The organism is Stenotrophomonas sp. 93052_Sma, from assembly GCF_056481145.1.
The window spans coordinates 3,757,975-3,815,645 of record NZ_CM151134.1 but is presented as its reverse complement, the minus strand read 5'-3'; the positions used below and the strand labels follow the sequence as shown (position 1 = coordinate 3,815,645).

At 65.4% G+C, this 57,671-nt stretch carries 42 protein-coding genes and 8 pseudogenes (1 of these 50 running past the window's edge); 34 read left to right on the top strand and 16 right to left on the bottom strand.

The genetic code is table 11. The features are described 5' to 3' along the window. Window positions 1-1,180 (top strand): annotated as a pseudogene (gene hrpA / locus ACZK2V_RS17920) (ATP-dependent RNA helicase HrpA) (it extends 2,901 nt beyond the left edge of the window). 53 nt (window positions 1,181-1,233) lie between these two features. Here the strand turns inward: hrpA and ACZK2V_RS17915 are convergent. Beyond that, entirely contained in the window at window positions 1,234-1,770 is a 537-nt protein-coding gene (locus tag ACZK2V_RS17915) for a hypothetical protein (RefSeq protein ID WP_032130197.1), read from the bottom strand. Window positions 1,771-1,900: 130 nt separating this feature from the next. Here ACZK2V_RS17915 and ACZK2V_RS17910 point away from each other — a divergent pair, with 130 nt between their 5' ends. After that, window positions 1,901-4,057, top strand: coding sequence for a RelA/SpoT family protein (locus ACZK2V_RS17910; RefSeq protein ID WP_154264220.1), 2,157 nt, complete (start codon window positions 1,901-1,903; stop codon window positions 4,055-4,057). A gap of 30 nt (window positions 4,058-4,087) precedes the next feature. Further along, window positions 4,088-5,652: pseudogene (locus ACZK2V_RS17905) on the top strand (hypothetical protein). Here ACZK2V_RS17905 and ACZK2V_RS17900 read toward each other — a convergent pair. Continuing rightward, window positions 5,649-7,748: a glycosyltransferase gene (locus ACZK2V_RS17900; protein ID WP_154264218.1), complete on the bottom strand. Its 2,100-nt coding sequence runs from the start codon at window positions 7,746-7,748 to the stop codon at window positions 5,649-5,651. The pseudogene ACZK2V_RS17905 and the gene ACZK2V_RS17900 sit on opposite strands and share 4 nt — an antisense overlap. Before the next feature lie 96 nt (window positions 7,749-7,844). On the opposite strand from ACZK2V_RS17900, the gene mrcB reads away from it, so the two are divergent. Beyond that, window positions 7,845-10,283: a penicillin-binding protein 1B gene (gene mrcB, locus ACZK2V_RS17895; RefSeq protein WP_486322637.1), complete on the top strand. Its 2,439-nt coding sequence runs from the start codon at window positions 7,845-7,847 to the stop codon at window positions 10,281-10,283. Beyond that, window positions 10,280-10,819 (top strand): hypothetical protein, encoded by a 540-nt coding sequence (locus ACZK2V_RS17890; RefSeq protein WP_428999591.1) that lies wholly within the window; start codon window positions 10,280-10,282, stop codon window positions 10,817-10,819. Before mrcB ends, ACZK2V_RS17890 begins: the two co-directional genes overlap by 4 nt. Before the next feature lie 438 nt (window positions 10,820-11,257). On the opposite strand, the gene ACZK2V_RS17885 is transcribed toward ACZK2V_RS17890, so the two are convergent. Further along, window positions 11,258-12,609 (bottom strand): IS3-like element ISStma2 family transposase gene (locus tag ACZK2V_RS17885; RefSeq protein ID WP_201117120.1). Its coding sequence is split into 2 segments (ribosomal slippage): window positions 11,258-12,162 and window positions 12,162-12,609, totalling 1,353 coding nucleotides; the frame shifts between segments, so codons are not numbered across the junction. A gap of 196 nt (window positions 12,610-12,805) precedes the next feature. On the opposite strand from ACZK2V_RS17885, the pseudogene ACZK2V_RS17880 reads away from it, so the two are divergent. Both ACZK2V_RS17880 and tsaB read left to right on the top strand, forming a co-directional pair. Next, window positions 12,806-14,852, top strand: a pseudogene (locus ACZK2V_RS17880) (ATP-dependent DNA helicase). 9 nt (window positions 14,853-14,861) lie between these two features. Continuing rightward, a pseudogene (tsaB, locus tag ACZK2V_RS17875) lies at window positions 14,862-15,580 on the top strand (tRNA (adenosine(37)-N6)-threonylcarbamoyltransferase complex dimerization subunit type 1 TsaB). A gap of 662 nt (window positions 15,581-16,242) precedes the next feature. Here the strand turns inward: tsaB and ACZK2V_RS17870 are convergent. Then, complete coding sequence (locus ACZK2V_RS17870) at window positions 16,243-17,127, bottom strand: energy transducer TonB family protein (protein ID WP_049422140.1); 885 nt, start codon at window positions 17,125-17,127, stop codon at window positions 16,243-16,245. After that, complete coding sequence (gene gshB, locus ACZK2V_RS17865) at window positions 17,127-18,074, bottom strand: glutathione synthase (RefSeq protein WP_201117115.1); 948 nt, start codon at window positions 18,072-18,074, stop codon at window positions 17,127-17,129. The genes ACZK2V_RS17870 and gshB overlap by 1 nt, the downstream gene beginning before the upstream one ends. 239 nt (window positions 18,075-18,313) lie before the next feature. Between gshB and pilG the strand changes: the two genes are divergently transcribed. From pilG to ACZK2V_RS17825, 8 genes are all read left to right on the top strand, one after another. Further along, window positions 18,314-18,715, top strand: a complete 402-nt coding sequence (gene pilG / locus ACZK2V_RS17860; protein WP_005418455.1) for a twitching motility response regulator PilG — start codon at window positions 18,314-18,316, stop codon at window positions 18,713-18,715. Between the two features lie 18 nt (window positions 18,716-18,733). After that, window positions 18,734-19,096, top strand: coding sequence for a response regulator (locus tag ACZK2V_RS17855; protein ID WP_005410717.1), 363 nt, complete (start codon window positions 18,734-18,736; stop codon window positions 19,094-19,096). Then, window positions 19,096-19,626 carry a chemotaxis protein CheW gene (locus ACZK2V_RS17850; RefSeq protein ID WP_005410716.1) on the top strand — a complete coding sequence of 177 codons (531 nt, stop codon included), beginning with the start codon at window positions 19,096-19,098 and terminating at the stop codon, window positions 19,624-19,626. Before ACZK2V_RS17855 ends, ACZK2V_RS17850 begins: the two co-directional genes overlap by 1 nt. Before the next feature lie 41 nt (window positions 19,627-19,667). Beyond that, window positions 19,668-21,704 carry a methyl-accepting chemotaxis protein gene (locus tag ACZK2V_RS17845; RefSeq protein ID WP_032130100.1) on the top strand — a complete coding sequence of 679 codons (2,037 nt, stop codon included), beginning with the start codon at window positions 19,668-19,670 and terminating at the stop codon, window positions 21,702-21,704. A 100-nt stretch (window positions 21,705-21,804) separates the two neighbouring features. After that, entirely contained in the window at window positions 21,805-27,393 is a 5,589-nt protein-coding gene (locus ACZK2V_RS17840; RefSeq protein WP_486322636.1) for an Hpt domain-containing protein, read from the top strand. Then, on the top strand, window positions 27,287-28,495 hold the full coding sequence (locus tag ACZK2V_RS17835) for a response regulator (RefSeq protein ID WP_486323336.1): 1,209 nt from the start codon (window positions 27,287-27,289) through the stop codon (window positions 28,493-28,495). Before ACZK2V_RS17840 ends, ACZK2V_RS17835 begins: the two co-directional genes overlap by 107 nt. Continuing rightward, entirely contained in the window at window positions 28,482-29,822 is a 1,341-nt protein-coding gene (locus ACZK2V_RS17830; RefSeq protein WP_201117111.1) for a chemotaxis protein CheB, read from the top strand. Before ACZK2V_RS17835 ends, ACZK2V_RS17830 begins: the two co-directional genes overlap by 14 nt. After that, entirely contained in the window at window positions 29,819-30,283 is a 465-nt protein-coding gene (locus tag ACZK2V_RS17825; protein ID WP_201117109.1) for a chemotaxis protein CheW, read from the top strand. The genes ACZK2V_RS17830 and ACZK2V_RS17825 overlap by 4 nt, the downstream gene beginning before the upstream one ends. 103 nt (window positions 30,284-30,386) lie before the next feature. On the opposite strand, the gene ACZK2V_RS17820 is transcribed toward ACZK2V_RS17825, so the two are convergent. Together ACZK2V_RS17820 and bioA are read right to left on the bottom strand one after the other, a co-directional pair. Continuing rightward, the gene (locus ACZK2V_RS17820; protein WP_201117107.1) at window positions 30,387-31,124 is read right to left on the bottom strand and encodes a 16S rRNA (uracil(1498)-N(3))-methyltransferase; all 738 of its coding nucleotides are present in this window, start codon (window positions 31,122-31,124) and stop codon (window positions 30,387-30,389) included. Then, window positions 31,115-32,504, bottom strand: a pseudogene (bioA, locus tag ACZK2V_RS17815) (adenosylmethionine--8-amino-7-oxononanoate transaminase). The gene ACZK2V_RS17820 and the pseudogene bioA overlap by 10 nt, the downstream one beginning before the upstream one ends. A 77-nt stretch (window positions 32,505-32,581) precedes the next feature. Between bioA and nudE the strand changes: the two are divergent. From nudE to gcvH, 9 genes and pseudogenes are all read left to right on the top strand, one after another. Then, window positions 32,582-33,143: pseudogene (nudE, locus tag ACZK2V_RS17810) on the top strand (ADP compounds hydrolase NudE). After that, window positions 33,140-33,943, top strand: coding sequence for a 3'(2'),5'-bisphosphate nucleotidase CysQ (cysQ, locus tag ACZK2V_RS17805; protein WP_006385123.1), 804 nt, complete (start codon window positions 33,140-33,142; stop codon window positions 33,941-33,943). The pseudogene nudE and the gene cysQ overlap by 4 nt, the downstream one beginning before the upstream one ends. A 13-nt stretch (window positions 33,944-33,956) precedes the next feature. Continuing rightward, entirely contained in the window at window positions 33,957-34,796 is an 840-nt protein-coding gene (mazG, locus tag ACZK2V_RS17800) for a nucleoside triphosphate pyrophosphohydrolase (RefSeq protein WP_049422149.1), read from the top strand. Further along, window positions 34,793-35,122 (top strand): YnfA family protein, encoded by a 330-nt coding sequence (locus ACZK2V_RS17795; RefSeq protein WP_032130110.1) that lies wholly within the window; start codon window positions 34,793-34,795, stop codon window positions 35,120-35,122. The genes mazG and ACZK2V_RS17795 overlap by 4 nt, the downstream gene beginning before the upstream one ends. 245 nt (window positions 35,123-35,367) lie before the next feature. Then, window positions 35,368-35,670 (top strand): Mpo1-like protein, encoded by a 303-nt coding sequence (locus tag ACZK2V_RS17790; protein ID WP_049422150.1) that lies wholly within the window; start codon window positions 35,368-35,370, stop codon window positions 35,668-35,670. Window positions 35,671-35,736: 66 nt separating this feature from the next. Further along, complete coding sequence (locus tag ACZK2V_RS17785) at window positions 35,737-36,696, top strand: SPFH domain-containing protein (protein WP_005410704.1); 960 nt, start codon at window positions 35,737-35,739, stop codon at window positions 36,694-36,696. 1 nt (window position 36,697) lies between these two features. After that, on the top strand, window positions 36,698-37,132 hold the full coding sequence (locus ACZK2V_RS17780) for an NfeD family protein (RefSeq protein ID WP_154264209.1): 435 nt from the start codon (window positions 36,698-36,700) through the stop codon (window positions 37,130-37,132). Window positions 37,133-37,607: 475 nt separating this feature from the next. Next, entirely contained in the window at window positions 37,608-38,720 is a 1,113-nt protein-coding gene (gene gcvT, locus ACZK2V_RS17775) for a glycine cleavage system aminomethyltransferase GcvT (RefSeq protein WP_125895566.1), read from the top strand. A gap of 93 nt (window positions 38,721-38,813) precedes the next feature. Beyond that, a complete protein-coding gene (gene gcvH / locus ACZK2V_RS17770) occupies window positions 38,814-39,209 on the top strand; it encodes a glycine cleavage system protein GcvH (RefSeq protein ID WP_005410701.1) in 396 nt (131 codons plus the stop codon). 292 nt (window positions 39,210-39,501) lie between these two features. On the opposite strand, the gene ACZK2V_RS17765 is transcribed toward gcvH, so the two are convergent. Then, a complete protein-coding gene (locus ACZK2V_RS17765; protein WP_148099972.1) occupies window positions 39,502-39,873 on the bottom strand; it encodes a hypothetical protein in 372 nt (123 codons plus the stop codon). 111 nt (window positions 39,874-39,984) lie between these two features. Here ACZK2V_RS17765 and ACZK2V_RS17760 point away from each other — a divergent pair, with 111 nt between their 5' ends. From ACZK2V_RS17760 to ACZK2V_RS17745, 4 genes are all read left to right on the top strand, one after another. Beyond that, entirely contained in the window at window positions 39,985-40,503 is a 519-nt protein-coding gene (locus ACZK2V_RS17760; protein ID WP_032130057.1) for a hypothetical protein, read from the top strand. 243 nt (window positions 40,504-40,746) lie between these two features. Beyond that, entirely contained in the window at window positions 40,747-41,946 is a 1,200-nt protein-coding gene (locus ACZK2V_RS17755; protein WP_028624267.1) for a tyrosine-type recombinase/integrase, read from the top strand. Window positions 41,947-42,085: 139 nt separating this feature from the next. Beyond that, the gene (locus ACZK2V_RS17750) at window positions 42,086-42,469 is read left to right on the top strand and encodes a type II toxin-antitoxin system RelE/ParE family toxin (RefSeq protein ID WP_028624268.1); all 384 of its coding nucleotides are present in this window, start codon (window positions 42,086-42,088) and stop codon (window positions 42,467-42,469) included. Next, window positions 42,453-42,755, top strand: coding sequence for a helix-turn-helix domain-containing protein (locus ACZK2V_RS17745; protein WP_028624269.1), 303 nt, complete (start codon window positions 42,453-42,455; stop codon window positions 42,753-42,755). The genes ACZK2V_RS17750 and ACZK2V_RS17745 overlap by 17 nt, the downstream gene beginning before the upstream one ends. 49 nt (window positions 42,756-42,804) lie before the next feature. On the opposite strand, the gene ACZK2V_RS17740 is transcribed toward ACZK2V_RS17745, so the two are convergent. Then, entirely contained in the window at window positions 42,805-43,128 is a 324-nt protein-coding gene (locus tag ACZK2V_RS17740; RefSeq protein WP_486323357.1) for a hypothetical protein, read from the bottom strand. On the opposite strand from ACZK2V_RS17740, the pseudogene ACZK2V_RS17735 reads away from it, so the two are divergent. Both ACZK2V_RS17735 and ACZK2V_RS17730 read left to right on the top strand, forming a co-directional pair. Then, window positions 43,073-43,593: pseudogene (locus ACZK2V_RS17735) on the top strand (TIGR02391 family protein). The gene ACZK2V_RS17740 and the pseudogene ACZK2V_RS17735 sit on opposite strands and share 56 nt — an antisense overlap. Window positions 43,594-43,606: 13 nt before the next feature. Beyond that, the gene (locus ACZK2V_RS17730; protein ID WP_028624271.1) at window positions 43,607-44,890 is read left to right on the top strand and encodes a hypothetical protein; all 1,284 of its coding nucleotides are present in this window, start codon (window positions 43,607-43,609) and stop codon (window positions 44,888-44,890) included. Window positions 44,891-45,007: 117 nt separating this feature from the next. On the opposite strand, the gene ACZK2V_RS17725 is transcribed toward ACZK2V_RS17730, so the two are convergent. Then, window positions 45,008-47,656, bottom strand: coding sequence for an AAA family ATPase (locus ACZK2V_RS17725; RefSeq protein WP_028624272.1), 2,649 nt, complete (start codon window positions 47,654-47,656; stop codon window positions 45,008-45,010). 373 nt (window positions 47,657-48,029) lie between these two features. Here ACZK2V_RS17725 and ACZK2V_RS17720 point away from each other — a divergent pair. Then, window positions 48,030-48,977: pseudogene (locus ACZK2V_RS17720) on the top strand (IS110 family transposase); the annotation flags it as partial. A gap of 67 nt (window positions 48,978-49,044) precedes the next feature. On the opposite strand, the gene ACZK2V_RS17715 reads toward ACZK2V_RS17720, so the two are convergent. Genes ACZK2V_RS17715 through ACZK2V_RS17705 form a run of 3 tightly spaced genes read right to left on the bottom strand, consistent with a single transcriptional unit; the run spans window position 49,045 to window position 51,091 of the window. Beyond that, window positions 49,045-49,722, bottom strand: coding sequence for a class I SAM-dependent methyltransferase (locus ACZK2V_RS17715; RefSeq protein WP_028624273.1), 678 nt, complete (start codon window positions 49,720-49,722; stop codon window positions 49,045-49,047). Further along, window positions 49,719-50,645 carry an NAD(P)/FAD-dependent oxidoreductase gene (locus tag ACZK2V_RS17710; protein WP_033961688.1) on the bottom strand — a complete coding sequence of 309 codons (927 nt, stop codon included), beginning with the start codon at window positions 50,643-50,645 and terminating at the stop codon, window positions 49,719-49,721. The genes ACZK2V_RS17715 and ACZK2V_RS17710 overlap by 4 nt, the downstream gene beginning before the upstream one ends. A 2-nt stretch (window positions 50,646-50,647) precedes the next feature. After that, a complete protein-coding gene (locus ACZK2V_RS17705) occupies window positions 50,648-51,091 on the bottom strand; it encodes an Rrf2 family transcriptional regulator (protein WP_033961702.1) in 444 nt (147 codons plus the stop codon). Window positions 51,092-51,423: 332 nt separating this feature from the next. Here ACZK2V_RS17705 and radC point away from each other — a divergent pair, with 332 nt between their 5' ends. Further along, window positions 51,424-51,933 (top strand): RadC family protein, encoded by a 510-nt coding sequence (gene radC / locus ACZK2V_RS17700; RefSeq protein WP_028624701.1) that lies wholly within the window; start codon window positions 51,424-51,426, stop codon window positions 51,931-51,933. 213 nt (window positions 51,934-52,146) lie between these two features. Here the strand turns inward: radC and ACZK2V_RS17695 are convergent, their stop codons facing one another. Genes ACZK2V_RS17695 through ACZK2V_RS17685 form a run of 3 tightly spaced genes read right to left on the bottom strand, consistent with a single transcriptional unit; the run spans window position 52,147 to window position 54,011 of the window. Further along, complete coding sequence (locus ACZK2V_RS17695) at window positions 52,147-52,626, bottom strand: toll/interleukin-1 receptor domain-containing protein (RefSeq protein ID WP_071536442.1); 480 nt, start codon at window positions 52,624-52,626, stop codon at window positions 52,147-52,149. Between the two features lie 20 nt (window positions 52,627-52,646). Next, window positions 52,647-53,621 (bottom strand): caspase family protein, encoded by a 975-nt coding sequence (locus tag ACZK2V_RS17690; protein ID WP_028624700.1) that lies wholly within the window; start codon window positions 53,619-53,621, stop codon window positions 52,647-52,649. A gap of 18 nt (window positions 53,622-53,639) precedes the next feature. Next, window positions 53,640-54,011 carry a TIR domain-containing protein gene (locus ACZK2V_RS17685; protein ID WP_028624699.1) on the bottom strand — a complete coding sequence of 124 codons (372 nt, stop codon included), beginning with the start codon at window positions 54,009-54,011 and terminating at the stop codon, window positions 53,640-53,642. Window positions 54,012-54,630: 619 nt separating this feature from the next. Between ACZK2V_RS17685 and ACZK2V_RS17680 the strand changes: the two genes are divergently transcribed. Both ACZK2V_RS17680 and ACZK2V_RS17675 read left to right on the top strand, forming a co-directional pair. Further along, a complete protein-coding gene (locus tag ACZK2V_RS17680; RefSeq protein ID WP_486322635.1) occupies window positions 54,631-55,461 on the top strand; it encodes a DUF932 domain-containing protein in 831 nt (276 codons plus the stop codon). Window positions 55,462-55,542: 81 nt separating this feature from the next. Further along, window positions 55,543-57,627: a ParB/RepB/Spo0J family partition protein gene (locus ACZK2V_RS17675; RefSeq protein ID WP_486322634.1), complete on the top strand. Its 2,085-nt coding sequence runs from the start codon at window positions 55,543-55,545 to the stop codon at window positions 57,625-57,627. The last annotated feature ends 44 nt before the right edge of the window (window positions 57,628-57,671 follow it).

The window sequence follows — 57,671 nt, the reverse complement described above, 5'->3', positions numbered from 1 at the left end:
GGCACTGATCCGCAGCCTGCCCAAGGCGATGCGCCGCAACTACGTGCCGGCACCGGACTTCGGTCGCGCGTTCTACGAGGCGTTCCCGCAGCCCAGTGCCGATGCCATCACCGGCGAACTGGCGCGCTTCCTGTCACGTGCGACCGGCGCAACGGTGACCGCGCTCGATTTCGAACCCGGTTCGATCGAACCTCACCTGCATATGAACCTGCGCCTGCGCGACGAACAGGGCAAGGTGCTGGCGACCTCGCGCGATCTGGACGCACTGCGCGCGAAATTCGGTGGTCGTGCCGGCGATGCGTTCGCTGCACGCGCTGGGCGCGAGATGGCCGCCGATGGCCTTCGCACGTTCCCGGCCACGCCGATTCCGCTGCAGGTACCCGGTGAAGCGGGTGTGCCGGCTTATCCGGCGCTGCTGGACGAGGGCGACAGCGTGGCGCTGCGCATCTTCGCCGATCGCCAGCAGGCGCTGGAGGCCCATCCGCTGGGCGTGCGCCGTCTGCTGGAGATTGCCCTGGCCGAGAAGGTGAAGCAGGCACGCAAGCAGCTGCCGGTCGGTGCCAAGACCGGCCTGTTGTATGCGGCGATCGAGTCGCAGGAGCGCCTGCGTGGTGACCTGGTCGATGCGGCGATGAACGCGGTGCTGGCCGAGGGGCTGGAAGACATCCGCGATGCGGCAGCCTTCGAGCAGCGTCGTGAGCATGCGGCCAAGGCGTTGTTCGGCGAGGCCATGTCGCGGCTGAAGCTGGCCGAAACCATCCTGGCCCTGGTGGCGGAACTGAAGCCGATGCTGGAAGCACCGTTGATGGGCTGGGCACGCGGCAATCTGGACGACATGGAAGCGCAGCTGGTCGGGCTGATCCATCCCGGCTTCCTGCGCGACACGCCGGCCGACGCGCTGGCGCAGTACCCGCGCTATCTGAAGGCGATGATCCTGCGCACCGAGCGCGCCAAGCGTGATCCGCCACGTGACCAGGCACGCATGCTGGAACTGCATCCGTTCCTGGAAGCGCTGGAAGCGGGGGAGCAGCAGGGACTGCGCGAGCGCCCGCAATGGCAGGCGCTGCGCTGGGATCTGGAAGAGCTGCGGGTGTCACTGTTCGCGCAGGAGCTGGGTGCGCGCACCGGCATCTCGGCGAAGAAGCTGGCGCAGCGGGTGACCGCATTGCGCCAGGCGTGACGTCGTTGCTGCAGAGCCGAGCCCACGCTCGGCTCTGCAGCAACGTCACGGCGTTACTTGGTTCGGCGCACCTTCGGCTGGGTGTTCACGCCGTCGACCTTCAGGTACCACACGCCCATCACACCGGGCTTGATGCTGACGGCGGGGGACTGCTTGCGCACACCGGCTAGGGTGCTTGCATCGGTCTGCTCCCATTCCTGGCCGTTGTCCAGCACGTAGACGCGGCCCTTGCCGAAGCCGCGGAACTCGCCCTGCAGCACGCCGGTGATCGGCTCGCTGCTGCCGAAATCGAAGAAGCCGCGATTCTTCACGATCACTTCCTGACGGCCTTCCTCGCGCGCCGTTTCCCGTACGGCTGCAACCGCCTGGGTGGTGGCCGCTTCGACCTTGCCCTGCAGCCAGCGGTTCAGCGTGGCCAGTTCCTGCGCGTTGAGCTTGTCCAGGCCGGCTGCCTTGAACTCGGCCGGTGACATCTGCTGCTGCAGGTCACCCTCCACCACGCGCTGGGCCAGCGCAGGCGCCGACAGGGACAGCAACAGTGCGGCACAGGCCAGCAGCCGTAGGCGGAAACGCGGGACGATCGAGGACATGTCGGGACTCTCCTGGGTTTGCCCGCGAGTGTAGCGGCATGTCTTCATGCCGGGTGATGGTGGCCGCGGTGATTGTCCCTGAACGGCGCCGGCGCTAGTGTAGGGGCCTCTGTCTTGCCTGCTCGATGCTGTGAACCGCGCTTCCGTCCCCGGCCTGGATGCCTTGTTGAACCGCCCCTCGGCAGCCGTGCTGCCTGCTCCGCTGCGCCAGGCCCTGCGCGGGCACTGGGAAGCGCCGGACTGCGACCATCAGATGCGCGCCAGCTGGTCGGTGCTGGGCGACACCCTCGACGCACTGGCGATGCTCTCGGCCGACGAAGGCGCGGTGGTCGCGGCCCTGCTGTTCGATCTGCCCGGCCTGCGCGCCAGCCTGGAGCAACTGCCGCTGGGCAACCACAAGGCCGCAGTGATCGGCCTGCTGGATGGCCAGGATGCGGCCGATCCGGTGTGGGCGCTGCACGCCGGCCGCGAGGCCGGGCGCAACAGCGAGGGCCTGCGCCGCCTGCTGCTGGCGATCATCCGTGACCTGCGCGTGGTGCCCATCCTGCTGGCGCGGCAGCTGGCGCGCATGCGCGCGGCCGACAAGCTGGACGACGAGCAGCGCCGCGCGCTGGCGCAGCTGACCCGCGACATCCATGCGCCGTTGGCCAACCGCCTGGGCATCTGGCAGCTGAAGTGGGAGCTGGAGGACCTGGCGTTCCGCCACCTGGAACCGGAGACCTACCGGCGCATTGCGCGGGAGGTGGACGAAACCCGCATCGCCCGCGAGCGTTACGTCGAGAACGTCAAGAAGGTGCTGTCGCGCGAACTGGTCGCGCAGGGCATCAAGGCCGAGGTCAGTGGCCGCCCGAAGCACATCTACAGCATCTGGCGGAAGATGCAGAAGAAGCGGCTGGCGTTCGACCAGCTGTACGACATCCGTGCGGTGCGCGTCATGGTCGACGATGTCGCCGCCTGCTACGCCGCGCTGGGCGTGGTGCATGCACTGTGGGCGCCGGTGCCCAGCGAGTTCGACGACTACATCGCCCGGCCCAAGGCCAACGACTATCGCTCGTTGCATACCGCCGTGGTCGGCCCGGAAGGGCGCACCATCGAAGTGCAGATCCGTACCCACGAGATGCATTCGCAGGCCGAGCTGGGCGTGGCCGCGCACTGGAAGTACAAGGAAGGCGGCAAGGGCGCGGAGAAGTCCTTCGACCGCAAGATCACCTGGATGCGCCAGCTGCTGGAGCAGGCGCAGGACGGGCAGGGCAATGAACTGGCCGGGGCGCTCGATGCCGAGCTGACCGAGGACCGGGTCTATGCACTGAGCCCGAAGGACGAGGTGCTGGACCTGCCGCAGGGCGCCACGCCGCTCGATTTCGCCTACCAGGTGCACACGATGGTGGGCCACCGCTGCCGTGGTGCGAAGGTCAATGGCCGTATCGTGCCGCTGACCTACCGCCTGCGCAGCGGCGACCGCGTCGAGATCCTGACCGGCAAGGAGGCCGATCCGCGCCGCGACTGGCTGATGCCGGCCAACGGCTTCCTGGCCAGCAACCGCTCGCGCGAAAAAGTACGCAGCTGGTTCCACAAGCTGGACCGCGTGCGCAACGTGCAGGCCGGGCGCGAACTGCTCGAGCGCGAGCTGAAGCGTCTGGGCCTGCAGCATTCTGATCTGGCGGTGGCGGCGAAGAAGTTCCATGCCGACAGCGTTGACGACCTCTACATCCAGGTGGCGCTCGGTGACACCGGCCCGAACCAGGTCAGTCGTACCCTGCTGGAAGCCGAACGTGCAGCGAGCCAGCCGGCGCCCGCGCCAGCCCTGCCGCGGCCGACCGCGCGCCGCGAGAACCTGGGCAAGTCCAAGTTCACCGTGCAGGGCGTGGGCAACCTGCTGGTGCAGCTGGCGCGTTGCTGCCAGCCAGTGGCCGGTGAACCGATCGTCGGCTACCTGACCCGTAGCCGTGGTGTCACCGTGCATCGTGCAGACTGTGCCGCGCTGGCCCGGCTGGCAGCCACCAGCCCGCAGCGCATCCTGCCGGTGGAGTGGGGCCAGGCCGGTGGCGGCTACGAAGTGGACGTGGTGGTCACTGCGGTCGACCGCCGCTGGCTGCTGAAGGACATCACCAACCTGATCGCCCAGGAAGACGCCTACGTGCTCGACATCCACAGTGACAACGTGCGCAACAGTGGCCGTGCCCACCTGCGCCTGCGCCTGAAGGTGAGCGACTACGGCCAGCTGTCGACCCTGCTGGGCAAGCTGGATGCGCTGCCCGGCGTGAGCGAGGCGCGTCGCCTCGGCTGAGCTTCACGCTGCCCCGGCTACCCTGCACGCATGGAACGCGAGCCTCCGCATCGCCCGCATGGCGCTGAACATCCTGCGCTGGACCGCGTCCGCCGCGAAGGCCGTTGGTGGTGGCTGCAGGCACGTCACGCGCGCCGGGTGTGGCGCTGGGCGCTGGTCGCGGCGCTGGCGGTGTTCGTGCTGCTGGTGCTGCTGCGCAAGCCGCTGGCCGACTGGTTCTGGGATGAGCCTCAGATTGAACAGTTGCTGGCCGAAGGCGATCGCGCACTGGCGGCCGGGCGGCTGAGTGCCGCCGATGGCAGTGGTGCGCGTGAGCGCTACCAGGCCGTGCTGGCGCTGGATGGTGATCGTCCGCAGGCCCGTGAGGGGCTGGCCCGTACCGGCGCCGCGGCCCTGCAGCAGGCCAGCGAAAAACTGCAGGCCAACGACCTCGAAGGCAGCGCGCAGGCGCTGGCACTGGCCCGGGAACTGCAGGTGCCGCAGGGCGATGCGGATGCCGTGGCACGCCAGCTGCAGGCCCGGCGCAGCGCAGGCGCCGGCATCGGTGCACTGCTGGCGCAGGCGCGCAACGCCTTTGCAGCGGGCCGGCTGGACGACGGTGACAGCAGCGCGCTGCCCCTGTTCCAGCGCATCCTGGTACTGCAGCCGGACAATCTGCCGGCGCTGGAAGGTCGCGAGGACGCACTGAGCGATCTGCTGCAGCAGGTCCGCATCCTGGCCGGGCGCGGCGAGCTGGCCGAGGCAGCCGCGATGCTGCAGCGTGCGCGCCAGTTCGATGCCGGCCACGCCGATCTGCCCGCCAGCCAGGAAGCATTGGCACAGGCCGTCGACCAGCGCCTGCGCCAGGCCCAGCGCGCCTTGCAGCGTCGGCAGCTGGAATCCGCAGCGAAGGGATTCCTCGCCGTGCTGGCAGTGGCGGTTGATGATTCCAGTGCCCAGCGCGGCCGCGAACAGACCTTGCAGGCGGTGCTGGCACGCAGCCAGAAGCAGGCCGACGATTTCCAGTTCGAAGCGGCGCAGGCCGATGCCGCACTGGCAGCGGAACTGGGTGCTTCGCCGGCGGCGCAACAGCAGCTCGCGCAACGCCTGCAGCGCGCCCAACAGGCGCAGAAGGCGCTGCAGCAGCCGGCGGTCAGCAACACGCAGCGCGAGCGCCAACTGCGCGACCACCTGCGCAGGATCGAGCGCGCCGAACGTGCCGGGCAATGGATCAGCCCCCCGGGCACAGTGCGTTCGACGCGTTGCGCGAAGCGCAGTCACTGGCGCCACGCGATGCACGGGTGAAGGCTGCCGCAGCGCGGCTGCTGCCCGCCAGTCGCCGCTGCTTCGACGACAACCTGCGGCAGAATCGCGTGCAGGCGGCCGGTGCCTGCCTGCAGGCGTGGCAGACTCTATCGCCGACCGCGGCCGGGCTTCCCTCGGCACGCCTGCGCCTGGCCCAGCGCTGGCTGGCGATCGGCAGCGAACGGCTCGGCAACGGCGATCTGGCTTTCGCGGCACACGCCGCCGAACAGGCCCGGTTGCTGCAACCGGACCTGGCCGAGCTGCCGGCGTTCGAAGACCGCCTGCGCCGCGCCGGCGGTCGCCCGGATTAGATGAAGAACACCCGCTGCACGGTCGCGCGGGCAGCGTCGAGGGAGAAGTGCTCTGCGATGTTGGCCAGGCCGGCGTCGGACAACTGCTGCCACAGCTGCGGATCCTGGTACAGGCGGACCACCGCATCGGCGAAGCCCGCCGCATCATCGGCCACCAGCACGTCCTGGCCCGGGTGCAGGTGCATTCCTTCTACAGCGCAGGTGGTACCTACCACCGGCTGGCCATGGGCCATGCTCAGGTTGATCTTGCCCTTCACGCCGGCGCCGAAACGCAGCGGCGCGATGGAAATGCGTGCGCCGTCCATGTAGGGCGTGATGTCCTCGACGAAACCGTGCATCTGCACGCCGGGCTGGCGTGCGGCCAATGCCAGCAGCGATTCCGGTGTGGCGGCACCGATGCAGTGCAGGCGTACCTCGGGCAGGCGGGCGCGGATGCCGGCAAAGACTTCGCCGATGAACCACTCCATGGCATCCAGGTTCGGCGGATGACGGAAGCCGCCGACAAACACCAGATCATGGCGCTGTTCGAACGGCTTGCCGGCGCCGGCGACGTCGTGCAGGTTGGAGATCAGCTCCACCTGCACGGAAGGGGCGTCGGCCTGCAGCTGCTCGCGCTCGGCGGCACTGACCAGCACGGTGACGTCGCACTGCTCCATCACCGCCAGCTCGCTGGCGCGGGTGCGCTCGGCGGCGCGCAGCAACCCGGCATCACCGGCGACTTCGGCACCACGACGTTCGCGCAGGTAGTGCAGGTCCACGGTGTCGAACACGGTGCGGGCCTGCGGCGCATAGCGCTTCAGCAGCGGCAGGCACTCGTGGGCGACATGGTGGCGGACCAGCAGCGCCACGTGGAAACGCGCACCGTGCGTTCGCAGCCAGCTGGCGACGCCATCGAGGAACGGCGCATACCAGACTTCCACGCCCATCCGCTGCAGTGCTTCGGTGGCGGCACCGCCATGTTCGCGGCGGGTGGGAACAAACACCACATGAGCGCCGCCCTGCAGCAGCAGGCGGATCAGGTTCACCTGGCGCAGTGACGCCGAATCGCGATCCGGTTGGGGTACTTCCTCGTCCAGGATCAACACCTGGCGTCGGCCACGCAGCAGCAGCGCGGGTGACGGCACTTCGCCCACCGCCGGATGGCGGGCCAGCTCGGTGGCCCAGCGGGCGGCGAAGATGGCCTGGTTGCGCACCTGGTAGGCCTTCACCCCGCTGCCGGTATCGGTGCCGTTGCTGGTGCCTTCATCGTGGATCACCCGGCTGGCTGGTTGCACCAGCACACGCAGGCCCCGGGCGCGAACGCGGAAGGCCAGATCGGTGTCCTCGTAGTACGCCGGCTTGTAACGGGTATCGAAGCCGCCCAGCTGCTGCCAGAGGGCGCGCGGCAGCATCAGCGCCGCGCCGGAGCAGTAGTCGACGTCCCGCAGGCTGGCAAAGCGTGGGTCGTCCGCCGCCTCGAAACGGCCGTAGCTCCAGCCGCTGCCGTTGGCGAAGATCACACCCCCTGATTCCTGCAGGCGGCCATCCGGGTACAGCAGCTGGCTGCCGACCAGGCCGGCGTCGGGTGTGCTGGCGAACGTGTCCAGCAGGGCATCCAGCCAGCCCGGCTGTGGCACCGTATCGTTGTTGAGCAGCACCACATAGCGGCCGCGTGCGCGCGACACGCCATCGTTGCAGGCCTCGATGAAGCCGCCGTTGTGCTCGCGCACCTCATAGCGCAGTCCGGCGACCTGCGGCATCCACTGCACGGTGGCGTCGCTGCTGCCGTCATCCACGACCAGGATCTCGCACGCCGCCAGCGGCGGATGTGCCGCCAGGGCGCGCAGGCAGGCCAGGGTATGGCCGACGTGGTTGTAGACCGGGATGACGATACTCACTTCCGGCGTTTCGCTGAACGGCACCGTGAAGGGGGCGAAATCCTGTGCCGGCGGCAGGAACAGCGGCGTTCGCGGCGCGGGAACGGCGCGCTGGGTATGCACGCGGATGCGCTGCCAGGTCGCCCGCCACCCACGGGTACGCAGGCTGGCCAGGCTCCGGCGGGCCAGGCCCGTGAGGCGGTTGATCAGGTATCGGATCTCGGCCAGAGACATCGCCATCCGGTTGCAACTCCAGCTTAAGCAGGGGAACCCGGGAGAATTCGCCAGCCGCAGCGGCTGGGGTAGACTCGCCAGACCCTACATTCTCGCATTCCCGTGCCCCGACGCTACGATTCCGACGACATCGACGATTTCGACGACGACGACCAGCAGGACAGCGGCCCGCTGTGGCGGCGCCGGCTGATCACCTGGAGCATGGCTGCGGTCGCGTTGGGATTGGGTTTCCTCATTCCCTATACGCTGTACCTGAACCAGCAGGTGACCCAGCGTTTCGGCGAGCTGCGCTGGCAGATCCCGACGCGCGTCTACGCGCGCCCACTGGTGCTCACCCCCGGCAAGGCGATGGATGCGTCCACGCTGAAGACCGAGCTGGCCGCCTCCGCCTACCGCGATGACGGCCAGGGCAAGGAGCCGGCCACCTATGCGGTGAACGGCGGGCGCTTCGTCATCTCCAGCCGCGGCTACAACGACGTCGATGGCCGGGTTGCCCCGCGCCGGCTCGAGTTGTCACTGGCCGATGGTGCGGTCGCCTCGCTGCGCGACGCCGACAACCGCAAGGCCTTGAAGGCCGCGCGGTTGGACCCGGCCCGCATCGCCACCCTGTACGGCCAGAAGCAGGAAGAACGCCGCCTGATCCGCATGGACGAGGCGCCGGACCTGCTGGTGACCGGCCTGCAGGCGGTGGAGGACAAGGACTTCAACCGCCACCACGGCATCGACCTGTCCGGCATCGCCCGTGCGGTGTGGGTGACCATCCGCTCCGGTGGCCAGAGCCGCCAGGGCGCCTCTACGCTGACCCAGCAGCTGGCCCGCAGCGGCCTGCTCGGCATCGGCAAGGAGCAGACGGTTACCCGCAAATTCAACGAAGTGCTCTACGCGCTGATCATGGAAGCGCGCTACGACAAGCGCACCATCTTCGAGGCCTACCTCAACCAGGTGTACCTGGGCCAGCGTGGCAGCCAGGCCATCCATGGCATGTCCTCTGGCGCCGAGTTCTGGTTCGGTCGCGACCTGCAGTCGCTGGAGACCGAGCAGATCGCGCTGCTGATCGGCCTGGTCAAGGGCCCGTCCTTCTACGACCCGCGGCGCAATCCGGAACGCGCGCTGGATCGCCGCAACTTCGTGCTGGGCAAACTGCACGAAGCCACGCTGATCGATGACGCCGAGTACCAGCGTGCGTTGAAGGCCCCGCTGGGCGTGCCCAAGACGCCGGGCCTGGTTGCCGCCAACCGCTTCCCCGCCTATGTCGATCTGGTCCGCCGCCAGCTCGGCCATGACTATCCGGAATCTGCCCTGCAGGGCGCCGGCCTGAGCGTGATGACCGGTATGTCGCCATCCGCGCAGGCCTATGCCGAAGGCGCGGTGACCCGCACCATCAAGTCGCTGGAGAGCAAGCGTCGCCCCGAACTGCAGGCCGGCATGGTGCTGACCGACGTGCACAACGGTGACGTGCTGGCGGTGATCGGCAGCCGTGAAGTGTCCGAAGTCGGCTTCAACCGCGCCATCGAGGCACAGCGCCCGGTCGGCTCGTTGCTCAAGCCGTTCGTGTACCTGCTCGCGTTGGCGCAGCCGGATCGCTACTCGCTGGCCAGCTGGGTCGACGATTCACCGGTGACCGTCCAGCTCGGCCGCGGCCGCAACTGGAACCCGGGCAACGCGGACAACCGCAGCCACGGCACCGTGCGCCTGATCGACGCGCTGGCGCATTCCTACAACCAGGCCACGGTGCGCGTGGGCATGCAGGTCGGCCCCGAGCGTGTGACCCAGCTCATCCACGTGCTGGCCGGCATCAAGGCCGAGGCGAATCCGGCGGTGATTCTCGGTTCGACCGACCAGAGCCCGTACGCGATGGCCCAGCTGTACCAGTTCCTCGCGTCCGGTGGCGAAATCCAGCCGCTGCATGCGGTGCGTGGCGTGCTCGATCCGCAGGGCAAGCTGCTCAAGCGTTACGACAAGACCCCGGCACCGGCCCAGGAAGGCGACTCGATTGCCGCCAACCTGATCAGTGTCGGCCTGCAGCAGGTGGTTGCCAGCGGCACCGCGCAGCGCCTGAACGCCGATGGCCTCGGCCGCCTGCAGCCGGCCGGCAAGACCGGTACCACCAACGATGGCCGCGACAGCTGGTACGCCGGTTACACCGGCGATCATCTGGCGGTGATCTGGATCGGCAACGACCAGAACGAGCAGGCCGGCCTGTACGGTGCCACCGGCGCGATGCGGGTCTGGTCGGGCATCTTCCAGCGCCTGCCGAGTGCGCCGCTGCGGGTCAGTAATAAGGGCCTGGACTGGCAGTCGGTGGCGCCGACCGGACTCAACAGCACGGATGAAGGCTGTCCGGGCGCGCGTCGTTTCCCGTTCGTGGTGGGCTATGCGCCGGCCTATGCACCGTGTGCGCCGGCGGTGTCGCCGGACGGGCAGGGTGCCGAAGGCGAGGGCGGTGGCTGGCGTAGCTGGTTCGGCCTGGACCGCAAGCCTGAGCCGCCTGCTGAACCTGCCGCGGCGCCCGCCGCCGCCACTCCTCCCCCGAGCCGATGATGCCGATGAACATGCGATCCCTGCTGCAGCCCCTGGCCCTGACCGGCCTCAGCCTGGCCCTGGCCGCCTGCGTCAGCAGCGCACCGCCGGTGGCCAAGCCGCCGGTTGATACCACCACGCCGGCACAGCGCCTGGCTGCGGTGGAAGCGGCCGCAGGTCCGGACGACAAGGAGCTGTCGGTGCAGCCGCTGCGTGATTCGCAGGTGGAGGACCTGCGGGTGACCGCACAGACGCAGCGCCAGGCCAACGACCTGGCCGGTGCCGCCAGCAGCCTGGACCACGCGCTGGAAATCGTGGCCGGTGACCCGGCGGTGCTGCAGGAGCGTGCCGAGCTGGCGCTGTTGCAGGGCCAATGGGCACAGGCTGAGACGTTCGCGCGCAAGGCGGTGGATCTGGGCTCGAAGACCGGGCCGCTGTGCCGCCGGCACTGGGCGACGATCGAGCAGTCGCGTCTGGCGCGCGGCGAGAAGGAGAACGCGGTGTCCGCGCATGCGCAGCTGGAAGGCTGCACGGTGCCGGGGATCAAGCGGTACTGAGGTATTCCACTCCATCGGGCGCTGCCCCCTCTGCGGCGCGCTCGCACTGATGGATACAGGTGATGGGCCGGGTAGGTGGGGCGTGCAGGACACGCCGTAAACCCATCCTTGGGGGCTCGATGGCGCCATCCATGGCGCCAACGGTCCTGCACGCCCCACCCACCCGGCCCGCCATGCATCGCGCGGGCCGCAGGCAAGAACAAAATCAAAATCAAAAGCGGGTCGCGCTGCGCGCGCTCGCTGCCGTTTCCTTTCTTCTTTCCCCGTTACTCCCACCGCTTCTGAGCTGCCAGTCGAGCATGCTCGACTTTGCGAAGCCTGTCCCTCCGTCACCGGGAAACTCTCGAAGGCGGGGGACTGTGGGTTTGCGGGGTGTCCGCGGCATGGATGCCGCGGCCAAGCCCCCAAGGTGAAGTGACCCCCGAGACTTGGACGGGGTCAGGCGGCCGACTGGGCCTGCTCCCGGTACTTTATCGGGCTCAGACCTTTCAGTTTCAGTTTGATGCGTTCTTCGTTGTAGTACTGGATGTATTCCACCAGCCCAGCCTCCAGACTCTCGAGGCTGTCAAAGCTGTTCAGGTAGAAGAATTCCGACTTCAGCGTCCCAAAGAAGCTTTCCATCGCCGCATTGTCCAGGCAGTTGCCGCGCCGGGACATGCTTTGTTTCAACGAGTGCTTTTCCAGCATGTGCCGGTAGTTTTCATGCTGGTACTGCCAGCCCTGGTCGGAGTGGATCATGGGGCGCTCATCCGGGGGAAGCTTCTTGATGGCCTCCTCCAGCATTTGGCCCACCAGATCAAATACGGGCCGACGCTTGATCTGATAAGCCACGATTTCGCCGTTGTAGAGGTCCATGATCGGCGACAGGTACAGCTTCATGCCCTGCACCTTGAACTCGGTCACGTCAGTCACCCATTTCTGGTTGGGGCGCTCGGCATGGAACTGGCGATTGAGGTCATTGCCAACCACAACATTGGCCGCCCCCTTGAAGGCCTGGTAGCGCTTCACACGCACCCGCGATTTCAGTCCCATCTCCCCCATCAGGCGCTGAACCCGCTTGTGATTGGTCCGATGACCCTGATTGGCTAATTCCAGCGTCACCGTGCGATAGCCATAGCGCCCTTGGCTTTGATCGTAGATTGCACGGATGCGCTCGCACAGGGCTGCCTCATCCTGATCCGGATGGGCCAGGACATGGTTCTGGTAATAGAACGTACTGCGTGACAGCTCAGCTGCTTCGAGCAGAAGCGACAGCGTATGAACCTGCCTCAATCCTTGGACGGCTTGCGCTTTGCGTCCTGCGCCGCCTGCTCTTCCCGGATCAAGGCATCGAGTTTTTTTAGGTAGTCGGTCTCCGCACGCAGATAGGCGACTTCCTTGAGCAGCTCATCGCGGCTCATATCTTCAGGTGGCTTGGACGAACGGGTCTTTTTCATCGGCTTTCGGGGCGGCGGCGGAGGGGGTGCCAACGCTTGGGCACCGCCTTGAGCATACAGGCGCCGCCATCGCCCCACCGCGCCGGCATCGCCAATTTGAAAGTAGGTGGTGGCCTCCCGCCCGGACAGGCCGTCCTGGCTCATTTTCTCCAGGACAGCCAGCTTGAACGGGAGGTCATAGGACCGGGCCTGGCGATGAAATCCCCGCCTCCCATGCAGCCGATAGGTCGCCACCCAGCGCCTGACCGTGGAGAACTCCAGGCCGTGGCGACGGGCAATGGCTTTGACCGATGTGGAGGTCTTGCAGGCCTCTTTGGCGACCTGCAGTTTGAAACGCGCGTCGTATTTGTTCATGTATCCCTCGGGGTTGGATCTAGCGTCCAACTCCCGGGGGGCACTTCAAGGACGGGTTTACGGCGTCCCCGCAAACCCACAGTCCCCCGCCAGCCCTCAGTACAACCCAGAGCCGTGAACAGCGCTGTTGCCGTTGCTTGTGCTCCGGCTTGAAACGGGTGCCGGGCAGCGCCCGGCCGGGTATCCTTTCCCTCTGATGTCCGACCTTGTCCATGCCAGCCGCGAAGCCCTCAGCGACGGCGGCGCGCTCGCCTCGCACCTGGATGCATTCGTCCCGCGTCCGGCACAGCTGCACCTGACCGAAGCCATCGCCGATGCGCTGCAGCAGCGTGATCTGCTGCTGGCCGAGGCCGGTACCGGCACCGGCAAGACGTTTGCCTATCTGGTGCCGGTGCTGCTGTCCGGGTTGCGCACCATCATCTCCACAGGCACCCGCGCGCTGCAGGACCAGCTCTACCATCGCGATCTGCCGCGCGTGCGCCAGGCGCTCGGGGTCGGCCTGCGCAGTGCGCTGCTGAAGGGGCGTGCGAATTACCTGTGCCGCTACCGCTTGCAGCAGGCGCGTGGAGAGCCGCGTTTTTCCAGCCCCGAACAGGCAGCGCAGTTCCAGCGCATCCTGGCCTGGTCCGGTCGCTCGGAGTTCGGTGACATCGCCGAGCTCGACGGGCTGGCCGACGACTCCCCATTGCTGCCGATGGTCACCTCCACCGTCGACAACTGCCTGGGCACCGATTGCCCGTTCTGGGATGACTGCTTCGTGGTGCGTGCGCGGCAGCGTGCACAGGCTGCCGATGTGGTGGTGGTCAATCATCACCTGCTGCTGGCCGATCTGGCCCTGAAGCAGGATGGCTTCGGTGAACTGCTGCCGGGCGCCCAGGCCTTCGTCATCGACGAGGCGCACCAGTTGCCCGAACTGGCCGCGCAGTTCTTCGGCGAGGGTTTTGGCATGCGCCCGTGGCAGGAGCTCGGGCGCGATTGCCTGGCTGAAGCACGCGGTGTGGGCGGCGCGCAGTCGGCGCTGCAGGAACCGGTCGACCAGTTGCAGCAGGCGCTGCTGGCGCTGCGTTCGGCGATGGAGGGACTGCCGCCGCGTGGCACGCAATGGCGCGCTGGCGATGCCACAGGTGCGCGACGGCTTCGATACGGTGATGGCAGGGTTGGTGACCCTGGAGCAGGCATTGCAGCCGCTGCGCGAAGCGGCGGCGGGTCTGGATGCCTGTCATGCGCGGGCGCGTGAGGCGGTCTCGCGGCTCAGCCGCTGGTTGGGCGATGACGAGCCCACTCTCGACTTCGATACCGATCCGGCGGACACTGCCAGCGCGGCTGATGTGCTCTGGTACGAGCTCACGCCACGTGGTTTCCGTTGCCAGCGCACGCCGATGGATGTGTCCGGTCCGCTGCGTGAGCATCGCGAGCGCAGCCGTGCCGCGTGGATCTTCACTTCGGCAACGCTGACCGTGGGCGGTGGTTTCGATCACATCGCCACCCGCCTGGGCCTGGACGATCCGCACACGCTGGTGCAGCCAAGCCCGTTCAATTGGCCCGAGCAGGCGCTGTGCTACCTGCCCGAAGGCCTGCCCGATCCGGCGGCGCGCGGGTTTGGCACCGCGCTGATCCAGACCTTGCGGCTGGTGTTGCAGGCCTCGCAGGGCAGGGCGTTCCTGTTGTTCGCCTCGCACCGTGCATTGCGTGAGGCCGCCGAGGCATTGCGCGACGGGCCGTGGCCGTTGTTCGTGCAGGGCGAGGCACCGCGCGCGACGCTGCTGCAGCGCTTCCGTGAATCAGGCAATGGCGTGCTGCTCGGCTCGGCCAGTTTCCGCGAGGGCGTGGATGTGGTCGGCGAAGCGCTGAGCGTGGTGATGATCGACAAGCTGCCGTTCGCGGCGCCGGGCGATCCGGTGTACGAGGCGCGGCTGGAGGCGATCCGCAGCCAGGGCGGCAATCCGTTCCGCGACGAGCAGTTGCCGCAGGCGGTGATCGCATTGAAGCAGGGTGTCGGCCGCCTGATCCGCAGCGAGAGCGACCGTGGCGTGCTGGTACTGTGCGACCCGCGCCTGCTCAACCGGGGCTATGGCCGGGTCTTCCTCGATTCGCTGCCGCCGTTCCGGCGTACTCGCAGCCTGGCCGATGTGCAGGCCTTCTTTACGCCACAATGGGCGCCTGCGGCCGATGATGAGGCTGCCCCAGTCGCTGTTGCGACCGGCCCTGAGCCGGCGCCCGGTGCCACGTTCCCCCTGTTCTGACCCGATCCGATGAAACTGCTCGCCTTTGAAACCGCCACCGAAGCCTGTTCCGTTGCCCTGCATGTCGATGGGCAGGTGCTGGACCGCTTCGAGATCGCCCCGCGCCGGCACGCCGAACTGAGCCTGCCGTGGGCGGAGGCGCTGCTGGCCGAAGCCGGCATCAGCCGCCGCCAGCTGGACGGCATCGCGCTCAGCCGCGGCCCCGGCGCGTTCACCGGCGTGCGTCTTGCGATCGCGATTGCCCAGGGCATTGCGCTGGCCCTGGACCGTCCGCTGTTGCCGGTCTCGACGCTGCAGGTGCTGGCGTTGCGGGCACCGACAGAAGAAACGCAGATCCTGTCAGCGATCGATGCGCGGATGGGCGAACTGTATGTCGCGCGCTTCGAGCGTGTGGACGGCCTGCCGGTGGTGCGTGATGCCGAGTGCGTATGCGCACCCGCTGCGGTATCGCTACCGGAAGGGCTGTCCGCCTACGGCGTCGGTACCGGGTTTGGTGCGGCCGAGGGCGCGCTTGTTACGCAGTTGGGCGCTGGCCTGCGCGGCGTTGATGTGCACCCACTGCGCTGCCGCGGGCATCGGACGTGCTGGCGCTCGCGGTGCCGGCCTTCGCGCGCGGCGAAGCCATCGCACCGGAGAAGGTCGAGCCGGCGTACCTGCGTGACAACGTGGCACTGACCCTGGTCGAGCAACAGGCCGCGCGCGAGGCGAAGGCGAAGGCCAACGGCTGAGCCCCTCGTGGCGGGGTTGGTTGATCGCGTAAATCAAAAGCCGCGCTTGGCCGGGCGGGGTGGGTTCGCGGGGGACGCCGTGAACCCCGCTCCGCGGTCCGGCCCAGCCGCTGGCGGCTGTGCGTTCGGGCGCTTGCGAAGCCGTGCTTCGCAAGCAAAGCGCCCTCACCCCTGGGGGCTTAGCCGCGCCATCCATGGCGCGGATACCCCCGCGAACCCACCCCGCCCGACCTCTGACAGTTTCCGTGTGCGTCCGCCACGGAAAATCAAAAGAAAATCAAAGTCAAAAGCGGATCGCTTCGCTCGCATCCACGCATAGCGTGGATGTGTGTCGACCAAGGTCGACACCTACCAACAGCGGAGCGGGACGCGATGCGCCGGGATCTGTCAGGGGTGGGGCGGGGTGGCTGGGCAGGACCGTTGGCGCCATGGGCCCGAGGCATGCCTCGGGCGGGTTGGGAAGGATGCCCAACCCCGGTCTTGCCGTGTGCGCAGGACAGCGCGCACGAGCAAGGCGCCATCGAGCCCCCAGGGATGGGTTTACGGCGTGTCCTGCCCAGCCACCCCGCCACACCAAATCCACAGTCCAACCGCCGCCTTTGACGTTGACGTTGACGTTGACGTTCAGCGGGTCCCGGGCCGCAGGCCCGGGCAACAAAACCCTATCGGTCGTCGTGCAGGGTGCCGCCCGGCAGGAACACCCACGTGCGGGTGACCTGCAGGATATCGATCTCATCCTCGGTCTTCGGCAACGGCGGGAACGGCTGCGCCAGCTTCACCACCCGCAGAGCCGCCTCATCCAGCAACGGCGTCCCGCTCGAACGCAGGATCCGGCTGCTTTCCACGCTGCCATCGCGGCGCACACCCACGCTGATCACCACCTGGCCACCCAGGCGGCGCTGCCGGGCCTCGTCCGGGTAGTTCAGGTTGCCGACGCGCTCGGCGCGATCGACCCAGGCACGCAGGTAGTTGGCATAGGCATATTCGCGCGTGCTGGCCGACACGAACTTGCGGTTCGGACGCTTGGCGTACTGCGCCGAGCGCAGGTGCACTTCGGCGGCCAGGCGCGCCATCTCCACGTCGCGCTGTTCGCGTGCGCTCAAGGGCGCATCCGGTTCGGGCTGATCCGGCGTGGGCCGGGACTGTGCCTGCGCGACCACCTCTTCGCCATTGCGGCTGCTGACCACCCGCGCCTGCGGCGGCGGAACCGGTGCGGCCGATTGCTGCTGCTGCGGAATCGGGCTGATTCCGGACTGGGCCTGCGGCACGATGCCGGCCTGGTTGTCACGCGGACGCTGTGCGCGGTCGTGTTCGCCACCGCCTTCCTGGTTGGCTGCGGCCAGGAAATCAGCCTGCTTCGGCGTCAGTGCGGTGCGGGTCTGGCTGAAGATCACTTCCAGCGTCGGCACCAGCGGTGCATCGCCCTTCACGGCGAAGCCCACGCCCAGGATCAGCAGGGCGTGGACCAGCACCGACAACGCGATGGTCGCCCCCAGCCGTTGCGCTTCGCGCGGCGGCGGGGGCAGTACGGCAGGTGCGGACGGCATCAGCGCAGGCCGGCCTCGAGTGCGTCGAACAGGGTGCCGGCAATGTTCAGGCCGTACTGTGCGTCCAGTTCGCGCACGCAGGTCGGGCTGGTCACGTTGACCTCGGTCAGGTAATCACCGATCACGTCCAGGCCGACGAAGCGCATGCCGCGACGCTTCATCTCCGGCCCGACCTGGGCGGCGATCCAGCGGTCGCGCTCGCTCAGCGGGCGGCCTTCGCCGCGGCCACCGGCGGCGAGGTTGCCGCGGAATTCATCACCCTGCGGGATGCGCGCCAGGCAGTAATCGACCGGCTCACCATCGACCAGCAGGATGCGCTTGTCGCCGGCGGTGATGTCGGGGATGAACTTCTGTGCCAGCGCCATCCTGTGGCCGCCGTCGGTCAGGGTTTCCAGGATCACATTCAGGTTCGGATCGCCCTTGCCGCTGCGGAAGATCGAGCGGCCGCCCATGCCATCCAGCGGCTTCAGCACGGCCTGGCCGTGTTCCAGGGCAAAGGCCTTCAGCGCCTTGGCGTCGCGGCTGACCAGGGTCGGCGGGCAGCACTGCGGGAACAGCAGGGCGGCCAGCTTCTCGTTGTAGTCGCGCAGGCCCTGCGGGTTGTTGACCACGCAGGCACCGGCAGCGGCGGCCACGTCCAGCACCTGGGTGTCGTAGATGTACTCGGCGTCGACCGGCGGGTCCTTGCGCATCAGCACGATCTGGCCGGGACCGAACTCGGTACGGCTGAACGCACCCAGCTCATACCAGCCGGCCGGGTCGTCGCGCACCTGCAGCGGTGCGGTCTGGGCCACCGCCACGCCACCTTCCAGGGCCAACCCGCCCGGGCGCACGTAGCGCAGGGCATGGCCGCGGCGCTGGGCTTCCAGCAACATGGCGAAGGTGGTGTCCTTGGCGATCTTGATGTGGGCGATGGGGTCCATCACCACGATGACGTTCAACGGCATGGGCGCACCTGTCTGGCAAGGCGTTGATGGTAGCGGCAACGCCGGTCGCGCGCCTCCCCGCCGTACTGCAACGCTGCGTCCGCCCGGCGCCGCGCACGCATTGCGAAACCCGTCACGTTCAGGAGGGGGCGATGCCCCACGCCATGGGGCGGCCTTGAAGCGGGCGCGGAAAGTGCGATATAGATACGCTTTCGTAGCGGCCCCCGCCAGAGATCGGGCCGTGCGCTTGGGGATAGGCAATGACTGAAAACACGACTGCGGGCGGGGAACTCGCAGGACTCCGGGTGATGGTCATCGATGATTCGAAGACCATCCGCAGGACTGCGGAAACGCTGCTCAAGCGCGAAGGCTGCGAGGTGGTCACCGCCACCGACGGCTTCGAAGCACTTGCGAAGATCGCAGACCAGCAACCGCAGATCATCTTCGTCGACATCATGATGCCGCGCCTGGACGGCTACCAGACCTGTGCGCTGATCAAGGGCAACCAGCTGTTCAAGGCGACCCCGGTCATCATGCTGTCGTCCAAGGATGGCCTGTTCGACAAGGCGCGGGGACGCATCGTCGGCTCGGAGCAGTACCTGACGAAGCCTTTCACGCGTGAAGAACTGCTGGGTGCCATCCGCACATACGTCAACGCCTGACCAGGGGGGAAAGGCACAATGGCTCGTATCGTTCTGATCGAGGATTCACCGACCGACCGCGCGGTGTTCACCCAGTGGCTGCGCCGTGCCGGCCATGAGGTGCTGGAAGCGGACAACGCCGAGGATGGACTGCAGCTGGTCCGCGACCAGGTGCCGCAGCTGGTGCTGATGGACGTGGTCCTGCCCGGCATGAGCGGCTTCCAGGCCACCCGCGCGATGGCCCGTGACGCAGCGATCAAGCACATCCCGGTGATCATCGTCAGCACCAAGGCGATGGAAACCGACAAGGCATGGGGCCTGCGCCAGGGCGCAGCCGATTACATCGTCAAGCCGCCGCGCGAGGATGAACTGATCGCGCGGATCAACGAACTGGTGGCCTGATGCGCTCGCCCTTCGACATCCTCGAAGCCTATGAACGGCGCAGCCTGGCCCATGCGGTGCAGCTGCCCGAGCGGCAGTTCGCCCAGGACCTCTGGCGTGGCGTGGGCTACCGCGTCGGCCAGCGCCGGCTGGTATCCGATTTCCGCGAAGTGGTGGAAATCGTGCCGATGCCGCCGGTCACCCCGGTGCCGTGCGCGCAGCCGTGGCTGCTGGGCGTGGGCAACCTGCGCGGCAACCTGTTCCCGGTGGTCGACCTGAAGTACTTCCTGGAAGGCACGCGTACCGTGCAGCAGGAAGGCCAGCGCGTGCTGATCATGCGCCAGGCCGGCGGCGACGTCGCGCTGACCATCGATGAACTGTTCGGCCAGCGCAGCTTCGAACTGGACCAGCAGATCGCGGCCGGCACGCTGGCCGAAGGGCGCTACGGCCACTTCGTCGATCGCGCCTTCCATGCCGACGGCCATGACTGGGGCGTGTTCTCGCTCTCGCTGCTGTCGCGTACCCCTGAATTCCGGCAAGCCGCGGCCTGAGGCCGGGCATCGCCCCCTGCATTGAAGATCGAGGTTGAACGATGAGTACTGCTTCGGACGCCACCAAGACCGGCAAGCTGCGGCTGGGCGGCAGCAACCTCTGGCTGTTCCTGCTGCTGGCATCGATGATCCTGTTCGGCGTCAACACCGGCGTCGCCACCTGGCAGGGCAGTCGCCTGGCCGATGCCGGTTCCAAGGCAGCCGACCTGCAGGTGCTGTCGCAGCAGCTGGCCAACCAGGGCCGTGACGCGGTGGGCGGCAACGCGCAGGCGTTCACCGCCTTCAAGGCGACCCGCAACGCGATCGAACAGAACGTGTCGACCCTGCAGGGGCGCTACGGCAAGGAGCCGGGTGTGTCGGGTGCGATCGCCACCCTGGCCGAAACCTGGGCGCCGCTGGGCAAGCAGGCCGGGCAGCTGGTCGCCAGTGAACCGGCGGTGCTGGCGCTGGCCGGCAATGCCAACAACTTCACCGGCGCGGTGCCGGGCCTGCAGGCCCAGCTGAACGAGCTGGTGCGTGCGATGTCCGCCTCCGGCGCGCCGTCGTCGCAGGTGTACAGCGCCCTGCAGCAGGTGGTGGTGGCCGGCTCCATGGCCCGTCGCGTGACCGAAATGCGCGCCGGTGGCAGCGCTGCGGCGACGTCCGGCGATGCACTGGCACGCGACATCACCGTGTTCTCGCAGGTGCTCGACGGCCTGCGCAACGGCAACGAGGAACTGGGTATCACCGCCGTGCGTGGTGCTGCCGCCGTGGCCGCGCTGGAGCAGTCGCAGCAGAAGTGGGAAGCGATGAAGCAGGACGCTGACGCGATCCTGGCCAGCTCGCGCCAGCTGTTCGCCGCACAGTCGGCGGCCACTGCGCTGGGCCAGGGGTCGGCACACATGCTGGACGACAGCCGCAAGCTGTTCGAGGCGTTCTCCTCGTTCGGCTCGGTGTCCGATACCCGCCTGTTCCCGAACTTCTGGATCGGCGTGGTGTCCGGTGCGCTGTCGCTGATCGCGATCATCGGCTTCGTCTCCACCAACGTGCGCAGCCGCTCGCGCGAGCAGGAACTGCGCTACCAGACCCAGGTGGAGTTCAACAGCCGCAACCAGCAGGCGATCATGCGGCTGCTGGACGAAATCTCCTCGCTGGGTGAGGGCGACCTGACAGTGAAGGCCTCGGTGACCGAGGACATGACCGGCGCCATCGCCGACGCGATCAACTACGCCGTCGACGAGCTGCGCCACCTGGTGACCACCATCAACGACACCTCGGCCAAGGTCGCGCTGTCCACCCAGGAAACCCAGGCCACCGCCATGCAGCTGGCAGAAGCGGCGGGCCACCAGGCCAACCAGATCACCTCGGCTTCGGACCGCATCGGCGAAATCGCGGCGAGCATCGAACAGGTGTCGCGCAACTCGGCCGAGTCGGCCGACGTGGCACAACGCTCGGTGGTAATCGCCGCCGAAGGTGCCGGCGTGGTGCGCGAGACCATCCAGGGCATGGACCAGATCCGTGACCAGATCCAGGAAACCTCCAAGCGCATCAAGCGCCTGGGCGAATCGTCGCAGGAAATCGGTTCGATCGTGGAACTGATCAACGACATTTCCGAGCAGACCAACATCCTGGCGTTGAACGCAGCGGTGCAGGCGGCCTCGGCCGGTGAAGCAGGCCGCGGTTTCGCGGTCGTGGCCGACGAAGTGCAGCGCCTGGCAGAACGTACCTCCGGCGCGACCCGACGCATCGAGAACCTGGTGCAGGCCATTCAGGCCGATACCAACGAAGCGGTCACCTCGATGGAACAGACCACCGCCGAAGTGGTGTCCGGTGCACGCCTGGCCGAGGACGCCGGCACCGCGCTGACCGAAATCGAGCGCGTGTCCAATGCACTGAACACCCTCATCAAGAACATCTCCATCGCCGCCCAGCAGCAGTCGGCTGCGGCCTCGGACATCACCCGCACCATGGGCGTGATCCGGCAGATCACCGGCCAGACCTCGCAGGGTGCCGGGCAGACCGCCGAATCGATCGGTCACCTCGCGCAGCTGGCGGCCGACCTGCGCCGTTCGGTCGCCGACTTCAAGCTGCCGGCGTGACGCGGGCAGGGCGGCGAGCAAGGAACCAGTCGATGAAGCATTTCCATTCCCCACGCCAGAACTCGCGCGGCTTCCGCGCGACGGCGACCGGAGCGCGTCCATGAGCAGTCTGCGCGATGCGATGAGCCACGCAGCGCTGGGCTGGGTCAAGCCCGAGCTGGACGAGACCCTGCGTCAGGTGCGCAACGAGGTCGAGTACTACGCGGAAGACCCGGCCGATGCCAGCCGCATGCGCATCTGCGCCGGCTACCTGCACCAGGTGCAGGGCACCCTGCGCATGGTCGAGCTGTACGCCCCGGCGATGGTGGCCGAGGAGCTTGAACAGCTGGCCAATGCCATCGGCGCCGGTAGCGTGGCTGATCGGGATGAAGCCTGCGCGACCCTGATGCGTGGCAGCGTGCTGCTGCCCGACTACCTGGAGCGGCTGCAGAACGGCCACCGCGATATTCCGATCGTGCTGATGCCGCTGCTCAACGAAATCCGTGCCGCGCGTGGCGAAGAGGGCGTGCATGACAGCGTGCTGCTGGCGTTCGCGCCGGACAGCGTCAGCGCCACCGAGGCCGAGCTGGACCATGCCCGTGGCAGCCTGAGCGGGCGCAACCGCGAGCTGCTGGATACCGTGGGCAGCGCGGTGAAGGAAGAACTGCTGCGCATCAAGGATGCGCTGGACCTGCACCTGCGTACTGGCGGTGCGCCCGAACAGCTGCAGACCCAGGCCAACGAACTTGGCGCCGTGGCCGATACGCTGGGCATGATGGGCCTGGGCGTGGCCCGTGGCGTGGTCGTGCAGCAGCGCGATGCGCTGCGTGGCGTGGTCGAAGGCCGCCAGCAGATCGACGAGAACCTGCTGCTGGATATCGCCGGCGCATTGCTCTACGTGGACGCGTCGCTGGACGACCAGGTCGCCCATCTGGGCGCCGGCGGCAGTGGCGAAGATGATCCGAGCGCGGTCGAGAACCGGCGCACGGTGGAGGTGCTGGCACATGAGGCCATCGCCAACTTCGCCGCCGCCCGCGAGCATTTTGTCGCTTTCATTGAAACCAGCTGGAACCATGCCGAGCTGCAGGACGTGCCGCGCCTGCTGGGCGATGTTTCCGGCGCGCTGCGCATGCTGGATCTGGGCACGGCTGCCGATTACCTGCGCGGTGTGCAGCAGTACATCGAAGCCGAGCTGATCGGTCGCCAGCGCGTGCCCAGTGGCCGCCAGCTGGACACCCTGGCCGACGCCATGGCCAGCCTGGAGTATTACCTCGAAGCCCTGCGCGACCGTCGGCCGGGGCGCGAGGACATCCTCGACATCACCCGCAGCAGCCTTGAAGCGCTGCGCTATTGGCCGTTGCCGGAGCGCAACGCGGCGGAACCTGTTGCAGCCGCGCCGATTGCGTTTGCGTCGCTGCTGATCGAGCGCGAGCCGGTCACGCTGCAGGCCGAGCCGCTGCAGCCGGAGCCCATCGAGATTCCGGTGCAGCCGGCCGCGCCTGCCGCCGGCACGGTGCCGGTGCCGCTGCCGGACTTCACCTTCGATCCGCCACCGGCCACGCCTGCACCGGAGGTGGTGGACAACCGCCTGATGTTCGGGGCGCTGGGGAGTGTCGCCTCCACACCGCTGTCGCTGCATGACGACGCGGATGCACCGCTGGTCTTCGCCGCCTCCAGCGCACCTGCGCCCGAGGTACCGCAATGGGATCTCGCACCGTTCCATCCGGATTCCGAGCCGACCGCGAGTGCCGAAGACGAGCGCAGTCCGACCTTCGCCAGCTTCGACCCGGTCAGTTTCGAACGGACCGAAACCAGCGTGGAACCGGCGCCGCAGTGGACACTGTCGGAGGCAACACCGCCGGCATTGGCCGATGTGGCTGTGATGGATGTCGAGGACGACGTCGACGCGTCGGTGCCCTTCGACACCGCTGACGTTGCCGCGCCCGTGTTCGACCCGGTGGCTGCCGAGCACGATGTGGTCGCCGCCGGTGACGACGTGGTGTTCCGTTTCGACGCCGATGCGCTGGACAATGCCGACGACGTGCTGTCGCTGCACGCGATGGAGACGCTGTCGCTGGACGACGACGCCGGATTGCACCCGGCGCTGGAGATCGTCGATCCCGCTGCATCCGTGCGGGTGGACGAAAGCCCTGTGGTTGCCGAAGCGGACGCGGTTCCGGCGGATGTGCAGGAGGACGTGCCCGCGCCGATGGCCGAGGTGCTGACGCCGGTCTCCGATGCACCGGCACCGGCGGTGTCGGTGATTGATATCGACACCATCGCGCCCATCGACTTCAGCGAAGCCGACGCGCAGTTCTTCGCCGAGCTGAGCGCCGCGGCGGCCGATTTCAATCCGCAGGCCATGGCGGCTCCACCCGCTGCGGACATCCCGGTCGTGGCCGGCACCGAGACCGGCTTCGAGGCCGGCTTCGACGACGATGCCGAGAACATCGACGAGGACATCCGCGAGGTGTTCCTGGAAGAGTTCGACGACGAGCTGGCCAACCTGGGCACGCTGCTGCCGGCATGGCGCATGCAGCTGGACAACATGGACCGGCTGCGGCCGATCCGCCGCATCTTCCACACCCTCAAGGGCAGTGGCCGCCTGGTGGGTGCACGCACCCTGGGCGAGTTCGCCTGGAAGATCGAAGGCATGCTCAATCGCGTGCTCGATGGCAGTCGCCCGGCGACTCCGGCGGTGCTGGCGATGGTCGACAACGCCCATGCCGCGCTGCCGCAGCTGAACGCCGCGCTGCGCCATGGCCAGCGCATCAGCGTGGACCTGCAGGCGATGCAGGCCATTGCCGATCGGGTCGGTGCCGGCGAGGAGACCTTCTACGTGCCGTTGCCGGCTGCGGCCGCACCGGCAGCGACACTGGCCGAGTCCGAAGGCGAAGACGAAATCAGCCGCCTGCTGGAAGCCGAGGCCGCTGCGTCGGCGCAGGCCGATGCCACGGCGGTGGCGGAAGACGCCGGTACCCCGGCCAACATCGACAGCGTACTGCGCGAGATCCTCGAGGCCGAGGTAGAAGTCCACCAGGCGACCCTGCAGGAATGGCTGCGTTCGGCGCAGCAGGCACCGCAGCCGGTCAGCGACGCACTGCTGCGTGCGGTGCACACCATGAACGGCGCCTTCGCGATGACCGAAGTGCCGGAAATCACGGCGGTCACCGGCGGTGCCGAGTCCTACATCAAGCGTGCACTGGCCGCCGACGTGGTGCCTGGCGACGAGGGCGTAGCCGCACTGGATGCGACCGCGCAGGCGATCACCGCGACCATGGAAGCGCTGCAGGCCGAACAGCCGCGGATTGTTCCGCAGGGCGCGCTGGTGCAGCGGCTGCAGGCATTGGCCGGCGAGCTGCCGGAAGCGCGCTGGCCGCTGTTCGCGCTGGAAGACGAGGACGAAGAGGGCGTCGAGCTGGCGCCTGATGCCGAGCAGGCATCCGCGGCCGAAGCGCCGCTGGCCGGGCTGGACACGCTGGACGAAACCAGCATGCCGTCCGCTTTCGATGCGGCGACCGATTTCATTGCCGAGCCGCAGTCGCATGCCGAAGATGCGCTGGAACCGGTTCCAGCTGCAACCGGGCTGGAGGCGCTGGACGTCGCAGCCGACAGCGGCCTGGACGTGGGCGAGCTGACCGCCAGCGACGATCTTTCGCGTTACTTCGACGCCGGCTGGCCGTCGGTGCCGGGCGAGGGTGAACCTGCCGCGGACGACACCGGCGCGATTGAATCGATCCAGCCGATTGAAAGTGCGCCTGATGTTGCCCAGCACGAATCAGATGCCGTGCCGGCGATCGCGACGGTCGACGACGCTGACCTGACCATGGCGGACGATCTGTCGCCGTACCTCGACGCCAGTGCGCTGCCGGTGGATGACCGCGACGCGGAAGAGTTGCCGGTGTCTGCGGAAGTTGACGCGATCGACCTGAATACGCCGTTGCCGTTTGATTCGGACAGTGACGATGACAACGTCATTGACGACGCTGCTGCACTGCCACTCGACAGCGAGCTGTCGAGCCTGCAGGATGAAATGGCTGTGCCGGGTTTTGCAGAACCGGTCACGCTGGCAGCCGCGCTCGAGGCCGGCCTGCACGTGATCGAGGAGGAGCAGACCCTGGACGACGACGGGCAATGGCCCGTGATCGGCCTCCAGGCCAGCGAACTCGCGCCGGGTGAGGCAGATGCCTTTGCCGAGGATGCGGACGTCGGCGGGGAGGCGGCGGTCGGTGAAGGAGAGAGCGCCGATCAGCCGTCCCCGGCGACGGTGATTGAGGAGATCACCGCAGAGGCGCCGCAGGGCGGCACTGCTGCGGTGCGCTTCTTCGAAATGGAAGACGCACCGGGCCAGGGCACGGTCGATACCGATGCACAGGTTGCAGCGACCGACATCGTGCCGCGTGCGCCGCACCACGAGCAGGCACCTGTTGCGGCGGATGCCGAAGACGGCGCCGATGCACTCGACTTCAGCGTGTACGACCGTGAGCTGGTCGATATCTTTGTCGAGGAAGGCAAGGACCTGCTCGACCACTGCGATGGCCTGATCAGCGAACTGCGCGATGCACCGCAGGACCGCGAGGTGCTGGCCGGCCTGCAGCGTGATCTGCACACTCTGAAGGGTGGCGCACGCATGGCTGGCATCAATGCCATCGGCGACCTTGGCCACAGCATCGAATCGCTGCTGGAGGCGGTGGCCGCTGGCCGTACCGAGATCGAACGTCGCGACGTGCAGCTGCTGGAGCGTGGCTTTGACCGCCTGCACCAGCTGCTCACCCGCACCGGCGCGCACCGCGTGGTGGAGCCGGCGCAGGATCTGGTCGAAGCCTTCGAGGTCCGCACCACCATCGATATCGCCGCAGCCGCTGCGGCCGCGCGTGCGGCCAGCGAGATCGAGACCGTGCCCGCACAGGCCGCGGGCCCACTGGCGGCCCCGATCGAAGCGCCGCTGTCGGCTCCGCTTCCGGCCGAGGGCGTGGTCGATGAAGATCCGCTGGCGCGTCCGCAGCAGGAGCAGGTGCGCGTGCGTGCCGACCTGCTCGACCGCCTGGTCAACCATGCCGGTGAAGTGGCGATCTACCGCTCGCGGCTTGAACAGCAGCTGGGTGCCTTCCGTGGTGCCATGGGCGAACTGGAGCGCACCAATGCGCGACTGCGCGACCAGCTGCGGCGACTCGACCTGGAAACCGAGGCGCAGATCGTCGCCCGCTACCAGCGCGAGCAGGACCAGGCCGACCAGAAGTTCGATCCGCTGGAGCTGGACCGCTTCTCCACCCTGCAGCAGCTCAGCCGTGCGCTGAACGAATCGGCGGCTGACCTTGGCGGCCTGCAGGGCGTGCTCGATGATCTGTCACGCCAGTACGATTCGCTGCTGCAGCAGCAGTCGCGCGTCAGCTCCGAGCTGCAGGATGGCCTGATGCGCGCGCATGGTGCCGTTCGATGGCCTGGTGCCGCGCCTGCGCCGCGTGGTCCGCCAGTCCGGCATGGATACCGGCAAGCAGGTCCACCTGACCCTGGAAGGAACCCACGGCGAACTGGACCGCAACGTCCTCGACCGCATGGTCGCGCCGCTGGAACACATGCTGCGCAACTCCGTAGCCCATGGCCTGGAAGCGCCGGAACAGCGCCGCGCCGCCGGCAAGCCGGAGGAGGGCGAGATCGCCATCCGCCTGCACCGCGAAGGTTCGGAAATCGTGCTGGAAGTGGCCGATGACGGTGCTGGCCTGGACCGCGAGGCGATCCGCCGCCGCGCCATCGACCGTGGCCTGCTGGCCGCCGATGCGCAGCCGAACGAGCAGGAGCTGGACAACCTGATCTTCGCGTCCGGCTTCACCACCGCCGACCAGGTCAGCCAGCTGGCCGGTCGTGGCGTGGGCATGGACGTGGTGCGCAACGAAGTGCGCCAGCTCGGTGGCTCGGTCGACATCCAGTCGGTGCGGGGCCAGGGCGTACGCTTCACCCTGCGCCTGCCGCAGACGCTTGCCGTCACCCAGGCGGTGTTCGTGCAGATCGGCGAAACCACCTTCGCGGTGCCGGTGGCCTCGGTCAGTGGTATCGGCCGCCTGTCGCGCGAGCGTTTCGAAGCCGCCGACAGCAGCTACCGTTACAGCGGCGAAGACTATCCGCTGTACGACCTCGGCAGCCTGGTCGGGCAGGCCCCGGCGCGTGCCGATGGCCAGGACCAGGTGCCGCTGCTGCTGGTCCGTGCCGGTGATCTGCGTGCCGCCGTGGCGATCGACCAGGTGCTGGGCAACCGCGAAATCGTGGTCAAGCCGGTCGGCCTGCAGATCGCGTCGGTGCCGGGCATCTACGGTGCCACCATCACCGGCGATGGCCGCGTGGTGGTGATCCTGGACGTGGCGCCGCTGGTGCGCCGCTTCCTCGCCAACCCGACGCTGCCTGTGCTGGCCAACGCACCGCGCCAGGAGCGCCAGGTGCCGCTGGTGATGGTGGTCGACGACTCGCTGACCATGCGCAAGGTCACCGGCCGCATCCTCGAACGCCACAACTTCGAGGTCAGCGTCGCCCGCGACGGCGTGGAGGCGCTGGAGCGGCTGGAAGAGCGCGTGCCGGACCTGATGCTGCTGGATATCGAGATGCCGCGCATGGATGGCTACGAGCTCGCCACCGCGATGCGTGCCGACCCGCGCTACAGGGACGTGCCGATCGTGATGATCACTTCGCGCAGCGGTGACAAGCACCGCCAGCGCGCCTTCGAGATCGGTGTCCAGCGTTACCTGGGCAAGCCGTACCAGGAACTGGACCTGATGCGTAACGTGTACGACCTGCTGGGGATCGCCCGTGTCCGTGAGTGAAACCCAAGCGGCTCCGGCCGTGGCCCTGCTGGCCCGTCCCGGCGCGGCGCGTGAGCGCCTGCGTGAGGCGTTGTCGCACGCCGATGTGCAGCTGGTGCTGGAAGATGATCCCAACACGCTGGAGACGCGGGTCCTGCAGGAGGCGCGCCCACAGTTCGTGGTGATCGCGCTGGAAGCCGCCATCGAGGACGCCTTGGAGCGCCTGGAAGCGGTGCTGTCCGCACCGGGCCTGACCCTGGTCTTCGACGAGGCCGAACTGGCTGCACGTCGTGATGGCTGGGAGGCTCAGCGCTGGGGCCGTCATCTGTCCGCCAAGCTGCATGGCCACCAGCAGGTGTTGCCGCCGGGGGCCGAAGAAGAACCCAGCCTGCAGTTGGAGCCGGGCCACCCGGCACCGCCACCGGCGCCGCAGGAAGAAGCGCTGCAGCCGCACCTGGAGCAGGCATTGAGCTGGGCCGACGAGGTCCCCGCTGACACTCTGTACTCGCCGCCTGCACAGCTGCACGAACCGATCGCGCTGGAACAGGCGCTGGCGGCCTTGCAGCCGGTGGTGCCTGAGCGGCTGGAGGCCCCCGCACTGCCGTCGCTGGCAGAGACCGCGTCCGCAGCACCGCCGCTACCGCCGGTCTCCTTCGACCACACCGCCTGGTCGCTGGTCGAGGACGAGGCCGATGCCTCGGCAACCGCTCCGCACCACGCTGCCGTGGAGGCTCCGCTGCCTTCCTTCGATACCGGTCATCTGAGCCTGGTCGATCTGGATGCCGCAGCGCCCGTGGGCGCACGCGCCGGATCGCTGCTGGTGCTGGCCGGCATCGGTGGCCCGGATGCGCTGCGTCGCCTGCTCGGCGCGCTGCCGCCTTCGCTGAGCGTGCCCGTCCTGGTGCACATGCGCCTGGATGGCGGGCGCTACGGCAACCTGGTCAAGCAGATGGCACGCGTGTCGCCGTTGCCGGTGCAGCTGGCTGAAGCCGGCCAGCGTGCAACTCCGGGTGAAGTGCACGTGCTGGCCGATGACATCGGCGTGCAGGCAGCCAGTGACGGCCTGCATTTCGTCAGCGACGCGCAGGGCATTGCGATTGCCGCGCTGCCAGCTGACCACACCGCGCTGGTCCTGCTCAGCGGCGCTGACCTTGCGCATGTTGGTCCGGCGCTGGATCTGGCCGCCGCCGGTGCATGGGTGGCCGGGCAGGTGGGCGAGGGCTGCTACGACCCGGCTGCGGCCACAGCGGTGGTTGCTGCCGGCATGGTGGCCGGTGAACCGCAGGAACTGGCGCAGGCGATTGCCGGGCGCTGGGGTGAGCAGGACGACAACGGAGAAGCACCATGAGCTATGCCAGCAATGACGAAATCCGTGGCGTCCTGATCCAGGCCGGCAACGCGCGCGTGCTGCTGCCCAATGCCACCGTGGCCGAAATGATGTCGCGCGTGCCGGTGCAGCCGGTCTCCGGTGCGCCGCGCTGGTTGGTCGGCGAGATCGGTTGGCACGGCTGGCAGGTGCCGCTGGTGTCGTTCGCACGTCTTTCGGGACTGGGCGAGGAAGCCGTGAGCGGCCATAACAAGGTGGTGGTACTGAAGGCCCTCAGCGGCAACGCGCAGCGTCCGTACTACGCGCTGCTGACGCAGAACTTCCCGCAGCTGATTTCGGTGCCGCGCGACGGGCTGCTGGCTGACGCCTCGGAAGAAACCCTGCCGGACATCGTGCACATGCGTGTGCTGCTGGGCGAGCAGAGCGCGCTGCTGCCGAACCTGGACGCGCTGGAAGCCGCCCTGGATTCGCTGGAGGCCTGATCGGACATCCGCCGGTCGGGTTCCCGGTAGTGCCGGCCGCTGGCCGGCAACCGCATGATTCCGTGGAGGCCGGCCAGCGGCCGGCACTACCAGGAATCGAGCCTTACCCCAGATCCCCCAACCGTGCCTGCAACGCTGCAATCGCGGCCAGGCCGGCCGTTTCCGTGCGCAGGATGCGCGGTCCCAGCTGCAGGCCCTGGAAGCCCGCGGCCGCCAGTTGATCACGGTCGCGTGGCGACCAGCCACCTTCCGGGCCGATCGCGATCACGATGCCGCCTGCCGGAGCGGCCGCCAGCGTCGACAAGCGATGTGTGCCCAGCGGGTCCAGGGTCAGCCGCAGCGTATCGGGCGGCAGTGCCGCTGCCGCCTGCGCCAGCGACAGCGGTGATCCCACCTGCGGAGTGCGCGCGCGCCCGGACTGGCCGCAGGCCGAGGTCACCACATTGTTCCAGTGCGCCACGCGCTTCTCCGCCCGTGCTGCATCCAGCTTCACCTCGGTGCGCTCGGCGTTGACCGGAATGATCGCCGCCACGCCCAGTTCGGTGGCTTTCTGCAGGATCAGGTCCATCTTCTCGCCACGGGCGATGCCCTGCAGCAGGGTGATCGTCAGCGGCGATTCGTTGTCGATGGCCTGCACGGCGTCGATGCGCACCTGCACTTCGCGCTTGCCGGCCACGGTCAGCGTGGCGCTGTAGTCATGGCCGTCGCCGTTGAACAGCACACAGGTATCGCCCTCGCGCAGGCGCATCACCCGTACCAGGTGGTTGGCGGTCTCTTCCGGCAGGGTCACGGTCTGGCCGCTGTGCAGCGCCAGGTCGATGGGGCAGCGGGTCACGCGCATGCAATCGCCTCGTCAATCGCCGCCAGCGTGGTATGTGCCAGCAGCTCCAGTTGTTCGTCATCCACGCAGTAGGGTGGCATCCAGTACAGCACGTCGCCCAGCGGACGCAGCACCACACCGCGCTTCAGCGCGGCCTTGTAGGCGTGCAGGCCCAGCCGCATGGCCGGGTCGAACGGTGTGCGCTTGTTGCCATCGCGCGACAGCTCGAACGCCACCACCATGCCGGCCTGGCGCACGTCGGCCACGTGCGGATGGTCGCTGAACGGTGCGGCCAGCGTGCCCATCACCGAGGCGATGCCCCGGTTGCGCACGATCACATCGTCGTCGCGGAAGATGTCCAGCGTCGCCAGCGCTGCGGCGCAGGCCAGCGGGTTGCCGGTGTAGCTGTGCGAATGCAGGAAGGCGCGCTCGCGCGAGTCGTCGAGGAACGCGTCGTACAGGGCCTGCGTGGCCAGTACCGCGGCAAGCGGCAGGAAGCCGCCGGTCAGGCCTTTCGAGAGGCACATCAGGTCCGGCATCACCCCGGCCTGCTCGCAGGCGAACAGGGTACCGGTGCGGCCGAATCCGGTGGCGATCTCGTCGGCGATCATGAATGCACCGTGCGCATCACACAGTTCGCGAACCCGCTGCAGGTACACCGGGTCATGCATGCGCATGCCGCCCGCGCACTGCAGGCGTGGCTCCAGGATCACCGCACAGATTTCGCCCGGATGCTGGTCGAACAGTGTGGCCAGGCCGTCCGCGGCCTGGCGCGCGATCGGCGGCGCTCTGGCCGGGGTCGGCCAGGTAAGCGTCGGGCGAGGGCGCGAACAGCCCTTCGGCCAGCAGCGGCGCATAGACGCGGCGATACAGCGGGATGTCACCCAGCGCCAGCGCGCCCAGGGTCTCGCCGTGGTAGCCGTTCTCCAGCGCGATGAAGCGCGTGCGGCGCGGCTCTCCGCGGTTCTGGAAGTACTGGAAGGCCATCTTCAGCGCCACTTCCACGCCAGCTGAACCGTTGTCGGCGTAGAACACCTTGGCCAGCGGCTCGCGGCCGGGCTGCCGCGGCGCCAGCGCCAGCAGGCGTTCGGCCAGGGTGATCGCCGGCTCGTGGCCGAAGCCGGCCAGCATCACCTGTTCCAACTGCCCGGCCTGGGCGGCAATGGCACCGCCGATGCGCGGCTCGGCATGGCCGAACAGGTTGGTCCACCAGCTGCTGACCGCGTCCAGGTAGCGGTTGCCGTCGTGGTCGAACAACCAGGCGCCCTGGCCGCGTGCGATCGGGACCAGTGGCAGGGTGTGCGGATGCTCGCGCATCTGCGTGCACGGGTGCCACAGCACCTTGAGGTCGCGTTGCCGCCAGTGCTCGACCAGCGGGGAGGGGGTTGGGTCTGCTAGCATTTCGGGCTCATGAACATGTTGCTGCCTGCACATTCTATCGGCCCCGGCGCAGGCGCCGGCCGCCGCGGAGATTCCGCATGAACGATGACCGTGCCGGCCGTCGCTTGCCGATCATCCATCGGATCACCGATGAGGAGAACGGTCCCTTCCAGCGCCAGCACCTGGACCTGGAGTTCTCCAACGGCGAACGCCGCCGCTTCGAGCGGCTGGTCAGCCGGGGGCATGGCGCGGTGGTGGTGGTGCCGATGCTCGACGACGAAACCGTGCTGCTGGTACGTGAATACGCCGCCGGCATGCACCGCTACGAACTGGGCCTGGTCAAGGGCCGGATCGATGCCGGCGAGACCCCCGAGCAGGCCGCCGACCGCGAACTGAAGGAAGAGGCCGGTTACGGCGCGCCGGGTGGATGTGCTGCGCGCGATGACCCTGGCCCCGACCTACATGAGCCACCAGTCGTGGCTGGTGGTGGCGCGCGACCTGTACCCGGAAAAGCTGGCCGGCGACGAGCCGGAAGAGCTGGAAGTCGTCCCGTGGAAGCTGGCCGAGCTGGACCAGCTGATGCTGCGCGAGGACTTCTCCGAGGGACGCTCGCTGGCGGCGCTGTTCATCGCCCGCCAGTGGCTGCAGGGATTGCGATGATCAAACTGACCACGGATCTGCGCGAGACCGCCATCGCCATTGCCCAGGAAGCCGGACAGGCCATCATGCAGGTCTATGCCGATGGCTTCGACGTGCAGCTCAAGGACGACAACAGCCCGGTCACCGCCGCCGACCTGGCTGCCAACCAGGTCATCGAGCAGGGCCTGCAGCAGCTGACCCCGGATCTGCCGATCCTGTCCGAGGAGTCGGCCCAGGTCACGTGGGAGCAACGCCGTCATTGGGGCGCCTACTGGCTGGTCGACCCTCTGGACGGCACCCGCGAGTTCATCAAGCGCAACGGCGAGTTCAGCGTCAACATCGCATTGATCTACCAGGGCGCGCCGGCCTTCGGCGTGGTGCTGGCGCCGGTCACCGGCATCGTCTGGCATGCCATGCGTGGTGAGCTGGCATACCGTCGCCAGGGCCTGCACGACACCGTGCTGCGCACCCGCACGCCGGCCACCGCACCGCTGCGGGTTGCCGCCAGCCGCTCGCACCGCTCACCGGAAACCGAGGCGCTGCTGGCGCGCATGGGCCGCATCGAGACCATCGCGCAGGGCTCGTCGCTGAAATTCTGCCGGATCGCCGAAGGTGGCCTGGATGTCTATCCTCGTCTGGGCCCGACCTCCGAATGGGATACCGCCGCCGGCCAGTGCGTACTGCACGCCGCCGGCGGTGCGGTACTGTCGGCAGCGACCGGCAAGCCGTTCCGCTACAACCGCCGCGAGACCTTGTTGAACGGCGATTTCATTGCCCTTGGTGATACCAGCCTGCCCTGGCGCGACTGGTTGTCCGACTGACCCTGGAGGCCGCATGAGCGCGCATGACACCCCCATCGCCGGCAGTGCAGCCAGCAACGAACTGGAACGCCTGCTGGCGATCATGGCGCGCCTGCGCGATCCGCAGGGCGGCTGCCCCTGGGACCTGGAACAGAACTTCGCGACCATCGCGCCGTACACCATCGAGGAAGCCTACGAGGTGGCCGATGCGATCGACCGTGGCGACCTCGATGATCTCTGCGATGAGCTGGGCGACCTGCTGCTGCAGGTGGTGTTCCATGCACGCATGGCCGAGGAGCAGGGCGCCTTTGCCTTCGCCGAGGTCGCACGGGCGATCAGCGACAAGATGCAGCGCCGCCACCCGCACGTGTTCGCCGATGTCAGCGTCGATGACGCCGACGGGGTGACGCGTAACTGGGATGCGATCAAGCGTGCCGAGCGTGCCGCCAAGGGCGAGCAGGACACCTCCGCATTGGCCGGCATCTCGCGTGGCCTGCCCGAATGGCAGCGAGCGGTGAAGCTGCAGTCGCGCGCGGCCAAGGTCGGTTTCGACTGGCCGGGCCCGTTGCCGGTGCTGGACAAGGCGGCGGAGGAACTGCAGGAGCTGCGCGAGGAGTTCGAGCGCGGCGACATTGCCGGCAATAAGGCGCGCCTGCAGGAAGAGCTGGGCGACCTGCTGTTCGTCTGCGCCAACCTGGCGCGCCACGCCGATATCGATCTGGGTGCGGCGCTGCGCGGGGCCAACCACAAGTTCGAACGCCGCTTCCGTGCGATGGAAGCGCAGGCTGACGCCCAGGGTGGAGCGCTGGCGTCGATGGACCTGGATGCGCAGGAAGCACTGTGGCAGCACGCCAAGGCGGCGGAGAAGGCGTGAAGACGCTCGCGCTGTTCCTGCTGACCGCGCTGGCCGAAATTGTCGGCTGCTACCTGCCGTGGTTGTGGCTGCGCAAGGGCGGCAGCGTGTGGCTGCTGCTGCCGGCGGCGGCCAGCCTGGCCCTGTTCGCCTGGCTGCTGACCCTGCACCCGACCGCCAGTGGCCGGGTCTATGCGGCCTACGGTGGTGTCTACATCGGCACCGCGCTGTTCTGGCTGTGGCTGGTCGATGGCATCCGCCCCAGCCGCTGGGACCTGTTCGGCGCAGCCCTGTGCCTGGCCGGCATGGCGGTGATCATGTTCGGGCCGCGCACGCCCCCGGTGTAGCGTCGAGCCATGTTCGGCCGCTTCGGCTTTTGTAGCGTCGAGCCATGCTCGACGGCTTCCGCTCTTATGTAGCGTCGAGCCATGCTCGACTGCAACTGGGAGGGCCAGTCGAGCATGGCTCGACGCTACAAAGGCAGCGCCACCGGATCATGCACTGCCTTGTCAGAATCGGCCACGCCGTCCAGGCCGCTTTCCCCCCCGGGAAGGCGCATGATGGCGGTGACCACGGCCCCCGGAACACGCACATGTCCCGCTTCGCCAGCTTCCGCGAGTTCTATCCGTTCTATCTCAGCGAGCACCGCCACCCGGTATCGCGCCGGCTGCACTTCGTCGGCAGCTGCGGCGTGCTGCTGCTGGTCGTTGCAGCGATCCTGCGCGGGCAGCCGGTGCTGTTGCTGGCCGCCCTGTTCTGCGGTTACAGCTTCGCCTGGGTCGGCCATTTCTTCTTCGAGAAGAACCGCCCGGCCACCTTCCAGCACCCGCTGTACTCGTTCATGGGCGACTGGGTGATGTTCGCCGACATCCTGCGCGGGCGCGTGCCCTGGTAGCTCCGCTGTGAATGTGGCCTTCACGCGCTATGCTGGGGCCTGGACGTCATAGATAAGGAAAGCAAGATGTTCCCGACCATGTTCTTTACCGTGGTACTGGCCTTCGTGGCCGTGGTGATCCTGTTCAAGGCAGTACGGATGGTGCCCCAGGGCTACGAGTGGACCGTCGAGCGCTTCGGGCGCTACACGCACACCATGACCCCCGGCCTGCATTTCCTGATCCCGATCGTGTACGGGGTGGGGCGCAAGGTGAACATGATGGAGCAGGTGCTGGACGTGCCCAGCCAGGAAGTGATCACCAAGGACAACGCCGCCGTGCGCGTGGACGGCGTGGTGTTCTTCCAGGTACTGGATGCCGCCAAGGCCGCCTATGAGGTGGCCAACCTGGAAGTGGCGATGATCGCCCTGGTGCAGACCAACATCCGTACGGTGATCGGTTCGATGGATCTGGATGAATCGCTCAGCCAGCGCGAGGTGATCAATGCCCAGCTGCTGAGCGTGGTCGACCATGCCACCAATCCCTGGGGCGTGAAGGTCAACCGCATCGAGATCCGCGACATCCAGCCGCCGCGCGATCTGCTGGATGCGATGGCGCGGCAGATGAAGGCCGAGCGCGAGAAGCGCGCGCAGATCCTCGAGGCAGAGGGTTCACGGCAGTCGGAGATCCTGCGCGCCGATGGCGAGAAGCAGGCCACCGTGCTGGAAGCCGAAGGCCGTCGCGAAGCCGCGTTCCGCGATGCCGAGGCGCGCGAGCGCCTGGCCGAGGCCGAAGCGATGGCGACCAAGGTGGTGTCGGCGGCGATTGCCGAGGGTGACGTCCAGGCGATCAACTATTTCGTCGCGCAGAAGTACGTGGAAGCGTTCAAGGAGCTGGCCAGTTCGCCGAACCAGAAGCTGGTGCTGATGCCGATGGAGGCCAGTGGCGTGATCGGTTCGATCGCGGGCGTGGCCGAACTGGCGAAGCAGGCGCTGGCCAGCCAGGACAACAAGGCCGCCGGCAAGCGGCCGCCGCCGCTCGGAGGCTGACATGCGCTGGGAAGTCGTCGGTTGGGGCGCGCTGGCGCTGCTGCTGTTCGCGGCAGAAGCGCTGGCGCCGGGTGCGTTCATGCTGTGGATCGGCATTGGCGCGGCGGCAGTGTTCGTACTGGTTGCGGTGTTCAGCGACATTCCACTGTTGTGGCAGGTGATCGCCTTCGTCCTGCTGAGTGTGGTCTCGATCCAGTGCTACCGGCGCTGGGGGAGGCCGCGGGCACGGCCCAGCGATGCGCCGTTGCTCAACCGCCGTGCCGAGCAGCTGGTCGGCCGGGAGGTGGTACTGCAGCAGGGCATCGTCGGTGGCCAGGGACGGGTCAGCATTGACGATGCGTCCTGGCAGGTGAGCGGTCCGGAGCTGCCTGCAGGTACGTGGGTGCGGGTGGTGGCGGTTCAGGGCAGCACGCTGCTGGTCGAAGCGGTGGCCTAGGGGTTCCCAGCCAACGGCGGAGCCCCTCGTGGTTAGTCGCGGAAGTCGGTTCATGTGTCTGGGTCGGGCGGGTTGGGTTCGCGGGACACGCCGTAGACCCCGCTCCGCGGTCCGGCCCAGCCGCTGGCGGCTGCGCGTTCGGTCGCTTGCGAAGCAGTGCTTCGCAAGCAAAGCGCCCTCACCCATGGGGGCTCGATGGCGCAACGGTCCCGCGAACCCAACCCGCCCGACCCCCGACAGTTTCCGTGCGCGTCCAGCCCACGGAAAAGAAAAAAGAGCAAAGAGCAAAAGCACTCGCTCCGACCCGCCCAGGCCGAGTCAATCCAGAGCCGATGAACTCAGGCTTTGCGCTCTAGCTGTAGAAAGCGGCGCCGGCCGCAGGCCGGCCAAACACCCCGCTGCGCTGCGGCGCGACCTGCGGGCGACCGATCTGGGATAATGGGGATTCTTGTTTCCTCTGCTGCCGGACCCGGTCATGACCCAGAAGACGCTGCTCAACGATACTCACCGCGCCCTCGGCGCCAAGATGGTCGATTTCGGGGGTTGGGACATGCCCATCCACTACGGCTCGCAGCTCGACGAGCACCACCTCGTTCGTCGCGAGTCGGGTGTGTTCGACGTCAGCCACATGACCGTGGTCGACCTGCGCGGTGACCAGGTCAAGCCGTTCCTGCGCCGCCTGCTGGCCAACTCGGTCGACAAGCTGAAGGTGACCGGCAAGGCGCTGTACTCGTGCATGCTGAATCCGCGCGGCGGCGTCATCGACGACCTGATCGTCTACTACCTGGGCGACGATTTCTTCCGCATGGTGGTCAATGCCTCCACCCGCGAGAAGGACCTGGCCTGGCTGCGCGAGCAGGCTGCACCGTTCGGCGTCACCGTCGAGCAGCGCCCGGACCTGGCCATCCTCGCCGTGCAGGGCCCGCAGGCGCGCGACATCGTCATCGGCCTGGCCCGCGAAAGCGATCGCGCAGCGCTGGCCAAGCTGGGCCGTTTCGCCGCCCTGCAGGTGCAGTCCGATGACGGCGTCGAACTGTTTGTCGCCCGTACCGGTTACACCGGCGAAGACGGCTTCGAAATCCTGCTGCCGCAGGACGCCGTGGTCGCGTTCTGGAACCGCCTGCTGGCGGCGGGCGTGAAGCCGGCGGGCCTCGGCGCACGCGACACGCTGCGCCTGGAAGCCGGCATGAACCTGTACGGCCAGGACATGGACGAAGAGATCAGCCCGTACGAAGCGGCGCTGGCCTGGACCGTGTCGCTGGACGAAGGCCGCGACTTCATCGGCCGCGAGGTGCTGGAAGCGCAGAAGGCCGCTGGCACCGCACGCCAGATGATCGGCCTGGTGATGGACGAGAAGGGCGTACTGCGCCACGGCCAGGCGGTGACCACCGCCGGCGGCCAGGGCGAGATCCTGTCCGGCACCTTCTCGCCGACCCTGGCCAAGGGCATCGCCTTCGCCCGTGTGCCGGCCGGTGAACTCGGCGAGGTCACCGTCGACATCCGTGGCCGGCAGGTGCCGGTGCGCGTGGTCAAGTTCCCGTTCGTGCGCGAAGGCCAGGCCCAGCCCGGCGTGCTCGCCGACGCCTGATCCGAAACTGCCGATCGTCACTGACAGCAGTGGCGGCCGGTTGGTTACACTAGCCCCGTTTTTTCCACCCCTGCATATCTCTGGAGCAGTCCCATGAGCGAGATCCCCGGCGACCTCAAGTTCCTCAAGTCCCATGAGTGGGCCCGTGTCGAAGGCAATGGCCGTGTCACCGTCGGTATTTCCGACCACGCCCAGGGCCTGCTGGGTGACCTGGTCTACGTCGAACTGCCGGAAGTCGGCGCCGACGCAAAGGCTGGCGAGCAGATCGCCGTTGTCGAGTCGGTGAAGGCCGCCTCGGACGTCTACAGCCCGATCAGCGGCAAGGTCGTCGAGGTCAACTCGGCGCTGTCCGACAAGCCGGAAACCATCAATGAAGATGCCTACGGCGAAGGCTGGATGTTCGTGGTCGAACTGACCAACGCTGAAGAGGTCAACGAACTGCTGGATCCGGACGCGTATGCCGAAGCCCTGGAAAACGACGACCACTGAGTCGTCACTTCCGGGTTCTGGAACGGCCACCTTCGGGTGGCCGTTTTTGTTTTGGCGAGTGCGTCGGACTCATGACGGCGGGTTCGCTCTGCACCCTCGGCGTGGCATCAGCCGACAGACGAACGGTGCCGATCAGCGTGCGCAGTTTTGCGCAAATCCGCGTTTCCGCCCCGCGCCGAAGCGATCGAATGTGAAAACTTTTCGCCCCCCGTTGCGGCCCCGTTGTGCTGGCGTTGGCGACGGTGCCGGTGACCACCGGCGATGCACGCGCGCTGTTGTCCGGAACATGTGCCTATCTGCGCAGAGTGCTTATTTCAAGTGTTTTTTGTTCAGAGAGCGCATCGACTTCGTCGTATGCGGCGCGCGTGCGCGCCGCTTCAATGGTCGTTGCAGGGCGCGCACGGCGGTGGCGAGGGCGGCGTCCGGGATGGCGCGGATGTGAAAATTTTTCGCGGGGGTTGTTGACAGTAAAAAAAACCGTGATTAGGTTTCGCCTCAGCAGACCTTGCCTGCCCAACCGAGTGCGCAGAATCAATCGTCCGATGCGAAGCAGCCCCTTCAAGACCACCGCGACCCTGATGACGGTGGACATGGCCCCGCTTCCCCCGGAGAAATGCAAGGCAACTCCCGTTCCGATGTCCGCTCCGCCGATCGAGGCGGGCATTGCCGCATCCGTAACGGCGCGCCTGACGCGCCGGCGGTCCCCGCACGCAGCATCCGCGGGTTTGATCCACCTGGGCGTTTCAACTCCCTATCACTGACGAGGAGCCATCCCATGGCAACCAAGAAAGCTGCGAAGAAGAAGCCCGCCGCCAAGAAAGCGGTGAAGAAGGTCGCGAAGAAGGCCGCTGCCAAGAAGGCAGTGAAGAAGGTCGCGAAGAAGGCGACCGCCAAGAAGGCAGTGAAGAAGGCTGCGAAGAAGGTCGCCAAGAAGACCACTGCGAAGAAGGCAGTGAAGAAGGCGGCGAAGAAGGTAGCCAAGAAGTCCACTGCCAAGAAGGCCGTCAAGAAGACCGCGAAGAAGGCCGTCAAGAAGGTAGCCAAGAAGGCCACCAAGAAGACTGCGAAGAAGGCAACGGCCCGCAAGCCGGCCAAGAAGGTCGCGAAGAAGGCAACTGCCAAGAAGGCCGTCAAGAAGACCGCCAAGAAGGCAGTAAAGAAGACCGCGAAGAAGGCGACCAAGAAGGCTGCCCCGAAGAAGGCAGCGAAGAAGGTTGCCAAGCGCAAGCCGGCCGCCCGCAAGAAGAAGGCTGCTCCGGTCGCTCTGCCGGCAACCCCGGCGCCGCTGATCTAAGTACTTCCCGATAGCCGCATCCTGAAACCCCCTTCCCTGACTGCCCAGCGGGGAGGGGGGTTTTTTTATTTCACCATGACTCCAGCACCGAACTTCGCTGGGCTACGCCGTTGCTCGATACAGCAGGTTTATCAATAACTTAGGCAGATTCATCATATGCCGGTGCTTTCTGAAACCTGACCCGGCTTCCACCCGCTTGGCTCCCAACAGGCTCCTGGAAATCGGGTCTTCCGAGGAGTCATCATGGCGAAAATCAAACTCACCAAGTCCGCAGTCGATGCGGCACAAGCCCAAGCTCAGCCCATCGAACTGCGCGATACCCTGGTTCCTGGCTTCTTGTGCAAGATCACCCCGGCAGGCCGCAAGGTGTTCATGCTCCAGTACCGGACAAACGCCGGAGAGCGGCGCAAACCTGCCTTGGGACTGTATGGAGAGCTGACCGTCGAACAAGCCCGGTCGCTAGCCCAGGAGTGGCTGGCGCAAGTGCGCCGGGGTGGAGATCCTGCCGCAGAGAAGGCTGCAGCGCGTCAGGCACCCACCGTCAAGGAACTGTGTATCAAGTTCATGGAGGACTACTCCAGCCAGCGCAACAAGCCGAGCACGCAGGAAGGCTACCAGAGCGTCATTGATCGCAACATCATTCCGATGCTTGGCCGCTTGAAGGTGCAGGATCTGAAGCGGCCCGATGTCGCTTCAATGATGAAGAAGATGGCGCACAAGCCCGCCGATGCGAACCGCACGTTCAGCGTGATGCGCAAGATGTTCAACTTGGCCGAGGTATGGGGCTATCGCCCTGACGGCACCAACCCATGCCGTCATGTACCGATGTACCCCAACGGCAAGGCGACTCACCTGATCAGCGACGAGGAAATGGGCAAGTTGTTTCGCTACCTTGGCCAGTTGGAGGTGGAAGGCCTGGAGCATGCTGTGATCCCGTTGGCCATCCGCCTGCAATTCGAGTTTGCCGCTCGCCTTTCTGAGATCGTCTCACTCCAATGGGATTGGATTGATCTGGAAAACCGGCGGGTGGTGTGGCCTGACAGCAAGACAGGCGGTATGTCCAAGCCCATGAGCGAAGAAGCCTATCGGCTTCTTTCGACGGCGGCTCGCAATGCTACGACGCCCCATGTATTACCGTCTCCGCGTCACCCTGATCGGCATCTGACCGACGGCGAGTATTACAACGGTTGGAGCCGCACTCTCAAAGCTGCAGGCGTGACGCATGTGGGCACGCACGGCATCCGTCACCGTTCAGCGACGGACATTGCCAATTCCGGCATCCCGGTGAAGGTCGGCATGGCGCTGACGGCGCACAAGACCGTGGCGATGTTCATGCGCTACGTCCACACAGAGGACAAACCGGTGCGCGAAGCGGCTGATTTGGTGGCAAATCGGCGCAAGACGATCACAGGCGTATCCCGCGCTGCGGAGGCGACGGCGTGACCGGCGACCATGCTCCCGCCTTGCCAGCCCCGATTGTCGTGTTGCTATCACGACAATCGGGTGTGCCGCCCCTTCCGGGGCGGCCTCACCGCGCCAACTTGAAAAGTGTACCCGTTACGGGTATAGTTTGGAGGTCGATATGACGCCCATCCTCAAGCGCAAGGACTTTGCTCGGTGGCAGTCGGGCGAGAAGCTGCCCGATGCTGCCTTGTGCAAGGCAGTTCAGGAGATGGAAAGCGGTCTGATCGACGCGGACTTGGGAGGCTTCCTCTACAAGAAGCGGGTGGCCCGCCCTGGCGCAGGCAAGAGCGGCAGCTATCGCACGTTGCTGTCGGCCAAGATTGGCAGCCGCTATGTGTTCCTGCATGGGTTCCCTAAGAGCGACAAGGCGAACATCACGCAGGACGAGAAGAAGGCGCTGCAATTCGCCGGCAAGGTGTTCTTGGAACTGCCTGCCGAAGCCTTGTCGAAGGCGTTGCAGTCGGGTGTTTTACTGGAGGTGCATTGTGAGCAAGATCATTGAATCGCTGCGCGGCGACCTGGCGGCGCTCCACGAAGCCGGAGCGATCAGCAAGGTGACGATGCGCGAGTTCGACGCGATTTGCCCGCCGCCAGTGCGGGAGTTTGGCGCTGCTGACATCAAGCGCCTGCGTGAAGCCTTGAAGTTCAGCCAGCCGGTGTTTGCGCTGCACCTGCATACCTCGGCCTCGACTGTGCGCAAGTGGGAGCAAGGCGAAACCCATCCCACCGGCCCGGCACTCAAGCTGCTAAACGTCATCGCCGACAAGGGCTTGCAGGCCATCATCTGATGCCTGACGAGGGAGATAAACATTGGCGACGCGAATTGATCCTTTCAGCTCACAGCATCTTGAAGCCGCTTGCCGTGTGCTTGCAGATACCGAACGGGGCCTGAGTGGAACGCAGATCGAGCGCTTGTTGCAAGAAATCGAGGTTGCCGACACGTCGCCCGGCATTACCAAATGGAAGCGGTTGTTCAATGCGCTGGCTGGCGCGCAAAACCGGCACCAGATCGGGAACCATCTCATCATGTTCATCAATCGCGCTATGAACCCGGTGAACTACGCCCGCGACCCCGTGACATTCACTTGGCGGCGCGACGAACTCAATGTCGTCCTGGCCTTCTCCGGTTTCTACATGCGCGAAGACGGCAAGGTCGGGCATGCCGACAAGGCCACGACGCTCGATGCCGCGCGCCCGTGCAGGACGACTCAAGGCCGCACTGGAAAGCCGTGTCGTTCATGCGGAAGTGCTGAGCTACTGCCGCGCCGAGTTGCTGGACGAAAACTACTTCCATGCCGTGTTTGAGGCAACGAAAGGCGTTGCAGAACGGATTCGCCTGCTATCAGGCCTGAACAGCGATGGCGCGGATCTGGTGAACAAGGCATTCGCGGGCCAGCAGCCTGTTCTCGCTTTGGGACCACTCGCCACCGAGTCCGAAAAAGCGAGCAGAAAGGCTTTGCCAACCTGCTGATCGGACTGTTTGGTGCTGTGCGCAATCCGCTGGCCCATGCACCCAAGACGAATTGGCCCATGTCCGAACAGGACGCGCTGGACATCTTGACGCTGGTATCGCTGATTCACCGCAAGCTGGATGGCACCACGAAGTTCGCTGCCGCATCGCAATAGGGGCAAGACAGGAATGGACGAGGCGATCGTTGTCTTCTCTCGAAAAGGAATTTTCCAGACCACGATCGCTGCGCGCGACGTTCGCAGCCGGGAGCATGCGCGCAAGCTTTGGCCTCTAGTGTCTCCCGGCGCATCGCGGCAGATGGTGACATGGGTTAGCCCTTCCTTTGAAAGTGGGAAACTGCGTCGGCGATCCCATTTTCGTGTGCTTCCGACTCAGCACGCCTTTAATCCCAAAGCGCACTTTGACGATGAAGAAGCCAGTCGGTGGCACGCTGTCCAGGAAAGTCCCGAACACCGGCGGGCAAAAGAACTTGTCGCGGCCGAGCTCTCCCGGCGCTTGAGTGCCGGGCTTGCGATGCCCTGGGCGTTCAAGGATGCGGATGCGTCGGACTATCCGTTGGAAGGCAACATGTTGCTCGGTGCCGACCAAGTGGCAACCGAGCATCCTCTGGAAACGCCATTCGGCAGCAAATTCCGGCTCGACGTTGCCGTGCTTGGGCCACCTGTTCAAACCGAGCCGATGGTACTGGGTGGCGTTGAAATCGAACTCGGCCACGCCTTCGACGGGCGCAAGGCACTAATCGGGAAGTCGCTCGGATTTCCGCTGATTTCCATCGACATCACCGAAATGGTGCTGGACGAACTTACGCCCGAGTGGGCACAACGGGTACTAACCGCAACCACGCAGAGCCACGAGCAAGGACGCCGGCAAACCTACATCTATCTCCACGATCTGTTGTACCCCCTCTACGCGCAATTGCCGGCGTTTCTGGATGACGAGCAACGCCATCAGTTCCTTGTGTTCGCCGACGATCAGACCCTGAACAAGTTGGTGCGCTGGATGAACCTGCTCGCCGAAAAGCTGGAGTACTCGAAGGGTACGGTCGCCGTTGCGCTGGTCAACGGCAAGAACGAGCAGTCGCGCAAGATGCTTGAACGCGCGGGGCAGGTCGTTGGCCCTGACTGGAGTGAGTTCAACGCCCAGCGATGCCTTCGGCTGACCCTCCCGCGCCCCAGAAGCCCGGCGGACCTCCAGGCCCATCGCTTCCACATGACGATGGCGCGCATCCTGCTGTCGCACACGGATGCGCTCGTTGGCTACAAGTATTGCAACGGCGTGGACAACCACCACCCCGAAGAGGACGTGTGGGTGGCGCACCGCTGGATTGCCGATCTGAAAACCCATACCCAGCACCGTGTATTGCCGAAGCGGCTGGCCGAGCCGATCAACAGGTTGATCGCGGTGGTTTCAGATCTGCACCGCAATCATGTGGAAACAAGCCAAGAGGCGTGACGACCTTTCCGCCTCGCGCGGTCCTGATGAACCGATTCCAGAAGGCAATACTGCCGCGTTGCTGCTGGCTTGGCTCGTGATCGCTCGCCTGATTCTTGTGCGCTTGATCCAATTGGCTCAGGCTGGAGCGACCTGCACGCCAGCTCCTGCGGGAATCGGCGGCCCTGCTTTGCGCTTCTTGGCGGTTTCTTCCGAACGCTTGTGAACCTGTGCACGCCAGCTCTCCAGCGCGAGGATGTCTGTGAGCAGTTCGTCTGGATCAGGAATAGCAACACCGCCCATCATCGCTTTGTCATGGGCATAGTTGGAGCACTTGCTCATTCCCGCGTTGACCTGCGCGTAGTCATCGTCGCCCACACTCACGCCGACGAGCCGTTGTGTCTCCACACCTTTTCGGAAGCGGAGAATGACTTCTCGCAGGAGGACTTCTTCCACCGCGCGTTCCCATGCCATGCGCAGGCGGAAGTACGCATCAACCGTCTGCCTTTGATGTTCTTGCTCGTTGCCTTCCTTGTGCAGTTTGGCGATTGCTTGCTGCTGTGCTTTCAGCACCCCGATGCGCTTGCTCGCGTTCTTTCCTTCGAACGGCAATTCCGGGTCGGCTATGCCGAAGCCTTCAGCACGCCGCGTCAGGCTCTGCGTGACCACTGCCGCACCCACTTGCTTTGCTTCTTCGGCTAGCAGACAGAGGAAATAGATGTCGTGCGTGAAGATGATGACCTGCCGCTGCACCGCTTCAGCGGCCAGGCGCTTGGCCACGCGCTCGCGCCGACGATGATCTAGGGACGAGACTGGATCGTCGAAGACGATTCCGCCTTTCCCACCGCTCAATCCCACCTCGGCGAGGAACGAGCCGATCGCAATGGCACGCTGCTCGCCTTCGCTCAGAATCTCACCCGGACTACGAACCTGCGGCAGTTGCAGTTTCAGCTTGTGCAGCGCCTTCCCTCGGTCGGCACGGCTTTGCAGCGAAACTCTCAAGCTCCCTACGCCCAGTGCTTTGAATTCCCAGTTCAACGCATCGGCCAGTTCCTTGGAGACCACCTTTTCCGCGAGTTCCGATGCTTTGAGGGATATAGCGTTTGTCCTGACCGCAGTCAGGCAGTTCTTCAGTTTCCCTTGGTGCACCAACTTCGTCACTGCCGTAGCCACGGCCTCCTTAACTTGACTGAGTTTTACGCGCGCATCCAACTCGCCTAGTTGCTTCTGCAACACAGCGCGAGCTTCTTCATTCGAGGCTCTATCCAGGGCCTCCGCCTCCGCATTCAATTTGTCAGCGAGCACCTGTAGTCGATCCGCTGGGCTGACCAGGGCCTGATCCAGTCCCGTCCAGTCATGCGAGACGACCGCTGCCTTGATTGCTTCGTGCCGCGCCGACAGTGCGGCCTCGAAAGTCTTGGTGTCGGCCACTAGCGGTGAGTCGATTTCCGCTACTTCCGCCTGCGTCGCCTCATCAAAGTTCAACACCATGACGGAGGCCGCAAATGGGCGGTAGTCGGCGGCAAGCGCTTGGCGCCGCGCTTGCGCCGTCTTTTCCGCTTCCGCTTGTATGAACGCCTCGAATCGCAGCAACCGTTCTGCGCCCGCAGCCAGAGGCTGCTGACACAACGGGCATGCGGCATCCGTCCCCAAGTCAGGGAACTGTTTATCTGGATGAGCTTCAAGCGCGAACTTCCGGGCGGCATCAAACAATTCCCGCCACGCCTCTCCGCCAGTCCCCGGCAGCAGATTTTCGCCCTCCTTGAAATTCTTCGCTGCAAGGGCGGCGGCGACCTGTGCTGTACGGAAGCTATCAGCCAGCGCCTTCAACTTGGCGATGGCTTCGGGGCCGACGACAAGTCCTTTATCGGCTGCATTCTTGGCGATCGCCGCAATGCGGCGTGCGCGCAAACGCAAGAGACCGGCTTTCTCCTTCGGGTTGTTCTCTTTGAGGCTTTTCTCCAGCGTTTCCCGCTGCTCAAGCTCTTCCTGCTTCAAAGTGGCAAGTGCCTCAATCTGAGCCGTGGTCGTTTTCGCGGAGAGCCCCGTGATCAGCTTGCCGACGGCTGTTTCGCCGTGCAGCGGGGCGAATACGGCGAGGTCTACAGCCGACTGCTTGTGTTCCTGCTCAACGGAGTTTTTAAGCTGTTGACAGACCTTGGCGAGCGTCTCGAATACTTCAAGACCATACGGCACGTAGGAGAAGTCATCCTCACTATCCAAATATGCCCGGGCGCAATGCGCGTCGAAGATAGCGAATGAAGAAAGCTCTGGTGGAGCCTCTTTCCCTTGGTGCCAAGTCACTTCCTTGACGGCACCGTCAATCGTGATATCGAAGGATGCTTGAGCATTACCTGCCTTGGCCCCGGGCAGATTGGCATTGGGATGAATGGGCTCGGACTGATCGCGAGCGCGGCAGGCACGCTTAAGAACGCGCGAATATCCTGACTTGCCGGATCCGTTGTCGCCATAAATGACAGTCATGCCCGCCGAACCCACCGCCAACTGCTGATTCTCGGCAATTGCGTTGACGTTAAGCAGATTCTTGATGGCCCGCAGCTCGATGTGCGTGGTCGCCTTAACCTTCGCTGGGATCTGGTCGGCGGTTAGTGGCTGAGGTTGACGATTCTTTGGGTCAGGGATTCCGTGTGCCAGCTTGAGCAAGGCATACAAATCCTCGTAGTCCTGCGGTGTCAGTGTTTGTTTCGCCAGCAAGCGAGAAATTGCATCGCTCTGCCACGCGGGAATTCCCTGGGTCCAAACCAATATCTCTTGCAATATAGCCATGACCGTCTCCCTGCCTCAGTATTTTCCTTGATATGACGTTATTTTAACGATCTGTTGCATTTCATTGTGGCAATTCCGCAGTGCGATAGCGTCCCGGCCTACCGCCGTCGGGTTCACGGGCTGCGCCCCGCGCTTGGTGCCAAATCGCGGCCATCCGGCTTTGATCCCTTGTATCTTCCATTCCACGTGATCGGAGGGCCGTTCACGCCCGGTGCCGTTTGGCACCGGTGATGGGCCGCAGCATGTAGCTCGTTATCCCTCGGTGCTTCCAAGCCCGTGCGTCAGTCCTGAGCGCATGTCTGCGACTGGTCTCTGCAAGCCCGAACAGTTGCAGGAACCACATTCGCATTTGCAAGGATGGGGCATAGAGATCATGGCCAATGGAATAGTCGTCGGTATCGATATCTCGAAGAACACACTTGATGTAGCCATCGGGAGGGATGGCGCAGCCACCGTTTTCAGTAACGACCAAGAGGGCCACCAGGCCCTGGTGGCAGTGCTGAGGAGACAACCAATTTCACTCGTCGTCATGGAGGCCACTGGCCGCTACCAATTTGCCTGTGCCTGTGCCTGCGCCCCGCAAGCCGCAGGATTCCAGGTGGCGGTAGTCAATCCCAGACAGGCGCGAGATTTCGCGAAGGCGATGGGCAGGCTGGCAAAGACGGATCGCGTCGACGTGCTGATGCTGGCAGAGCTGGCCGAAGTGATCGACAAACGCCCAGACCGGGATCGCCTCACCAGGCCGATGGCAGATGAGACGCAGCAGCGCCTGCATGCGTTGGTGACCCGTCGGAGGCAGCTTGTCCGCTTGCAAGTCAGTGAACGTCAGCGCAAGTACGCCTCTCACTCGGATGTGCAGCCTGGGATCATCGAACTGATGAACATCCTGAAGCGCCAGGTTCAGGACATCGACGCGAGCATCGCAGCGCATCTCGCCAAATATCAAGTCAGTCTGACGAAGCTCTTTCAGAGCGTCAAAGGCGTTGGGCCGGCGACTACGGCTGCGCTGATCTCCGAGCTTCCAGAATTGGGGCAGCTCAAGGCCAAGCAGATCTCCTCACTGGTCGGCGTCGCGCCAATGAATCGGGACTCGGGCCAGTCACGCGGCAAGCGAATGATCTGCGGTGGTCGGGCAACGGTGCGCAGCGCCCTCTACATGGCGGCAATCGTAGCCATGCGGCACAACCCTCTGATCCGAGCCTGCTATGAGCGGCTGGTGGCGGCAGGCAAGCCCAAAGAGGTCGCCATCGTGGCTTGCATGCGCAAGCTGCTGATCATTCTGAATGCCATGGTGAGAACCGGCAGGCCTTGGAAAGAAACGGCGGCAACTGCCCAGGACGATGCGGAGGCTCACATCGTGCCACAACGCGGCCGGGGGGCTCAGTCGTTCATCGCCTGTACGCGACCCAGCCCTTGAAAGTGAATGCGCAATAAAACAACTCGATGTGCGTGAATCCGGCCTCGCTGAGCAGATCAGTATCTTGCTCCGGCGAGAGTACGGGCAATCGCTCCTTGAGCGCCCGAATGTTCTCGGCCTGTGCCGAAGGCATTCCGGAGGCGACCGCGAAAGCAGCGTTGCGCTGGAGCCACTTGTCCTGGTCCGGACCTTCGTTGGGGAAGCTGTGATGGATGACGACCAGAGGAGCGCCGGCCCTGAGTCGCACGTGCATCTGCTTCAAGGTCTCCAGGCGTTTGGCCCGCGGAAGAAAGTGCAGCGTCAGAAGGCAGGTCGCGCCGTCGAACGGTCCCATGGGAGCCGTGTCGATATAGCCTTCGTGCAAGCGCGCACGGGATGCGAGAGGTCCCAGGGTCGTGTGGGCCAACTGGAGCATTTCGGCCGACGGATCCACGCCATCGAAGCGCCAACCCGGTTGCATCTCGGCGAAGCCCTTCAACTCAAGCCCACCGCCGGCACCCAGCACCAGGATGCGCGCATCGGTCGGCACACGCTCGGCCAGCAGCGCGCCGGCCATCTTCGGCAAGTCGCGCAGGCCGGGCACCATTCGCGTGGCGTTCTCGGCATAGCTGGAAACGATGGTCGTGCCGGAAAACGTGAACGGGGTCATGAGGCGGCAGCCTTCTCTTGTTGCACGGGTTGGACGGTCTCTGGCCAGAGCAGCGAGCGGTGCACCTGGGCGCCGGCCATGGCGCCATTGCCCACGGCCAGCGATACTGAATGGGGTGCCCGGGCCACATCGCCGCAGGCAAACACACCCGGCACCGAAGTCTTGTTCTCGGCGTCGGTGCGCACCTGCATGCCGAGGGGCGTTTCTTCCAGCGCGCAGCCCATCGCTTCGACCAGAGAGCCGGAAGGAACGGTGCGCGTCGCCGTGAACAGGCCCGCAAAGGGCAACAGCCGTCCGTCGGTCATCGCCACGTCGGCATGCCCGTCAATCCTGTCGATGGGTGCCTCCTCGATCGTCACGCCCCGGCGTTCCAAAGTGGCCCTGGCCTCCTGACTCAGTTCCACGGCACTGTTGACGAGCAAGGTCACATCGCTCCAATCGGTGAGCAGTTCGGCCTGATGGACGGACAGCGGTCCGGCGCCGATGATGCCGATGCGGCCCTGGCCGAGTTCGTAGCCATGGCAGTACGGGCAATGGAAGACCGCCTTGCCCCAGCGCTCTGCGAGTCCGGCGATGGGAGGTAACTGGTCGGCCACGCCGGTGGCCAGCAGGATGCGGCGGCCTTGGTGCGGTACGCCATCGGACGTCGTGACAGTGAATTCGTCCACCTGCCCTGAAACGGCTTCGGCCCGGCCTTCGAGCCAGGTCAACGTCGGATAGGTTTCGAGCTGGCGACGTGCGTTCGCCGCGATCTCGCCGGGAGGGACGCCATCCTGGCCGAGAAACCCGTGCGAATGGCTGGCAAAGCGATTGCGCCGCTCGCCAGCGTCGATCACCAGCACGGACCTGCGCGCTCGTACCAGTTGCAGGGTGGCGGCCATGCCCGCATAGCTCCCGCCGATGACGATGACGTCGTGGTGCATGGTCAACTCCTCTTGCGTCGTGCTGCCGCATGCCGGCGCGCGAAGTCGGCGGCCAGATCGGCCAGAGTGATTTCCGAGAACCGTTTCAGCAGCAGCGCCTCGGCCTCGGCAAAGGCGCCTTCGAGCGCGGCATTCACCGATTGCTCGACCAGGCACTCCGGTGTTTCGTTGCGATTGCCTATGGCAAACATGGCCGGCTCGCCCAGCGCCTCGTGCAACTGGAGCAGGGTGACGGCGCCAAGGTCGGCATGGATGCGCCATCCACCCGCGTGGCCTCGATCTGAAGTGACGATGCCCGCTTCTCGCAAATACCCCATGGTGCGCCGGACGACAACGGGGTTGGTACCCAAGCATTGAGCCAGGGTTTCAGAAGTGACGGGGCCATCCTGCTCAGCCATGTGCAGCAGTGCATGCAGGACGGAAGACAGGCGGCTGTCGCGTTTCATGTAACTAATGATGTTCTGTTTGAGGTCGAATGTCAAGACAGAACGTGAACGTCGGCTGCTGTCGAGCCTTCATGCTTGACATTCAAGACAGTTGCTGATGCCTTCGGCCCTTGCGGGCCTGCGCGCTGCGCTTGCCCAATGGCAAGTGTATGCAGTGGGCGGGGGTAGGCGGTCTTGCTGTTCCCTTCACCGTATCACGGCGTTCTCGCCGTCAAGGGCTGCGCGTGCTTGCACGCTTGCGGCCTGTGGCCGTCCCTGAACCCTGACTGCTTTCGCTGCGCCGTGCTCTCCACGGTTCCGGGCAATTCCGCCCGAGCAACCGGAGCACGATCATGTCACAACTGTCCTTTCCTTCCTTCGATTCCTCGCTACTGGTGCGCGACGCACACGGACGCTATCTGCCGGCATCAGCCGGCGACATTCTGGAAGCTGCGCGCCAGGTCATCGACCAGAAGATGCAGCGCGGGGCCGAGTTCACTTCGCCAGCGGCGGTCAAGGAGTACCTGCGCACCAAGCTGGCCGGCTTCGAGCATGAAGTGTTCGCGGTGCTGTTCATGGACACGCGCCATCGGCTGATCGAATACCGGGAGATGTTCCACGGCACCATCGACGGTGCTTCGGTGTATCCGCGCGAAGTGGTCAAGGAGGCGCTGCGGTTGAATGCGGCGGCGGTCATCGTTTCGCACAACCATCCGAGCGGGACCCCCGAGCCGAGCGCGGCCGACCGGGCGCTGACCCAGCGGCTCAGGGAGGCGCTGGGGCTGGTGGACGTGCGGGTGCTCGATCACGTCATCGTTGCGGGTAGCTCCACGGCATCATTCGCCGAGCGCGGGCTAATCTAGCCCAAGGGGCTTCGGCCCCTTTTGCGATATTCTTATATGGTCAAAGGAGACATCTCGATTCAATGCGGAGGTAGTAGCCCGCTCGTGGAGCCATACTAGCTCGAATCTTGAGCCATTGCGGGCCGATATGGAGCTTGCGCGGTGGCTCAAGGAAACATTGTTGGCAGAGACTTGATCACGCCAATGTGACAGGGATTTCTGCCCCCCGCACTTCTATTGCCCAAGCTTTGCTCGCAATGTTTTATAGAAGTGTCTAGTTGCATCCACCCTGAATACAGTCGTTCCAGATGAAGCTGACTCGTTGCTTGCAGTTAGCACGCGCTTGGCCGCTTCTTTGGATGTCTCAGCGTATATATCCAGATCAGAAGTGCTTTTGAGATACGGCCATTTCTTTAAATAATCTGGAAGCTCAATGTTTCCACCGAATGTGGCAAGTGGAAAATCCTTTTCCGTTGCAACACCTATTTCCCATGGCACCCACCATGATGCCTTAGTTGCATCAGAAACAACAGCCAGCAGTTGCGTGCATTTGTCAAGCTCCTTTCTGACATGTGCCGCAATATCTTCCCCGTTATTAAATTTTGGATCAATGACATCCAAATAACAATCAATGTTGTGATTTCTTTTTAAATGACCTTGAATTCTCAAGGCTAACGCCGAATCAGTTTGTTGATGAGATAAAAATATCTTCATGCCTTTCCTTTTTATACACTTTACAGGCGTTGTTTTTCAGCAAGAAGCCGATAATGCTCCCCTAGCACTGTCAACTTGCAGGACTTGCTCTGCATGGCAGCGTGCCACATATGAGGGGCATCCACAGGCGCGACCAAGTTAAGGCGATTGTATCGCTGCAGCAACGCGAATTTGCGCGTATTTTCAGGATCTGGCGGAGGCATGCCGGGATCTCTCCCCTTCAGCTCCGGCTCGAATGTAGGGTCGAGCTTGTATTCAAAACCACGTCGGGGGAAAAATTCCGTTATACGCCTGAGATCATCTAAGGAGATAGGCGGATTGACCTTTCGAAGCGAGACGAATTGACGGACGTTGGTTTTAAAAATCGGACGCTGTTCCCAAGCCCCCAGGGATTGGTCAACATGTGCATAAATGCTACCTGGCGTGATGTCGCCAGTGAGGTTGGCCGCCCCTCCATGAAGGGCATCTACCAATAGGGTCGTGAATACGCCTCTGCCGTTTTCCTCCGTTGCATACTGATCAGCCGCTGAGGCAGTAAGGATCGTCAAACCTTCAGACAAGCTGGCTAGCTCTCCAGCGACTGGAGGAGTGCCGGCTATTCCTGAGTGGCAGCTATCAAGGATGATTATCTTGTTGCGTGCTGGCGATTTGTTGGCCAACGCAAGGACTTCGGAGAGCGATAGCCCTTCGTCACCACGGCGAGAATCCGTCGCCAGCAGATATCCCCCAGTCGCCTCAATATGTCCATGACCAGCAAAATAAAAAAGAGCAATATCAGCTTGTGCCTTGAAAAGCTCCTCAACGCGATCTTTTAATAAAGACCGTTCGACGCGATCTGCTGGACCAGTCCCGGTGAACATTTTGCAATCGAAGTTGACAGAGCCATCCCCATGACGAGCTAGGACAGCTTGCACCGCGTGAGCGTCATCGACACATCCATATAAAGAGCCACCATGCTCGTAATGATTTATGCCAACGATTAGAGCTATGCGCATAACGTCACTCCGCGTATGTCAAAGACCGTTGATAAAGTTCTTTATGGCATCCCATGTCCATGCGACAGTGTTTACGCCTTCAACTTTAGTCCGATCATCGGAATAGGCCCAGACGCCCAACACTTTCTTTCCTTCCTCACGTGCGCATGCAATCTCCCATTTCTGTCCGCTAGACGCCAAGGAGTTCTTGCTAATCAAGGCGATCACGCCATCCGATCGACGAATTCGGGCACGGACTTTGTCTTTCCACTCCGATGCATAGGCCTCCTTGACTGACATATCTATGTATTCGAAAGGGGAATTCGTAAGGAGTGATTGACCTTTCAAAAAGTCCCTTTGCCTTTCGTCTTCAATAGCGAATGCAACGAAAATAACTTTCTTGTCTGCCATGTGATCCTCTTTGCCGAAATGGTGTTGGAGTGCCTGTCTCGATACTTCGTATCGAATGTAACAGATATTTCGGTATTAATCGTGTCGGACGCATAGGGCTGAAGGAACAAACATGGCGGGCGTCCCCGGCCCAAGAGCACGGCCGGCCGCGCTGTCGTGCTGCGCATCGAGCCTCGCTACGCGAGTCTCGCCCCTGACGGGCTTCCATCGTTCCCTCGCTCCGCTCGGCTGACGCCTACGGCCCGGCTTCCAGCTTCGGGCCTGCGCGCTTCGCTTGCGTGCGGCTCAGCACACAAGGGCGGCCGTTGCCTTGTCCAGCCGTCTCCCCTGACTTCATCACCTTGTCCGCGACCGTAGCCCGCTTCCGTGAGCCGTCAAGGCGCGCAGGGCCGTGTCCTCGGCTGCGCCTGCGGGCCGCACCAACCCTGCGCTTGTTTCCTTGACGGCCCCCGTCCGCGCGCTCCTTTGGCCGCGGGCGATGAACTCAGGAAAGACGGTGGCAACAGGGCCAACCGGGTTCCTCGTGCCAACCGCACCGAACAGCCGAAAGGCTGGGCTCCGAATCTTGGAATCCGGTGTGCGGTTTGAACAGCAAACCCTTTTCGTCAGGAGAAAGACCATGCAACTCGCATCCCGTTTCGCTTCCCGCTCCCCCTCACTGCGCAGCGACTACCCGCTGTCCGATGGCCAGATTCGCAGGGTGGCCCCGTCCATCTTCGCGGATGCCGCGCATGAGAGCCGTTCCGAGCGGTACACCTACATCCCCACCGCTGCCGTGTTGACCGAGCTTCGCAAGGAGGGGTTTCAACCCTTCATGGTGACGCAAACCCGCGTGCGCGATGAAGGCAAGCGCGAACACACCAAACACATGATTCGCCTGCGCCACGCCAGCCAGATCAACGGCGCGGAAGCCAACGAAATCGTGCTGCTGAACTCGCACGACGGCACCAGCAGCTATCAGATGTTGGCCGGAATGTTCCGCTTCGTTTGCAGCAATGGCCTTGTCTGCGGCGACACCGTGGCAGACGTGCGCGTACCCCACAAAGGCGACGTGGCCAGTTCCGTCATTGAAGGCGCTTTCGAGGTGTTGAGCGGTTTCGAGCGCGTGAAGGAGTCCCGCGATGCTATGCGCACGATCACGCTGGATGAAGGCGAAGCCGAAGTATTCGCCCGTTCCGCGCTGGCCCTCAAGTACGACCCCACGGACAACAAGCCCGCGCCCATCACCGAATCGCAAATCCTGATGCCGCGCCGCTTCGACGACCGCCGCCCGGACTTGTGGATGACCTTCAACCGCATACAGGAAAACCTGACCAAAGGCGGATTGTCTGGACGCAGCGCCAACGGACGCCGCCAGCAGACCCGCCCGGTGCAGGGCATTGATTCCGATGTGCGCCTCAATCGCGCCCTGTGGCTGCTGGCCGACGGCCTGCGCCAGTTGAAAGCCTGATTTCCCTGCGCGGCAGGGGCAGGCAGCAACCCTTGCCGCGTCATTCGCTGCTGCATTCCATCATCGCAAGGAGTTTTCACCATGAACGCCATCAACCACACCGAAGCCCAAGCCATCCACGCCACGGCCAGCGCCGCGCCTGCCGTGCTGCTGGAAGCCGCCGACCCGAGCAAGAATCTGATTCTTGTGCCGCTGTCGCGGCTGGTATCGCGCCCTACGGGCCGCAACGTGCGCAAGACCCCGCGCATGTCGATTCCCGAACTCGCCGCCAGCATCCAGCGTGTCGGCCTGCTGCAAAACCTGATCGTGACCGCGACCGCTGACGGCGAGCGTTACGAAGTCGTGGCCGGAGGCCGTCGCCTTGCCGCCCTCAAGCTGCTGGCGAAAAAGCACCGCATCAGCAAGGAATGGGAGGTGCCTTGCCTGTTGGTGGCCGATGGCACCGCCCGCACCGCCAGCCTGACCGAGAACGTGCAACGCGAAGCCATGCACCCCGCCGACCAGTTCGAGGCATTTGCCGCGCTGGTGGCCGAAGGCCGCCCCATCGAGGACATTGCCGCAGATTTCAGCGTCACGCCGCTGGTGGTACAGCGCCGCTTGAAGCTGGCTAACGTCTCGCCCCGGCTGCTGGCCGACTACCGGGCCGAAGCCGTGAGCCTTGACCAGTTGATGGCCCTTGCCATCACCGACGACCACGCCGCACAGGAAGCCGCGTTCTACGATGCGCCGACATGGCAGCGCAGCCCGCATAACCTGCGCAACCGCCTGACAGAGCGCGAGATTGACGCCTACCGGCATCCGCTGGTGCGCTTCGTTGGGCTGGATGCTTACGAGGCCGCAGGCGGTGGCACCCGCCGCGATCTGTTCGCGGAAGCCAATAGCGGCGTGTATCTGACCGATGCCACGCTGCTGGAACGGCTGGCGCAGGACAAGCTGGCCAGCCTTGCCGCCGAGGTGAAGGCCGAAGGCTGGGCATGGGTGGATGCCACCCCCGGCACGACCCATGCCGACCTGCAAGCCTTCCAGCGCGCCCCGAGGCAGCGCCGCAGCCCGAACAAGCGCGAAGCCCAACGCATCGAGAAGCTGCAAACCAAGATGCAGGCGCTGGCCGAGGCCGTGGATGCCGCCCTGGACGCCGACGATGAAGAAAAGGCCGACGCTTTGCAGGAGGAAGGCGAACACCTGGGCGAACAGTTGCAGGCGCTGGAGGATGGCTTGCAGGACTACGGGGATGCCGTCAAAGCTGCCGCCGGTGCCATCGTCACCATCGACCGCAACGGCGAGGCCGTGATTCATCGTGGCCTGCTGCGCGAAGCCGAGGCCAAGGCACTGCGCACGCTGGAACGCTTGCGGCAGGGCTTCGGCCGCGAGGGCGAAGCTGGGAACGACGACACCGGCGAGGAAGCCGACGACGCCCCCAAGACCGCCGCCGTGTCCGACCGACTGGCACAGCGGTTGAGTGCCCACCGTACCGCCGCGCTGCAAATCGAAGTCGCACGGCATCCGCAGGTAGCGCTGGCCGCACTGGTGCATGGCATGGTGCAGACTGTCTTGCAAGGCAGCCACTACGGCCACGATCTGCCGCTGGGCGTGAAGCTGGCCCAGCAGGATCGGCTGGAAGGCATGGCCCCGGACTGGCCGGAATCGCCCGCCGCCGTGGCACTGCGCGAACTGCAACAGGTAGCGGGTGAAGCCTTGCCGGAGGACAGCGCCGAACTGTTCGCCGCACTGCTGGCTAAGTCGCAGGATGAACTGGTGCGCCTGCTGGCCGTATGCGTGGCATCCACGGTCGATGTGGTGACGCTCCGCGCCACGCAGCACCAGCCCGGCGCTGAACTGGCGCAGGCCGTGGCGCTGGACATGGCGGCATGGTGGCAACCGACCGCAGACGGCTATTTCCAGCATGTGCCGAAGGCCGCGATTCTGGAAGCCGTGGGCGAATTCGCACCGGAGCACGTCACCCGGCTGGCGAAGTTGAAAAAAGGCGACATTGCCAGCGAAGCCGAACGGCTGGCCGATGGAACTGGCTGGATGCCCGCAATCTTCGCCGCCGAAGCCACGCAGCAGGCCGCGCAGGAGGTGGTGACGGACGAGGCAGCCGAAGCGCCGGAGGAAGCCGCCGCCGTGGCGGATGAGCAGACGCAGGCCGAGGCACTGGCCGTTTGACCCCGTACCACAGATAGCGCCCCGGTTCCGGCCGGGGCGCTTTC

Coding starts and splice junctions, on each gene's coding strand:
- ACZK2V_RS17915 (WP_032130197.1), bottom strand. CDS start 1,770: ATGTCCTCGATCGTCCCGCGTTTCCGCCTACGGCTGCTGGCCTGTGCC.
- ACZK2V_RS17900 (WP_154264218.1), bottom strand. CDS start 7,748: ATGGCGATGTCTCTGGCCGAGATCCGATACCTGATCAACCGCCTCACG.
- ACZK2V_RS17890 (WP_428999591.1), top strand. CDS start 10,280: ATGATGCCGATGAACATGCGATCCCTGCTGCAGCCCCTGGCCCTGACC.
- ACZK2V_RS17870 (WP_049422140.1), bottom strand. CDS start 17,127: ATGCCGTCCGCACCTGCCGTACTGCCCCCGCCGCCGCGCGAAGCGCAA.
- gshB (WP_201117115.1), bottom strand. CDS start 18,074: ATGCCGTTGAACGTCATCGTGGTGATGGACCCCATCGCCCACATCAAG.
- pilG (WP_005418455.1), top strand. CDS start 18,314: ATGACTGAAAACACGACTGCGGGCGGGGAACTCGCAGGACTCCGGGTG.
- ACZK2V_RS17855 (WP_005410717.1), top strand. CDS start 18,734: ATGGCTCGTATCGTTCTGATCGAGGATTCACCGACCGACCGCGCGGTG.
- ACZK2V_RS17850 (WP_005410716.1), top strand. CDS start 19,096: ATGCGCTCGCCCTTCGACATCCTCGAAGCCTATGAACGGCGCAGCCTG.
- ACZK2V_RS17845 (WP_032130100.1), top strand. CDS start 19,668: ATGAGTACTGCTTCGGACGCCACCAAGACCGGCAAGCTGCGGCTGGGC.
- ACZK2V_RS17840 (WP_486322636.1), top strand. CDS start 21,805: ATGAGCAGTCTGCGCGATGCGATGAGCCACGCAGCGCTGGGCTGGGTC.
- ACZK2V_RS17825 (WP_201117109.1), top strand. CDS start 29,819: ATGAGCTATGCCAGCAATGACGAAATCCGTGGCGTCCTGATCCAGGCC.
- ACZK2V_RS17820 (WP_201117107.1), bottom strand. CDS start 31,124: ATGCGCGTGACCCGCTGCCCCATCGACCTGGCGCTGCACAGCGGCCAG.
- cysQ (WP_006385123.1), top strand. CDS start 33,140: ATGATCAAACTGACCACGGATCTGCGCGAGACCGCCATCGCCATTGCC.
- mazG (WP_049422149.1), top strand. CDS start 33,957: ATGAGCGCGCATGACACCCCCATCGCCGGCAGTGCAGCCAGCAACGAA.
- ACZK2V_RS17790 (WP_049422150.1), top strand. CDS start 35,368: ATGTCCCGCTTCGCCAGCTTCCGCGAGTTCTATCCGTTCTATCTCAGC.
- ACZK2V_RS17785 (WP_005410704.1), top strand. CDS start 35,737: ATGTTCCCGACCATGTTCTTTACCGTGGTACTGGCCTTCGTGGCCGTG.
- ACZK2V_RS17780 (WP_154264209.1), top strand. CDS start 36,698: ATGCGCTGGGAAGTCGTCGGTTGGGGCGCGCTGGCGCTGCTGCTGTTC.
- gcvT (WP_125895566.1), top strand. CDS start 37,608: ATGACCCAGAAGACGCTGCTCAACGATACTCACCGCGCCCTCGGCGCC.
- gcvH (WP_005410701.1), top strand. CDS start 38,814: ATGAGCGAGATCCCCGGCGACCTCAAGTTCCTCAAGTCCCATGAGTGG.
- ACZK2V_RS17765 (WP_148099972.1), bottom strand. CDS start 39,873: ATGCCCGCCTCGATCGGCGGAGCGGACATCGGAACGGGAGTTGCCTTG.
- ACZK2V_RS17760 (WP_032130057.1), top strand. CDS start 39,985: ATGGCAACCAAGAAAGCTGCGAAGAAGAAGCCCGCCGCCAAGAAAGCG.
- ACZK2V_RS17755 (WP_028624267.1), top strand. CDS start 40,747: ATGGCGAAAATCAAACTCACCAAGTCCGCAGTCGATGCGGCACAAGCC.
- ACZK2V_RS17750 (WP_028624268.1), top strand. CDS start 42,086: ATGACGCCCATCCTCAAGCGCAAGGACTTTGCTCGGTGGCAGTCGGGC.
- ACZK2V_RS17740 (WP_486323357.1), bottom strand. CDS start 43,128: ATGCCCGACCTTGCCGTCTTCGCGCATGTAGAAACCGGAGAAGGCCAG.
- ACZK2V_RS17730 (WP_028624271.1), top strand. CDS start 43,607: ATGGACGAGGCGATCGTTGTCTTCTCTCGAAAAGGAATTTTCCAGACC.
- ACZK2V_RS17725 (WP_028624272.1), bottom strand. CDS start 47,656: ATGGCTATATTGCAAGAGATATTGGTTTGGACCCAGGGAATTCCCGCG.
- ACZK2V_RS17715 (WP_028624273.1), bottom strand. CDS start 49,722: ATGACCCCGTTCACGTTTTCCGGCACGACCATCGTTTCCAGCTATGCC.
- ACZK2V_RS17710 (WP_033961688.1), bottom strand. CDS start 50,645: ATGCACCACGACGTCATCGTCATCGGCGGGAGCTATGCGGGCATGGCC.
- ACZK2V_RS17705 (WP_033961702.1), bottom strand. CDS start 51,091: ATGAAACGCGACAGCCGCCTGTCTTCCGTCCTGCATGCACTGCTGCAC.
- radC (WP_028624701.1), top strand. CDS start 51,424: ATGTCACAACTGTCCTTTCCTTCCTTCGATTCCTCGCTACTGGTGCGC.
- ACZK2V_RS17695 (WP_071536442.1), bottom strand. CDS start 52,626: ATGAAGATATTTTTATCTCATCAACAAACTGATTCGGCGTTAGCCTTG.
- ACZK2V_RS17690 (WP_028624700.1), bottom strand. CDS start 53,621: ATGCGCATAGCTCTAATCGTTGGCATAAATCATTACGAGCATGGTGGC.
- ACZK2V_RS17685 (WP_028624699.1), bottom strand. CDS start 54,011: ATGGCAGACAAGAAAGTTATTTTCGTTGCATTCGCTATTGAAGACGAA.
- ACZK2V_RS17680 (WP_486322635.1), top strand. CDS start 54,631: ATGCAACTCGCATCCCGTTTCGCTTCCCGCTCCCCCTCACTGCGCAGC.
- ACZK2V_RS17675 (WP_486322634.1), top strand. CDS start 55,543: ATGAACGCCATCAACCACACCGAAGCCCAAGCCATCCACGCCACGGCC.